General features: G+C 68.1%; 42 protein-coding genes and 1 pseudogene (2 of these 43 only partly in view). 12 read left to right on the forward strand and 31 right to left on the reverse strand.

The window, feature by feature from the left end:
* Positions 1-2,800 carry the 5' portion of a hypothetical protein gene (locus KK141_RS10115; protein WP_214570520.1) on the reverse strand. Its footprint begins 785 nt before the window's first position, so only the first 2,800 of its 3,585 coding nucleotides appear in the window; it begins with the start codon at positions 2,798-2,800; the stop codon falls past the left edge of the window.
* Positions 2,797-8,421 carry a DUF11 domain-containing protein gene (locus KK141_RS10120; RefSeq protein ID WP_214570519.1) on the reverse strand — a complete coding sequence of 1,875 codons (5,625 nt, stop codon included), beginning with the start codon at positions 8,419-8,421 and terminating at the stop codon, positions 2,797-2,799. The genes KK141_RS10115 and KK141_RS10120 overlap by 4 nt, the downstream gene beginning before the upstream one ends.
* Positions 8,422-8,718: 297 nt before the next feature.
* Between KK141_RS10120 and KK141_RS10125 the strand changes: the two genes are divergently transcribed.
* A complete protein-coding gene (locus KK141_RS10125; RefSeq protein WP_214570518.1) occupies positions 8,719-9,069 on the forward strand; it encodes a hypothetical protein in 351 nt (116 codons plus the stop codon).
* Positions 9,070-9,107: 38 nt separating this feature from the next.
* On the opposite strand, the gene KK141_RS10130 is transcribed toward KK141_RS10125, so the two are convergent.
* Positions 9,108-9,884: a response regulator gene (locus tag KK141_RS10130; protein WP_214570517.1), complete on the reverse strand. Its 777-nt coding sequence runs from the start codon at positions 9,882-9,884 to the stop codon at positions 9,108-9,110.
* Positions 9,885-10,085: 201 nt separating this feature from the next.
* Between KK141_RS10130 and KK141_RS10135 the strand changes: the two genes are divergently transcribed.
* Positions 10,086-11,006: a LysR family transcriptional regulator gene (locus tag KK141_RS10135; protein ID WP_214570516.1), complete on the forward strand. Its 921-nt coding sequence runs from the start codon at positions 10,086-10,088 to the stop codon at positions 11,004-11,006.
* A 179-nt stretch (positions 11,007-11,185) separates the two neighbouring features.
* Here the strand turns inward: KK141_RS10135 and KK141_RS10140 are convergent, their stop codons facing one another.
* Both KK141_RS10140 and KK141_RS10145 read right to left on the reverse strand, forming a co-directional pair.
* Positions 11,186-14,689 carry a two-component regulator propeller domain-containing protein gene (locus KK141_RS10140; protein WP_214570515.1) on the reverse strand — a complete coding sequence of 1,168 codons (3,504 nt, stop codon included), beginning with the start codon at positions 14,687-14,689 and terminating at the stop codon, positions 11,186-11,188.
* Positions 14,690-14,837: 148 nt separating this feature from the next.
* Positions 14,838-17,798, reverse strand: a complete 2,961-nt coding sequence (locus tag KK141_RS10145) for a TonB-dependent receptor plug domain-containing protein (RefSeq protein ID WP_250901691.1) — start codon at positions 17,796-17,798, stop codon at positions 14,838-14,840.
* A 678-nt stretch (positions 17,799-18,476) separates the two neighbouring features.
* On the opposite strand from KK141_RS10145, the gene KK141_RS10150 reads away from it, so the two are divergent.
* Positions 18,477-19,118: a TMEM175 family protein gene (locus KK141_RS10150; protein ID WP_214570513.1), complete on the forward strand. Its 642-nt coding sequence runs from the start codon at positions 18,477-18,479 to the stop codon at positions 19,116-19,118.
* A gap of 92 nt (positions 19,119-19,210) precedes the next feature.
* Here KK141_RS10150 and KK141_RS10155 read toward each other — a convergent pair whose 3' ends face one another.
* The 19 genes and pseudogenes from KK141_RS10155 to KK141_RS10245 all read right to left on the reverse strand — a co-directional run bounded on the left by KK141_RS10155 (position 19,211) and on the right by KK141_RS10245 (position 38,574).
* Positions 19,211-20,581: an FAD-containing oxidoreductase gene (locus KK141_RS10155; RefSeq protein WP_214570512.1), complete on the reverse strand. Its 1,371-nt coding sequence runs from the start codon at positions 20,579-20,581 to the stop codon at positions 19,211-19,213.
* A 73-nt stretch (positions 20,582-20,654) separates the two neighbouring features.
* Complete coding sequence (locus tag KK141_RS10160) at positions 20,655-21,578, reverse strand: bestrophin family ion channel (RefSeq protein WP_214570511.1); 924 nt, start codon at positions 21,576-21,578, stop codon at positions 20,655-20,657.
* Positions 21,575-22,387, reverse strand: a complete 813-nt coding sequence (fdhD, locus tag KK141_RS10165; protein ID WP_214570510.1) for a formate dehydrogenase accessory sulfurtransferase FdhD — start codon at positions 22,385-22,387, stop codon at positions 21,575-21,577. The genes KK141_RS10160 and fdhD overlap by 4 nt, the downstream gene beginning before the upstream one ends.
* A 5-nt stretch (positions 22,388-22,392) precedes the next feature.
* Positions 22,393-24,711 (reverse strand): FdhF/YdeP family oxidoreductase, encoded by a 2,319-nt coding sequence (locus KK141_RS10170; RefSeq protein WP_214570509.1) that lies wholly within the window; start codon positions 24,709-24,711, stop codon positions 22,393-22,395.
* A 78-nt stretch (positions 24,712-24,789) separates the two neighbouring features.
* Complete coding sequence (locus KK141_RS10175; RefSeq protein ID WP_214570675.1) at positions 24,790-25,785, reverse strand: ABC transporter ATP-binding protein; 996 nt, start codon at positions 25,783-25,785, stop codon at positions 24,790-24,792.
* Entirely contained in the window at positions 25,785-26,567 is a 783-nt protein-coding gene (locus tag KK141_RS10180; RefSeq protein WP_214570508.1) for an ABC transporter permease subunit, read from the reverse strand. The genes KK141_RS10175 and KK141_RS10180 overlap by 1 nt, the downstream gene beginning before the upstream one ends.
* Positions 26,564-27,478 carry an extracellular solute-binding protein gene (locus KK141_RS10185; RefSeq protein WP_214570507.1) on the reverse strand — a complete coding sequence of 305 codons (915 nt, stop codon included), beginning with the start codon at positions 27,476-27,478 and terminating at the stop codon, positions 26,564-26,566. Before KK141_RS10185 ends, KK141_RS10180 begins: the two co-directional genes overlap by 4 nt.
* A complete protein-coding gene (locus KK141_RS10190) occupies positions 27,475-27,825 on the reverse strand; it encodes a hypothetical protein (RefSeq protein WP_214570506.1) in 351 nt (116 codons plus the stop codon). The genes KK141_RS10185 and KK141_RS10190 overlap by 4 nt, the downstream gene beginning before the upstream one ends.
* On the reverse strand, positions 27,822-28,394 hold the full coding sequence (locus KK141_RS10195; protein ID WP_214570505.1) for a molybdenum cofactor guanylyltransferase: 573 nt from the start codon (positions 28,392-28,394) through the stop codon (positions 27,822-27,824). The genes KK141_RS10190 and KK141_RS10195 overlap by 4 nt, the downstream gene beginning before the upstream one ends.
* Positions 28,378-28,881, reverse strand: coding sequence for a molybdenum cofactor biosynthesis protein MoaE (locus KK141_RS10200; RefSeq protein ID WP_214570504.1), 504 nt, complete (start codon positions 28,879-28,881; stop codon positions 28,378-28,380). The genes KK141_RS10195 and KK141_RS10200 overlap by 17 nt, the downstream gene beginning before the upstream one ends.
* A 14-nt stretch (positions 28,882-28,895) precedes the next feature.
* Positions 28,896-29,156 carry a MoaD/ThiS family protein gene (locus tag KK141_RS10205; protein WP_214570503.1) on the reverse strand — a complete coding sequence of 87 codons (261 nt, stop codon included), beginning with the start codon at positions 29,154-29,156 and terminating at the stop codon, positions 28,896-28,898.
* Positions 29,153-30,400, reverse strand: a complete 1,248-nt coding sequence (glp, locus tag KK141_RS10210; RefSeq protein WP_250901675.1) for a gephyrin-like molybdotransferase Glp — start codon at positions 30,398-30,400, stop codon at positions 29,153-29,155. Before glp ends, KK141_RS10205 begins: the two co-directional genes overlap by 4 nt.
* Complete coding sequence (gene moaCB / locus KK141_RS10215) at positions 30,397-31,398, reverse strand: bifunctional molybdenum cofactor biosynthesis protein MoaC/MoaB (protein ID WP_250901676.1); 1,002 nt, start codon at positions 31,396-31,398, stop codon at positions 30,397-30,399. The genes glp and moaCB overlap by 4 nt, the downstream gene beginning before the upstream one ends.
* A 3-nt stretch (positions 31,399-31,401) precedes the next feature.
* Positions 31,402-32,385 carry a GTP 3',8-cyclase MoaA gene (gene moaA, locus KK141_RS10220; protein WP_214570502.1) on the reverse strand — a complete coding sequence of 328 codons (984 nt, stop codon included), beginning with the start codon at positions 32,383-32,385 and terminating at the stop codon, positions 31,402-31,404.
* 302 nt (positions 32,386-32,687) lie between these two features.
* The gene (locus tag KK141_RS10225; RefSeq protein WP_214570500.1) at positions 32,688-34,013 is read right to left on the reverse strand and encodes a cytochrome c; all 1,326 of its coding nucleotides are present in this window, start codon (positions 34,011-34,013) and stop codon (positions 32,688-32,690) included.
* A complete protein-coding gene (locus tag KK141_RS10230; RefSeq protein ID WP_214570499.1) occupies positions 34,010-36,277 on the reverse strand; it encodes a xanthine dehydrogenase family protein molybdopterin-binding subunit in 2,268 nt (755 codons plus the stop codon). Before KK141_RS10230 ends, KK141_RS10225 begins: the two co-directional genes overlap by 4 nt.
* A gap of 107 nt (positions 36,278-36,384) precedes the next feature.
* A pseudogene (locus tag KK141_RS10235) lies at positions 36,385-36,828 on the reverse strand ((2Fe-2S)-binding protein); the annotation flags it as partial.
* Positions 36,829-36,880: 52 nt separating this feature from the next.
* Complete coding sequence (locus tag KK141_RS10240; protein WP_214570497.1) at positions 36,881-37,480, reverse strand: nucleotidyltransferase family protein; 600 nt, start codon at positions 37,478-37,480, stop codon at positions 36,881-36,883.
* Positions 37,477-38,574 carry an XdhC/CoxI family protein gene (locus KK141_RS10245; protein ID WP_214570496.1) on the reverse strand — a complete coding sequence of 366 codons (1,098 nt, stop codon included), beginning with the start codon at positions 38,572-38,574 and terminating at the stop codon, positions 37,477-37,479. Before KK141_RS10245 ends, KK141_RS10240 begins: the two co-directional genes overlap by 4 nt.
* A gap of 185 nt (positions 38,575-38,759) precedes the next feature.
* Between KK141_RS10245 and KK141_RS10250 the strand changes: the two genes are divergently transcribed.
* The 7 genes from KK141_RS10250 (at position 38,760) to KK141_RS10280 (ending at position 49,190) form a co-directional block, all read left to right on the forward strand.
* Positions 38,760-39,488 (forward strand): aldolase/citrate lyase family protein, encoded by a 729-nt coding sequence (locus KK141_RS10250; RefSeq protein WP_214570495.1) that lies wholly within the window; start codon positions 38,760-38,762, stop codon positions 39,486-39,488.
* A gap of 80 nt (positions 39,489-39,568) precedes the next feature.
* Positions 39,569-41,626 (forward strand): TonB-dependent siderophore receptor, encoded by a 2,058-nt coding sequence (locus tag KK141_RS10255; RefSeq protein ID WP_250901694.1) that lies wholly within the window; start codon positions 39,569-39,571, stop codon positions 41,624-41,626.
* A gap of 384 nt (positions 41,627-42,010) precedes the next feature.
* The gene (locus KK141_RS10260; protein ID WP_214570494.1) at positions 42,011-43,231 is read left to right on the forward strand and encodes a siderophore biosynthesis protein PvsA; all 1,221 of its coding nucleotides are present in this window, start codon (positions 42,011-42,013) and stop codon (positions 43,229-43,231) included.
* Positions 43,228-45,018, forward strand: coding sequence for an IucA/IucC family siderophore biosynthesis protein (locus tag KK141_RS10265; RefSeq protein ID WP_214570493.1), 1,791 nt, complete (start codon positions 43,228-43,230; stop codon positions 45,016-45,018). Before KK141_RS10260 ends, KK141_RS10265 begins: the two co-directional genes overlap by 4 nt.
* Complete coding sequence (locus KK141_RS10270) at positions 45,018-46,184, forward strand: MFS transporter (RefSeq protein ID WP_214570492.1); 1,167 nt, start codon at positions 45,018-45,020, stop codon at positions 46,182-46,184. Before KK141_RS10265 ends, KK141_RS10270 begins: the two co-directional genes overlap by 1 nt.
* Positions 46,162-47,916 (forward strand): IucA/IucC family protein, encoded by a 1,755-nt coding sequence (locus tag KK141_RS10275; protein ID WP_214570491.1) that lies wholly within the window; start codon positions 46,162-46,164, stop codon positions 47,914-47,916. Before KK141_RS10270 ends, KK141_RS10275 begins: the two co-directional genes overlap by 23 nt.
* 26 nt (positions 47,917-47,942) lie before the next feature.
* Positions 47,943-49,190 (forward strand): type III PLP-dependent enzyme, encoded by a 1,248-nt coding sequence (locus tag KK141_RS10280; protein WP_214570490.1) that lies wholly within the window; start codon positions 47,943-47,945, stop codon positions 49,188-49,190.
* A gap of 96 nt (positions 49,191-49,286) precedes the next feature.
* Here the strand turns inward: KK141_RS10280 and KK141_RS10285 are convergent, their stop codons facing one another.
* The 5 genes from KK141_RS10285 to KK141_RS10305 form a co-directional block, all read right to left on the reverse strand.
* A complete protein-coding gene (locus KK141_RS10285; RefSeq protein WP_214570489.1) occupies positions 49,287-50,990 on the reverse strand; it encodes a hypothetical protein in 1,704 nt (567 codons plus the stop codon).
* 43 nt (positions 50,991-51,033) lie between these two features.
* Positions 51,034-52,506: an FAD-dependent monooxygenase gene (locus tag KK141_RS10290; protein ID WP_214570488.1), complete on the reverse strand. Its 1,473-nt coding sequence runs from the start codon at positions 52,504-52,506 to the stop codon at positions 51,034-51,036.
* A gap of 129 nt (positions 52,507-52,635) precedes the next feature.
* The gene (locus KK141_RS10295) at positions 52,636-53,745 is read right to left on the reverse strand and encodes a serine hydrolase domain-containing protein (protein ID WP_214570487.1); all 1,110 of its coding nucleotides are present in this window, start codon (positions 53,743-53,745) and stop codon (positions 52,636-52,638) included.
* A gap of 100 nt (positions 53,746-53,845) precedes the next feature.
* Entirely contained in the window at positions 53,846-55,096 is a 1,251-nt protein-coding gene (locus KK141_RS10300; protein ID WP_250901695.1) for an alginate export family protein, read from the reverse strand.
* Positions 55,096-55,239 carry a nuclear transport factor 2 family protein gene (locus KK141_RS10305; RefSeq protein ID WP_214570485.1) on the reverse strand — a complete coding sequence of 48 codons (144 nt, stop codon included), beginning with the start codon at positions 55,237-55,239 and terminating at the stop codon, positions 55,096-55,098. The genes KK141_RS10300 and KK141_RS10305 overlap by 1 nt, the downstream gene beginning before the upstream one ends.
* Positions 55,240-55,497: 258 nt before the next feature.
* Between KK141_RS10305 and ribA the strand changes: the two genes are divergently transcribed.
* On the forward strand, positions 55,498-56,154 hold the full coding sequence (gene ribA, locus KK141_RS10310; RefSeq protein ID WP_214570484.1) for a GTP cyclohydrolase II: 657 nt from the start codon (positions 55,498-55,500) through the stop codon (positions 56,152-56,154).
* Positions 56,151-56,486: a putative quinol monooxygenase gene (locus tag KK141_RS10315; protein WP_214570483.1), complete on the forward strand. Its 336-nt coding sequence runs from the start codon at positions 56,151-56,153 to the stop codon at positions 56,484-56,486. The genes ribA and KK141_RS10315 overlap by 4 nt, the downstream gene beginning before the upstream one ends.
* A 9-nt stretch (positions 56,487-56,495) precedes the next feature.
* On the opposite strand, the gene KK141_RS10320 is transcribed toward KK141_RS10315, so the two are convergent.
* On the reverse strand, positions 56,496-57,176 hold the full coding sequence (locus KK141_RS10320) for an HlyD family secretion protein (RefSeq protein ID WP_214570482.1): 681 nt from the start codon (positions 57,174-57,176) through the stop codon (positions 56,496-56,498).
* A 426-nt stretch (positions 57,177-57,602) separates the two neighbouring features.
* Positions 57,603-57,671 carry the end of a hypothetical protein gene (locus tag KK141_RS10325; protein WP_214570481.1) on the reverse strand. It continues 531 nt past the right edge of the window, so 69 of the gene's 600 nt are visible here — the last part of the coding sequence; its start codon lies beyond the right edge, outside the window — the gene reads right to left on this strand; it ends in the stop codon at positions 57,603-57,605.

Here is a 57,671-nt window from a genome sequence, read left to right on the forward strand (position 1 = left end):
AGCCCAGGCTCGGATAGAAATCCATGCCGAAGGTGTGGCCGATGCCGGTATCGGGGCCGGACTTCAACCACTGGCTCTCGTTGTAGAGGTTGGTCTTGTCCGTCACGCGCCAGCGCTGGCCCATGGTCAGGCCGTCCGGTGCCTGCGAGAGCAGGCTGGAATCGTTGTACAGCGCGGTGCTGTCCACCGAGTAGGTGTACGCGCCATACAGCGAGTGGTCCGGGTTGAGGCGATACTCGCCATTCACCTGGGCCGCATTGCCACGCGAACCGCGCGTGACCTCCGCCCCCGCATTGGACAGATCGCCGAACTGGTACTTCGCGCCCACGGTCACCGCATCGTTGGTCGGATACGCGCCGTTGTCGTTGTTCAACGTCACCTGGCCCGTGGCGTACACATCGAGCGAGCTGCCGATGCGCTGCGTATAACCCAGGGCCGCCAAGGTGCCGGTACCGCTGCGCAACTGGTAGGTCTCGGTGACGCGGCGAATCTCCGCAATCAGGTCCGACTTCTCGGCCAGCTGCCAATCCAGCTGCACCTGCCCCTGCTCCAGCGCATCGTTGCCGCGCTTGGCGTAGCTGTAGCGGCCGGACAGGCGCAGGCCATCCTGGATCTGCCCGGCGAACTCCGCGCCGTACTCCTTGACGGCCAGGCCCTGGTCGGCGCGCGCCACCGAATAGCCGGCGTCGACGTCGCGCCACCACGCACCCACCGTCCACTCGCGTGCGCTCCAGCCCAGCTCGCGCAGATCCGCGTGCGCATCCACCGCGGTGGCATTGCCGCCGCGGCTGCCCGATGTCACGGGATTGGTGCGGATAAAGCTCAGGCCGCCGTTGTCCGAGTAGTAGATCGGCGCCACCGCGGCATCGCTGTGCGAGCGCTCCACCTTCAGATAGGTACCGCGCCCCGCCTGCAAGGTGACGTCCGCCCCTTTAAGCGAGTAGTCGTCGCTGGAACGGCCCTCGTCGACATAGGTGCCGCCCACCGCCACGTGCTCGCCGAACCAGTGCTTGGCGCGGATGCCCGCGGTGACGTCGTTGCTGTCGAAGCCGCTGGGCACGTACTCGTAATCGGCCAGCAGGTGATTCTCGTAGCCGCCCTGCGGACGATCGCGGAACAAGGTGCTGACATTGGCCTGGGCGATCTGCGCCAGCGGCCGGGTCAGCAGCAGGCGGCCCTGCATCTCGTTGATGTCGTAGTCGACGCCGCGCACCAGGGTGACCCGCGACACCACGCTGCCGGTGGCCGGATCGCGCACTTCCAGCACGATCTGGTCCGAACCCGGCAGGATGTCGGTGTTGCGCAGGTAGTACAGGCTGCCGCCGGTGCCGAGGAACTCGGTATGGCCCAGCACCGTCTGCGCCTGCGAAGCGAACGCCTTCAGCAGCGTGTTCGGATCGCCCAGCGGCGTGGCCTCGCGGCTGCGCCAGTCGATCGCCGCACCGTAGAGGCTGCGCACGTACTGTGCGTACTGCGTGCCGGTGAAGCCGGTCTGGTAGTTGCCCCACAGCGCCTGGCTCTTGTCCCAGTCCAGGCGCAGGTACAGCTTGCCCTGGGTGTCGATGTCGCGGTACGTGGTCGAGTCGTCGCCGTACACCGGGTAGTACATGTTCGGATCGAGGCGGCGGAACACGTCCTTCGGGTCGGCCTTGAAGAAGCCGTTGAACAGGCTGCCCGTGTTGCGTTCCGTGGTGTCGGCCTGGGCGGTGAACAGATAGCGCCCTTCCAGCTTGCCCTTCATATAGAAGGCCAGGCGCCCCTCGTCGAGGAAACCGTCGCGGTAGCGCGGGTCCACCGTCACCGCCGAGGCGCCGGTGCCGCTGACCGAACTCTTCGATGCGGTGAGATCGGCGATGGCGACCGCGAACAGATAGTTGTCGCGCACGTTCACCGCCAGCGGATAGTGGCTGGCCGATCCGCCCGTGCCGCGCAAGGCGACGTCGAGCGTATGCGCACCCGTCGGCAACAGATACTCGGCGACGAACTTGCGCTGCTGATCCACCGGCACGCTCTGCCCGGCGATGGTCACGGCGTCCTGCTCGGGCACGTTCTGCCCATAGACCCGCACGCGCGAACCGCGGATGGTGATGTTCTGCCGCCGCAGCGCATTGCCGCCGAAGGTGCTGTCGAGCAGCTCGCGATCCTCCAGCTGGCTCGCGCTCATCGAGCGCAACTCGCCGGTGGCGCCCTGCCGGCGCTGTTCCAGCGAGCGCTGCCGGTCTTCCGGCCGCACCAGCTGCAAGCTGCGCGGATAGGTTTCATCCACGCTGCCATCCTCGCCCCAGGCGCGCAGCACGTAGCTGAGCTGCTGGCCCGCCTGCAGCGAAATCCCTGCCGGCAGCTTGCCGTCCCAGTTCGCCTGCACGACCGCGCCGGGGGCGACGTCCACCGTCGCCAGCGGTGCGGTCAGGTTGGTGTCGTCGCTCCGGTAGATGCTGATCTGCATCTTGCGGATGAACGCGTCGTAGTTGCTGTACACCTGGAAGCGCACGGGCTCGGTGACCTGGCCGTGCTCGAACGCGGCCACCGCGCTGCCCTGCACATTGAGCAGGGGCGAGGTCAGCGCCGGGTCTTCGGTGGCCCAGATCAGCCCGCCGTTGGGCAGATCCAGGCTGTAGCGGCCGCGTGCCGCCGGTGCGCTTTGCGCGGTGGTGGTGGCAACGGCAGCGGCGTTGGCCGACTGCGCCTGGGCGGGCATCCAAGCGCCCGCGATGAGCACGCCGAGAATGGCGGCGTCCAGCGTCCTGATATGCATGGTCCGGTTGGCCTTGGTCGGAGAGTGAGAGCGGCGGGCGTTCATGGCTGCCCTCCCGTCTGCTGGTCGCCACGCGTGGCGGCGTGCTCCGGTGGTCCACCCGGCTGGTCGTTCTGCGGCGCCGGCAAGGTCTGCACCGGCAGCTTCACGCCGAAGTCGAAGCGCGCCGGGATGCCCTGGGTGATGCGCTTCACCTGCGGGTTCGGCGTGGTGAAGTCGCTGTCCGGCGGCAGCGTGGCCGCATCGACCTTCATGATGAAGTTGCGGCCGCGCGCCATGTTCGGCACGTCGATGCCTTCCAGGTGGAAGCGGCCGTAGGCGTCGGTCTCGATCAGGTTGCCTTCCACCGTGCCGATGCGCACGCCGGGAATGCCGCGTTCGTCGACGCCGCGGTTGACGATCACATAGTCCACGCGCAGGTTGCCGTCCGCTTCGGTGCTGACACGGCGTTCCACCGTCAACTTCTCGGCGGAGTGGCCGGAGGCCGCATCGCCGCTCAGCGCCGTATCGCTCTGGCCGCCGCTGCGCAGGCGCACCGTGGTGCCTTCCGCGCTGGTCAGCTGGAAGTCGCCGGTGAACTGCGCACTGCGCAGGCGCTGCGAAATCACGATGCGGCGCAGGTCTTCCGGCTGAGCGACCGTATCGCGGCCACGCAGCGAACCCAGGGCGATGCCGTGCAGCAGCGGTGCACTGGCATCCGCTTCCGGCTGCGGGCCCTGCCCGCGATCCACCGTGGTGGAACCGGCGATATACGCGCCCGGGGCGAAGCCGCCCTGCACGCGCAGGCCATCGGCGGTGGCGCTGGCCTGCCAGCCGTCGCCGTTGCGGTCGTCGAACACCGTGCCGAAAGCGCGGCTGTCTTCGAACAGCGGATCGGCGTCGCGCTGCACCTTGGCCTGCGCCACATTGCTGGTGAGCACGCCGTTGAGCAGCATCTGCGCGGTGTTGACGTACTCGCCGCGGGCCGACGCACCGGGGCCGACGCGCATCAGGTACACCACGGTGATGCTCTTGCCGGCGCCGACGTCGATGCCTTCGACACGGATCGGGCTGCTGCCGGCCAGGCGCCCGCCGGAGTTGCCGACATTGAGCGAATCGGCCACCAGGGTGAAGCCCACCGGCGGGGTATCCGCCAGCACTGCCTGGTGCACGTCGGCCTTGCCGGTGTTCTGGATGGTCAGCGTGTAGCGCACCACGTCGCCCACCTTCACCGTCTGCGGCGTGGCCTGCTTGCTTACGTGCAGCAGCGCGTCGTCGCTCACCGCCAGGGTGATCGAGGCCGTGCTGCAGTTGGTACGCAGCAGCGTGTCGCAGATGCGGTAGTTCAGCGTGTAGGTGCCGCGCGCGGTACCGGCCGGCACGATCACGCTGCCGTCCGGGCCGATCGAAGCGCCCTTCAGGCCGCCGTTGTCCACCAGGGTGGTGATCACGCGGCCGGGATCGCCGATGACCGCACCGCCCTGGGTGTCGTTGCCCAGCACCTTGCCGGGCGTGCCGCCGGTGGCGCCGTTGACGGGCGTGGTGCGGTAGTCGTCGTTCACCGCCTGCAGCGGCAGCGAGACCACCGCCACCGTGGCCACGGCGCTCTTGCAGTTGCTCGGGTTGAGCTTCTCGCAGATCTGGTACGTGATGCTGTACGTGCCTGCCGGCGTGCCCGGTGCGACCGAGACCTGGCCGGTGGCGGGATCCAGCTGCACGTTCGGGTTGCTGGCCGGCATCGTCACCGTGAGGTTGACGTTGGCCGGCGTGGCCTTGGCGCCATCGAGCGTGTCGTTGTCCAGCACATTGCCCGCGTTCGGCTTGCCCGCGCCGCCGTCGATGCCCGTATAGCTGTCGTCGGTGGCCACGATCTTGCCGGCGGCGACCGTGACGCTGGCCGTGGCGGAACTGCAGTTGGTCGGATTGAGCTTTTCGCAGATCTGGTAGGTGATGGTGTACGTGCCGGCCGGCGTGCCCGGGGCGACCGAGACATTGCCCGTGGTCGGATCCAATTTGACGTTGGGATTGCTCGGCGGCGTGGTGACCGACACCGTTACCGTCGACGGCGTGACCTTCGTGCCGTTGAGCGTGTCGTTGTCCAGCACGTTGCCGACCGACGGGTTGCCGTTGCCGCCATCGATGCCGGTGTAGTTGTCGCCCGTGGCGACGATCTTGCCGGCGATCACGGTGACGTTCGCCGTCGCGGTGGCGCAGTTGGCCGGGTTGAGCTTCTCGCAGATCTGGTAGCCGATGCTGTACGTGCCGGCCGGCGTGCCCGGCGCGACGGAGACCTGGCCGGTGGCCGGGTCCAGCTTGACGTTCGGGTTGCTGGCCGGCGCCGTCACCGTCAGGTTGACGGTGGTCGGGGTGGCCTTCACGCCGTCGAGCGTGTCGTTGTCCAGCACGTTGCCGGCGTTCGGCTGGCCGACGCCGCCATCGATACCCGTGTAGGCGTCATTGCTGGCGACGATCTTGCCGGCGGCGACGATCACGCTGATCGTGGCGTTGGCGCAGCTCGCGGGGTTGATCTTGTCGCAGATCTGGTAGCCGATGGTGTACGTGCCGGCCGGCGTGCCCGGCGCGACAGAGACATTGCCGGTGGCCGGATCCAGCTTCACGTTCGGGTTGCTGGCCGGCGTGGTCACCGTCACGTTGACGGTGGACGGCGTGGCCTTGGCGCCGTTGAGCGTGTCGTTGTCCAGCGCATTGCCCACCGACGGGTTGCCCGCGCCGGAAACGCCTGAGTAATTGTCGCTGCCCGCGGTGATCGGGCCGGCCACCACCGTGGCGGTGGCGGTTGCGGTAGCGCAGTTGCTCGGGTTGAGCTTTTCGCAGATCTGGTAGCCGATGGTGTAGGTGCCGGCGGGCGTGCCCGGCGCGACAGAAACCTCGCCCGTTGCCGGATCGAGCTTCACGTTGGGATTGCTGGCCGGCGAAGTGACGCTCAGCGTGACTGTCGAAACTGCCGCGGCACTGCCGTTGAGCGTGTCGTTGCCCAGCACGTTGCCGACGTTCGCATTGCCGAGGCTGCTGTTGATGCCGGTATAGCTGTCGTTGTTCGCGGCGATCTTGCCGGCGGCGACGGTGACGCTGACCGTGGTGCTGGCGCAGTTGCTCGGATTGAGCTTTTCGCAGATCTGATAGCCGATGGTGTAGGTGCCAGCCGGCGTGCCCGGCGCGACCGACACTTCGCCCGTCGCCGGGTCGAGCTTCACATTCGGGTTGCTGGCCGGCGTGGTCACCGTCAGGTTGACGGTGGACGGCGTGGTCTTCGCGCCGTTGAGCGTGTCGTTGTCCAACACGTTGCCGGCATTGGCCTGGCCTACGCCGCCGTCGATGCCGGTGTAGGTATCGGGCGTGGCGGCGATCGCGGCCGCACCTACCGTCACGTCGGCTTCGGCGGTGGAGCAATTGGCCGGATGCACGGCGTCGCAGAGGGTGTACGGAATCTTGTAGGTGCCGGCCGGTGTGCCGGGCTTCACGGTGATGGTGCCGTCGCCGTTAAGGGTGAAGCCGCCAGTGGCCGGCGGATTGCTGACGCTGCCCCAGATCAGCGCGACCTGGCCCTTGCTCGTGCCGATCGCCGGACCGGTGACAGTGCCGAACTGGTCGTTGCCGACCACGTTGCCGGTGCTGCCGCCATTGGCGCCGTTGGGCACGTTGTAGCTGTCGTTCTTGGCGGTGATCTGCACGTCGCCGATCGGCGTGTCGGTGGTGCCGGTCGAGGTGACCGGCGAACCGCCGCCCGGCGGCGTGCCGGTGATGGTGGCGACGTTATGCAGCGCCACGCCGGCATCCACGTCGGCCTGAGTCACGGTGTACACGAAGCTGCCGCAGTTGGCGGTCTTGCCCGGATCGATCGAGGTCGGCGAACACGCCAGCGCGGTGCCGCCGGCCATCGGGTCGGACACGGTCAGGCCATTGAGCGTGAGATTGCCGCTGTTGGTGGCGGTGATGGCGTAGCTGATGGTTTCGCCGACGTCCGCCTTGCTGTTGCCGTTGCTGTCGTTGAGCGTGGCGGTCTTGGTCACCTGCAGCGCGGGCGTGCCCTGCACCGTGGTGGTGGCCGTCGAGGTGTTGTCGCCCGTGTTGGCGGTGGGTTCGCCGACGGTGGTGTCGGTGCCCGCCAGCTTCACGTTGGCGGTGTTGCTGAGCGTGCCGACCAGGCTGACCGGCGCGGTGGCGTTGATGGTCACCACCACGCTGCTGTTGGCGGGCAGGCTCTGGATCGCGCCGGTGATGGTGTAGCCGGCCGCGTCGCTGCCGGTGACATTCACGCCGAGCGCGCCGCACACCGCGCCGCTGGTGGCGCTGCCGCAGCTGACGCCGCCGGCGGTGACGCCGGTGACGCCCACCGGCATGGTGTCGGTGAAGATGGCGCCGGTGGCGGTGTGCGTGCCGTTGTTGCCGATCGTGAGCGTATAGCTCAGCGGCTGGCCGGCCTGCACGGTGGCGGGCGCGGTCTTCACCAGCTTGAGGTCCGCGATGCGCGGGATATTGGTGAGCGTGCAATCCACGCGGTCGCCCAGCTGTTGCAGGTCGACCTTGGGCGGGTTGGCAGGATCGAACGTACCGGTGGGCAAGACGGTGGCCGAACCCGGATTGCCATTGGTGCAGACGATGCTGCGGTCGTACTGGTCCAGGGTGGACTTGCTGCCCGGCGCCATCTCCTCCTTCAGCGTCAGCACATTGCCCGGCATGGTCGCCTGGCCGCTGATGTAGGCGTAGTTGCCTACGGCCGCGCCGGTGGTGGAGGTGTTGATGATCTCCTGGCCCTTCACGTTGATCACGCGATAGGTGAACTGGTCGCTGCCGTCCAGGCGGCCGCTGGGCAGCGCCTTGCGCAAGCGCACGCCGCCCCAGCGCACGCCGAAGGCGAAGCCCTGCAGGCTGCTGCTGTTGGTATGCACCTGGCCCATCACGGTGAAGGGCGAGCCGGTGCGCGTGGTCGAGAACACCACCGCGTTGGCGGTGCCGCTTTTGCCGACCATGCGGATGCAGTCGATCATGCCGGCGCAGGCCGAGGCCGGCGTGTTCGGCACGCCCGCACTGCCCGGCGCGCCATAGGTGAGGTTGTTGGCCGCCGATGCGCCCAGCCACTCCACCAGGTTGAACGTGCTGCCGCCGGACACCACGCCGAAGTCGAGATACTCGTTGCTGTTGGTGCTTTCGCCATCGGCGACCACCATCTCGAACGCGTTGGTGCTTTCCACCCCGCTGGGGCCGAACAGATGGATGTCGCGCAAGGCCACCGTGGTGTCGTTGGCGACCGTGCCGCTGTTGGTGTACAGCGCAGCGGTGTTCGGCTTGTAGATCGTGTAGTAGCCGGTGCTGCCGCTGAACTGCGAGCCGGTCCAGCTCGGCGCCTGCACGCCCTTCAGGCCCGTGCTCGAACCTACGTTGCTGACGTCGACCGTAAAGGTCATGGTCGAGCCGTCGGGCAGATTGAACGTCAGCGGCGTCGAGCCATTGGCATTCAAGGTGACGCCGTCGAGCTGCAGCCAGCAGATCTCGTCGACGTGCGCGCCCTTGGAATTGGGGTCGGCCATGCGGCATTCGTTTGCCTGTGCCACCTTCGGCATGGCCATGCCCAGCAGCAGCAACGCCAGCAAGGCGAAGAGCTTCTGGTACAGCGTCGCCCTCGCGCGTTTCCCTGTCCCGCGATAACTACCCGGCAAAGCGGACATATCCGTTCACTCTCATGCTCGTGGCGTCCCGCGTGGCGGAACGGCCTGGTCGGAAAGTGGCGCAGCCGTACCCGCTCCTCCGGTGCGCGGAGAAGTGCATGCAGACGGCAAAAAGCCCCTGGCCGCCGCTGCTGAAAAGCAGGACGGTTGCGCCCTTGTGGCGGCTAGAGATGGGGTGAGGAGGTGTCGGCGGCAGTCCCTGCAGCTGCCATCACGACCTCAGCGCGAAAGCCTTGCTGACGACACCGGTTACCCCCTTTGGCGGCGGCTCCGCGAAGCTACGCGGAGGCCAGGCCAATGTCGGCATTTCCCATCAATGCCGAATCGGTGTCGTCAGCGGCGCGGATCGTAAGCGTGCCGCGGGAAGGCGCGGAAGATGGCGCTGTGGGAACTTGCGTATTGCGCAGCGGGACGCACTGCCGCCGCGCCAAAACTTTGGCACGCCGGGGTTGGCATCGGAATGAAGGGGAAAAGGGCTTTTTCCGCGGGAAAGACGAGGTCGCTGCGGTGAGCGGCGACTTTGCCGAAGCGGCTGCGCCGGGTGGGCGTGGCATGCGGCAAAGCTTGCGGACGGCGCAGGAAAGCGGCGTGCGTCGTACTGAACCGCATTTGTGCAGCCGCTTCAATCGCGTGGTGAGCAAACTGTGAACCAGCTCGCGCAGATGCTTGCGCGAAGCTGGCGCGCGTTATTCGCTGGTCGCCAGCTCGTCGCTGTGCGAGGCCTTGCGGAACTGGGCAGGCGTCACGCCCATGCGTTCGCGAAACGCCGTGATGAAGTTGCAGGAGCTGCGAAAGCCCACGCTTTCGGCGATGTCCTGCAGGCCGAGCGAGGTTTCGGTCAGCAGCTCGCGGCCTTTGCGCAGGCGCTCCTCGCGGATCCAGGCGAACACCGTGGTGCCCATGTGCTGGCGGAAGATCGCCGACAGGCGCTTGTCGTGCGTGCCCACCTTGCGCGCGATCTCTTCCAGCGGCGGCAAGGCCGCCAGCTGTTCGCTGATCAGCCGCACCGCCGCGCGCAGGGTGATCTCGTCGTGCGACAGGAAGCTCTCGGCATCCGCCGGCGCCGCAGCATGCGCGCGCGGCCCCAGCCGCAGGTGGATGCGCACGCGGGCCAGCACCTCGTCGGGATGGCTGGGCTTGAGCACGTAGTCGACGCCGCCGTGAGTCAGGCCTTCGAGGCGTTCTTCCAGCGCACCGGCGGAACTCAGGAAGATCACCGGCACGTGCTGCGTGCGCGGGGCCTCTTTCAGCAGGCGGCAGGTGGCGAAGCCGTCGAGCACCGGCATGCGCACGTCGAGCAGGATCAGGTCCGGCTGCAGCGCCATGGCGCGCTGGAAGCCCTGGCGCCCGTCGGTGGCCAGCGTCACGCGATAGCCCTCGCCCCGCAGCAGCTGCTGCAGGTGGCGGAGTTCTTCCGGCGAATCGTCGATCACCAGGATGTGCGGTGACGCCTGCGCTGGCATGTATCCCCCTGTCGGCGGCCGAGGCCGCTGCCAACCGCCCGTGGCCATCCGGCCGCACGAGCCGGGCGAGTATATAGCGGCTTTCGTTTCATCGTCCCCCCGGGCAAAACGGCGGTCCGCCCAGGCAAAGTCCGGCCGGTTGGCGCGGACCTAAGCTCCCGTCCGTCGCCGCTCCGGCGCTGGCCCGGCCGTATCCGCACCATGCTCCTGACCGACAACCTCAACGACCTCTATCTGCTGACCTGCGTGATCGAGGCCGGCGGTTTCGCCGCAGCGGCCCGGCAGACGGGCATGACGCGCTCACTGCTCAGCCGCCGCATCGTCGGGCTGGAACAGCGGCTCGGCGCGCAGCTGCTGTTGCGCAACGCGCGCCACTTCGCGGTGACGCCGCTGGGCAACGAGGTGTACCGCCATGCCCTGCTGATGTGCGAGTCGGCGGAAGCGGCCATCCATGCGGTGCAGGACGCGGCGGGCAATCCCGGCGGCCGCGTGCGCATCGACGTGCCGGACCTGGCCGGCGACCTGCTGTCGCAGGCGCTGGTGGCGGTGTCCGCGCAACACGAGCGCCTGCATCTCTCGCTGAGCATGAACGGCGGCGTCGAGGCCTTGCTGGCGCAGCGCGTGGACCTGGCCCTGCATATGGACGACAAGATGCCGGACCGCGGCGACATCGTGGCGCACAAGCTCTGCCACGTGCGCATGGTGACCGTGGGCAGCCCGCGCCTGTTCCGCCGCCTGGGTTCGCCGACGCATCCGGACCAGCTGGAAGACCGGCATTGCCTGGGTTATCCAAGCGCCGGCGGTTCGCGCCAATGGGCTTTGCGCGGCGCGCGCGTGCGCAAGCCGGCGGGGCCGCTGAGCACGGGGCATCTGTCCACGCTGCTGGTGGCGGCGCGCGAAGGGGCCGGCGTGGCGCAGCTGCCGCTCTATGCCTGCGCGGATGACTTGAAGGCGAGCCGGCTGCAGCGGGTGTTCGAGGAGTTCGAGCCGGAGCCGACGCCGGTGCATCTGCTGAGCCTGTCGGGGATGGCGCTGACGGCGGCGACGCGCGGGGTGGTGCAGAGCCTGCGCAAGCAGTTGGCGTTGGCGCGGTTGCCGGGTGTGACCACCGGCGAGCACTAGCTTTTGCTCCCTCTCCCCTCCGGGGAGAGGGTTGGGGTGAGGGGCCGGGCGGAGTCGTGAGTGGAAGGCCAAGAAAGCCTAAGAGCTTTTCTTCGCTTCGTAGAAGCGCTGCCGCGAGCACCCGCCCCTCATCTGCCTGCCGGCATCTTCTCCCCGGCGGGGAGAAGAGTTTCAATCTGTCAGGTTTCGCTGTTTACGCCCGACAGCAGGCGATCGACATGCTCCAGCAACAGCTTCCCACTCGCCGGCTTGAGCAACGCATCGTCGAACGCCACGCCATCCTCCATACGCCGCGGCGGCAATGACGAATAGAGCAGCACCGGCAGCGCCGCATATGCGCTTCGCAGTGCGCGCAACAACGCCCACCCATCCATCCCCGGCATGAACTGATCGGTCACCACCAGATCGATGGCCTGCTTCCGCAAGGCCGACAGCGCTTCTTCGCCCGACCCGGCCGGCACGCTCTCGAAGCCGAACCCGTCCAGCAGATCGCACAGCATGTCGCGGCTCTGCGGATGATCGTCCACCACCAGGATGCGCCGCCCCGCGCCGTCGATATCGCCGCCGCCCTCGGCCGACAGCTCCTGATCCAGCTCCGCCTCGTCGGCCAGCGCCACGTCCAGCACGAAGCCGAAGCGGCTGCCGCCGCCGGGCGCGGCGTCGATGTTCAGGCGGCTGCCCATGCGCCCCAGGATCTGCGTGACGATCGCCAGCCCCAGGCCGTAACCGTCGTAATGCGCGGCATTGCCGCCGCGGGCGAACGGCTGCGCCAGGCGCTCGCGTTCGGAAGGCTCGATGCCGATGCCGCTGTCTTCCACCGCCACCTGCAATTGCACCCTGCCCGGCACGGTGGGCGCGGCGGTGACGGTGAGCTGGATATAGCCGTCGTCGGTGAACTTGGCGGCATTGCCGATCAGGTTGGCCAGCACCTGGCGCAGGCGGCGGAAATCCAGCCGGACCAGGGCGGGCAGATCGTCCGCGTAGCGGGTGACGAAGCGGTTGCCGCGCCGCTCCGCCGGCAGCGCCGCCTGCTCGGCTACGCTTTGCAGGAAGGCGTGCAGATAGCCGGGCGCCTCCACCAGTTCCAGGTCGGTGAGCTCGTCGCGCGAGAACTCCAGCAACTCGTCGATCAGGTCCAGCTGCTGCCGCGCGCTGCCTTCGATCAGCGCCGGATAGTCGCGCCGCCGGCTGCCCTGCCGCCATTGCCGCACGCTTTCGATGATGCCCGCCAGCGGCGAACGCAGATCGTGGCTGATGCGCGCCAGCAGCATGCCGCGTGCGCGCATGGCGTTCTGCAGCTGTTCGGTGCGCACCGCCACCGCCTGCTCCAGCCGCTGCGCATGCTTGACCAGCACGCGCACGCGCCAGCGCCAGGCCAGCACGATCGCGGCCAGCAGCAGCAAGGCCGCGGCGGCGAAGGCCGGCGTGCTGCGCCACCACGGCGGATTCAAGGTAAAGCCCAGGCTGATCGGCGCAGACAAGCGCCGCTGGTTTTCGTCGACCGCCTGCAGTTCGAAACGATAGGTACCAGGTGGCAACGCGGCGTAGCGCACCTCGCGCGTCGACGCCTCCACCCAGTCGTTGTCGATATCGGACAGGCGGTAGCGGAACCGCACCGGGCTGCCCGAGCTGTTGCCCAGCACCGCGAAGCGCAACACCAGGGCGCCGCCGACGCCGAAGTCGGCTTCCGCCTGCTTACCCGCCAGCTCGTGCCCGTTGTAGAACGCCGAGACCAGCCAGGGATGCAGCTCGCGCGGCGCCAGCAGCTCTTCCGGCTTCAGCAGATGGGACAGTCCGATCGGCGTGCCGATCCAGACCGAGCCGTCCTCGTCGGCGTGGAAGGCGCCATGGTTGGTTTCGTCCCACAGCAGGCCGTCGCGCGAGGTCAGGCGCGTCCAGCGCTGCGCGTTCAGCACATCCACGCCGTTGTTGCCGCCCACCCACAGGCGGCCGCGGCGATCGGCGCGCAGGAAGTACACGCGCGAATCGGCCAGCAGCGGATCGTCCACCGGCGTGAGCGTCACGCTGTCGGCGTCGCCCGCCGGGCCGCCGAGCAGGCCGGGCTGCAAGGAGCTGAGCCAGAGCTGGCCATCCGGTGTGACGGCCACGTTCTCGTAGCCGCCCAGCGCCTCTTCCGGCGCCACCCTGACGTGCGTCCAGCGGCCGTCGGCAAAACGGAACAGGCCGGCGCGGCAGGCTGCCCACAGGCGTCCCGCGCGATCTTCCGCGAGATCCGAGCACATCGAAGTGGGAATGAGATCCGGCGCCGCGCGCTCCATCCGGCCGGTCGCGCCATCGATCGCATAAAGGCCGCCGAGCGTATAGGCCCAGAAGCGCCCGTGGCTGTCCTGGAACGCGCCGCGCACCAGGAACGGCAAGGTGGCGACCACCGTGGTCTTGCGGCTGTCCGGTTCGTAGCGCAGCACGCGGCCGTCGAACAGGAAGTACCACACCGAGCCGTCCGCGGCCGACAGCACCGTGCGCGTCTGGTGCGGCGGCGCCACCGCGAGCGGCCAGGGTTCGGCATGGTCCTGCCCCGCGCCGATCACGCTGCCGCCCCAGTCGTCGGCCACCCACACCGCACCGGACGGCGCGCGGTTGATCGACCAGATCAGCGAGCCGCTCAGCCCTTGCGCGGACGTCCAGTTCTCCACCGCGTCGCGGCCGCTCCAGTGCAGCAGGCCGCGGCCGTAGGTGCCGATCCACAAGGTGCCGTCCTGGTCGACGATCAGCGCCGACACGCCCACCTTGGGCAGGCCGTCGTCGGTGCCGAACAATTCCCAGCGGTGGCCGTCCCAGCGCGCCAGGCCGGTCGAGCTGCGCGTCAGCACGCGGCCTTCGTGGTCCTGCGCGATATCGATGCTCGATGCCGCCACGTCCGCGCTGTTGCCCGGCATGTCGCGTGCGACGAACTGGTCGCTGCCGGGTGCGAGCATCCGCACCGTGTGGATGCCGCGCACCCACAGGCTGCCGTCGCGAGCGGCGAGGAAACCCAGCCATTTGTCGGCCGGCACGCCGGCATCGGCGCCGTAGCGGCGCAGTTGCCCATTGCGCAGGCTGCACAGCTCGTCGCCGCAACCGAACCAGGTGCTGCCGTTGGCGTGGAAGACCGCGCTGACCTTGTCGAGTCCGGCAAAAGCCTGCCGCTGCGCGTCGCTGAAAGGCGCCGTCACTTTCCAGCGGCTGGCGCCATCGGGACTGAGCAGCAGCAGGCGGTTGGCGCTGACCAGCCACATGCCGCCGGCATCGTCGGCCGCCAAGGTCTGCCCGCGATCGGCCAGCAGCGGCTTGCCGCCGGGGCGCACCCAGCCGAAGCGGCCGTTCTCGCGCAGCTGCAGACCCGCGCGCGAACCGACCCACAGGCGTCCGCGCACGTCCTCGTCGAAGCTGATCACCTCGGAAACCTGGAAGCCCTGCTCCGCGCCGACCTGGCTGAAGGCCATGCCGTCGAAGCGGTACAGGCCCTTCTCCGTGCCCACCCACACGAAGCCTTCGCGGTCCTGGTAGATGCGCACCACCGAGAGGCTGGTCAGGCCGCTGCCCTGGTCGTACAGGGTGAGCGGCAGCTGCGCTGCCTGCGCCGCCAGTTGCCATGCCAGCAGGCAGGCGGCGAACACGAGCAGGCAGGCGCGCCGGACGGCGCGTCGATGCGGGATCAGCGACTCGCCCCTGGTAAGAGTCACGGATAAAGCCTTTGGCGGGTGATGCGGTGAACTAGGCAACGCCGAAAGCCTGGCGCTGCCCGAATGGCCGCGGAGTATAGGGGCAAGGCCGCCGGGGAGACACGGCCAGGCGGCATGGTGTCCTCCGGTGCGACGCTGCGTCCTGTCCTCAGTAGTCGTAGCTCACGCTCACACGCACATAGCGTGGATCTTCCCGATACAAGGCCGTGCCGAACAGCGGATTGGGCGAATACGGCGCCTGCTCGGAGTTGGGCTGCAGGAAGGTCGGCCGCTGCTCGTTGAAGACATTGAACACGTTGGCATTGAAGGCCAGCCGCTTGGCCGCGAACAGCGGGCGATACGTCACGCCCAGATCCAGCTGATGCAACCACGGCAGGCGGCCATGGCTCCCGGGCGGCGACGGCTGGCCATCGCAATAGTGGTAGGCATTGCCGTAGCCCACGGGATCGGTGTGATCCGGCCCGTAATAGCCCAGGCAGATGCGCGGATTGCCCGACTGCACGCTGAGGTTAGCGGACAGCTGCCACTCCTGCGTCAGCTGGTAATAGCCGTAGAGCTTCAGCACGTGGGTGTGGTCGTTGTTCTGCGGCCCGTTGGTGTGCTCCATGATGGCGTAGTTGTCCCAGTCCTCGCTGGCCGAGGCGCCGCCTTGCAGCAGGTCCGAGCGCACCTGGCCCTCGGTATTGCCGTAGCTGCGCGAGAACACGTAGTCGAGCTTGCCGTACCAGGTGCCGTCGAACGGGTGCTCCAGGAAGGTTTCCAGGCTGTAGTAGCGGCGCTTCAGGCGATCGAAGCCCAGCTCCGCATTGCTCATGGGCACGCCGACCAGCTGCCCGCCGGTGGTGACCAGGTTGAAGGTGTTGGCGCGGCCGGGATTGATCAGATAGCAGCTGTTGCTGGAGGCGATGTCGTAGCCCAGCGCCTGCGCCTTGTCCAACACCCGGTTGACGTCGCAGAAGTCGTCGATGGCATTGCGCAGGATGCGCTGGGTCAGCTTGGCGCCGTAGACCCAGGTGGAACCGGCGGCCTTGGTAAAGCCGAGAATGAATTCGTCCTGGTTCTCCGCCTTGATGCTCTGCGCGGTCACCGTGCGCGGGTCGGGCGGAATGCCGAAGGAATTGTTCGCCGACACCGGATTGGACATCACCGTCAACCCGGTGGGCGTGCCATCGGCGGCGATGCCGCCATAGGTGTAGTACTGCTGCGTGCTGACATAGCCGGCCGCCGCGCCGGTGGCCGGATTGAGCGGCATGCTGAGGTAATAGCGGCCGACGTTGCCGTAGACCTTGAAGCTGGAATCGCCATTGACGTCCCAGCTGAAGCCCAGCCGCGGCGCCCACTGCGGCTTGGTCTGGGTGATGAAGGCCGCGCCGCTGGGGTTGTAGTCGGTGAACTGGTCGTTGCGCAGGCCCAGCGACAGCAGCCAGCGGTCGCTGACCTGCCACTTGTCCTCCACGTATTGCGCGCGCTGCATGGAACGCACGCTCACCGCATTGTTGGCGACGTTCTTCTGCACGTAGTAGCCGCCCTGCCCGTTCGGGAAACCCGCCGGCGCCGGCACGCCCAGGCCCGAGACCAGCGGCAGGTTCGGCGTATTGGTATGGCCGTATTGCCAGGTGTAGCCGGGGCCGGCATTGCGGTTGCCCTGGTTCAGCGCTTCCGAGCGCTGGTTGTCGATGCCGATGCTGAGCATGTGGTCGCCCAGGTGATAGCTGAGGTCCAGGCGCGTATTGGTGGTCTTGTTGCCGCGCGCCGGATCGTAGAGCGTGGAGACCGTCTGGTTGTTGCCGCGCGGCGTGCCGCCGTTCAAGGCCGGATTCTGGTTGGTGATGCCGCTGACGTAGGTGAGGTCGCCGTCGTAGCTGCCCGGCACGTCGTAGTCGCGCGTCTTCATCTCGCCGTACATCGCGCTCAGCGTGAGGTTGTCGGTGAGATAGCCGGTGTATTTGGCGACGTAGAGGTCGCCGCCGACCTTGGTGTTGTCGTCGGCGTTGATCAGCGCCCCTTGGCGGCGCGCGGTGTAGTCGTAGTCGTAGACCGCGCCGCTGCCCTTGCGCTTGTCCGAGGCGCCGGTCAACTCGAGGATATGGTTGTCGCTGATGTTCCAGTCCAGCTTGCCGTACCAGCGCGGGCTGTCGTAGCGGTAGGTCTGGTAGGGCTTGCTGTTGTCCACCGCATTGACGTTGGCGCCCTGCTGCCGCTCGAACTCGCCGGCAAGAAAGAAGAACAGCTTGTCCTTGACCAGCGGACCGCCGGCGTAGGCGCTGACCGTGGTGGTCCACAGCTTGTTGCCGCTCTTGGGGTCGTACAGCCGCCCCGCCACCGGCGAGGCCGGCATGCCGTTGGCATAGTAGAGATCGGTGTAGTCGCTGCGCGCGTACGAGGGTTCCCACAACACCTGGGCGCCGAAGTGCCAGGCATTGCTGCCGCGCTTGCCCACCTGGTTGATCACGCCGCCGTCGGAGCGCCCGTACTGCGCGCTGTAGCCGCCGGTGTAGACCTCCTGCTGATCGATCGCGCCGTACGGCAGCGTGATGCCGCCATGCCCGTTGAGCGGGTCGGTGGTGTTGAATCCATTGATGTAATACGCGTTCTCGGTAGCCGCCGAACCGCCGAAGCTCACCAGCGGCTTGCCGGTAGCGGTGGTGAAGTTGGCGCTGTTGCGGTTGACGCCCGGAGCGAGCAGCGCGGCAGCCTCGGCCGAGCGCGCCAGCGGCAGCCTGGCCAGCTGTTCGGCGGTGATCACGGTGCGCGAATCGACGCTGGTGACGTCGATGGCCGGCAGCGCATTGCCCACCACGGTGACGGCGCCGAGATTGGTGGCCTGCTTGCCCGCGCCAACGGCGGCCATGAAGGACACATCGGTACCCGCGCCCACCTGCAGCGCCACCTGGTTGCGCGAGTCCACGGTCTGTCCGTTGCGCCGCAGCGACACCGTATAGGTGCCCAGCGGCAGCTGCGCGGCGACGTAGCGGCCGCGCGCATCGACGCCCACCTCGCGCCGGAAGCCATTGGCGTTCTCGATCAGCACCGTCTCGCCGCCGCTGGCGGCGACCTGGCCGAAGATCGTTCCGGTGGTCGACTGGGCCCGCGCCCCGCCGGAAGCCATCGCGGCGATGGCCAGTGCAAGAGCCAGGGCATGCCTGGAGCGGACGCATCTGGAAAGAGCAGTCGTGGACGGCAGGCGCTGTGTCGCTTCGATCATCGTCATCCCCATCGCTGGCTTGAGCCCATGGACGAGATGAACGTGCCGCACGGCGACACGAAGGCAAGCGAGTGCGCGTAGGAAGCGATGCGCCTGTAGCCCAAGACCGGCCCGGCAATCCCTTACATGGATCGATCTAAATCCCGCCCCCTATAAAACCCGAAGGAGCGGCTCCGTTCGGGTTCGCGGCAAACTTGCATCGCTGTCACTCGATTGTCAACCGTTTCCTGTGCAAGCGATCGGATGTTTAGACGTCCGAATGATAGTGAAGGGTTGCATGCACTTTTTCTTCACGGCGATGCATGTGCACCAACGCCAAACACCACACTCTCGCGCAACCCGCCCCCTCTCCCCTCCGGGGAGAGGGTTGGGGTGAGGGGCCGGTCGGAGCGTTGAGCGGAGGGTCGAAAAAAAACCTAAGAGCTTTTTCTTCACGCTGTAGAAGCGCTCCCGCTAGAGCCACCCCTCATCCGGCTGCCGCCACCTTCCCCCCGGAGGGGCGAAGGATTCACCCTCGCAACACCTTACGATCCCCCCACCCACTAGTGCATCATTACCGCCTCAACCCGGGGGAAGGTCAACGTGGAATCCAATCATCAGCTGCCCGTGCGGGAGCATCACGTGCACCAGCGTCATTTCGACCGCCTGGTGATGCTGTCCGATGGCGTCTTCGCGATCGCGCTCACCTTGTCGGCGGTGGAACTGAAGCCGGAAGAAGCCGCCGGCGCCCACAGCCTGATCGCACAGTGGGCTACCCCGCTGCTGATCTACTTCCTCAGCTTCTTCATCGTCGGCGGCGTCTGGATCCAGCACCGCCGCGTGCTCACCCACCTGCGCCACGTCGATACGCCGATGACCCTGCTCACCCTCGCGGTACTGAGCATGGTGTCGCTGATGCCGGTGGTGATCCGCGTGCTGCTGACTGCCGCCAACGGCGAATCCAGCGAAGGCATGCTGATCTATGCACTGTCCCTGATGGTCAATTACCTGTTCCTGGCCGCGTCCTGGGGCTATGCCTCGTTTATCGGCAAGCTGGCGCCGGACGTGCCCGCGCCGCGCGCCTGGAGCTGGCTGTTGCGCGACCTGTTCGTGGCGGTGCTGTTCGGCGCGGTGGCGCTGTTCAGCGCGCACATGAAGCTGGCGGCGCTGCTGCTGTGCGTGGCCGGCGTCGGCATGCGCTTCGTGTCCCGCAAGCTGGCGCGCCGCGCCGAAGCGGTAGCGTAACGCCCGGCGTAGGTTGGGGTGAAAACCCCAACCATGCGGCAGGCTCCATCGATGCGATGTTGGGGTTCGCCTACGGCTCACCCCAACCTACGCTACTTCAGGCTCTGCAGCGTGGTCGGCAGCAGCTCGGCCACGGTCGGATGGATATGCACCGCCTCCGACACCGTCGTATACGGCGCCCTGGCGTACATCGTATCCAGCAGGCAATGGATGGCCTCGTCGCCGTTGATGCCGAAGATCGCCGCGCCCAGCAGCTGCTTGCTGGCGCCGTCGACCACCACCTTCATGAAACCCGTGGTCTCGCCGCGCTCGACCGCACGCCCCACCCGCGCCATCGGCCGCGAGCCGACCTGCACTTCGCGGCCCGACTTGCGCGCCTCCTGCTCGCTCATGCCGATCCGCGCCAGCGGCGGATCGGTGAACAGGCTATAGGCCTGGATGCGGTCGGAAATGCGCCGCCGGCCCTGCCCCAGTACGGCATCGGCGACGATCTCGTAGTCGTTGTACGAGGTATGGGTGAACGCGCCGTGGCCATTGCAGTCGCCCATCGCCCAGATATGCGGCACGCTGCTGCGGCCGTGGTCGTCGACTTTGATATTGCCGCGCTCGTCCATGGCGACGCCGGCCCGCTCCAGGCCCAGGTCGTCCGTATTCGGCCGGCGGCCGACCGCCAGCAGCAGATGTGTGCCCACCGCCTGTTCGCATAGCTGGTTGCCGCGCGCCTTGATGCGTATGGCGCCGGCCTTGCCCTCCAGCGCGATGCATTCGGCGCCCAGGTGCACGGTGATGCCCTCGCCGCGCAGCATCGCCAGCACCGCATCGGCCACGTCGGCGTCCTCGCGCGGCAGGAAGCGTTCCGAGCGCTCGACGATGGTCACCTTCGAACCGAAACGCCGGAACATCTGCCCGAACTCCAGGCCGATATAGCTGCCGCCGACGATCATCAGATGTTCCGGCAATTCGTGCAGTTCCATCATGCCGGTGTTGGTGAGGAAGGGAACGTCGTGGATGCCCGGGAAGTCCGGCACGCTGGCGCGGCCGCCGACATTGACGAAGAACGACTCCGCCTCGATCAACTCGTCGCCCACGCGCAGGCTGTGCGGCGATTCGAAACGTGCATGCCCGCGCAGCAAGCTGACCTGGGGCATGCCGCTCAACCATTGCTCCACACCGTTGCGCGACTTGCCCGAAATACCCTGGGTGCGTTCCCACACGCGCTGCATGTCGACCTGCGCGGCCGCCTCGGCGCGCACGCCATACTCATGCGCCCGTGCTGCCATATGCGCCACGTAAGCGCTCGCCACCATCGCCTTGGTGGGAATGCAGCCCGTGTTGACGCAGGTGCCGCCCACCAGCTTGCGCTCGATCACCGCCACCCGCTTGCCCGCCCTGCCCAGTTGCTCGGCCAGCGGTGGGCCGGCCTGGCCGGCACCGATCACCACGGCATCGAAGCGCTGATTCATGACAGGTTCCTCGCGGACAAAGCGGCAAGCGGATCATCGCCGGCCGGCATTCAAGGAGCGGTGTACGCGCCTGCTAGGTGAGCACGTAGTCTTCCGGCTGCAGCGGCGGCGGCAGCTCGGTTTCGCCCAGCAGGCTGCGCAGGTTGATCTCCACCGTGCGGCTCAGCGCATCCAGCGGCAGGTCGTTCGGCAGCAGGTCGAACGGGTCCTCGATCTGCTCGCCGATGGCATCCAGGCCGAAGAAGGTATACGCCAGTACGCCCACCGCCACCGGCGTGAGCCAGCCGAAGGGATGGATCAGGCAGAACGGCAGCATGAAGCAATACACGTGCACCGTGCGGTGCAACAGCAGGATGTAGGCAAACGGAATCGGCGTGCCCTTGATCCGTTCGCAACCGCCGAGCACGTGCGACAGCGTGTTGAGTTCCTTGTCCATCGACGCGAGCAGCATGCCGTCGACGCCCGCTGCGCGCGCTTCTTTGGCATAGGCCTCGCCAAGCATGCCGAGAATCGCATTGGGCCGGTTGGGCGCGGCGATGGCGACGGCGCAGATATCGGCCGGAAGCCAGCGGCGCAGGTCCACCTCCGGATCGGTGCCGCGCAGGTGATGGCGCAATGCATGCGTGTAGCCGATCAGCGCATGCACCAGCTGCTGGCGCGTCTGCAGCGGCGCATCCGCCAGGAAGGACAGCGTCTGCCGCGTCAGATTGCGCGTCGCGATCACCAGCTCGCCCCACAGCGAGCGGCCTTCCCACCAACGCTGGTAGGCCACCGTGTTGCGAAAGCCCAGGAAGATCGCCAGCGTCAGCCCCAGCAAGGTAAGCGGCGCCGCGTCCAGCCGGAAATGCAGTGCCACGCCTTTCCAGTCGGCCAGCACCACCACCAGCGACAGCAGCACGGTATAGAGCACGCGCGGCCAGATGATGGGGATGATCGAACCCTTCAGCGCAAACAGCAGGGTGCGCACGGAGTGGCTGTGGGTGGGGCGGATGATCACGGCGCTTGCGCCATGTCGCTCAGGCGTTGCGGATGGCTGTAGACCACGTGGCGCCCGGGCCGTACGAAGCCGGTGAGCGTGAGATGGCAGGACTGCGCCAGCGTCACCGCCAGCGCCGTCGGCGCGGAAATCGCGGCGAGCACGCCGACGCCGAGACTGGCCGCCTTGGTCACCATCTCGTAGCTGGCGCGGCTGGTGACCAGGACGAAGCCGCCGCGCAGATCGATGCCGGCGCGCGTCAAGGCGCCGAGCAGCTTGTCCAGCGCGTTGTGGCGGCCGACGTCCTCGCGCACCAGCAGGATGTCGCCGGCCGGCGATGCCCATGCCGCCGCGTGCACCGCGCCGGTCTGGCTGTTGAGCTGCTGATGCGGCGCCAGTGCTTCCAGCGCGCGCTCCAGCGCATGAGGTTCCAGCAGCGGGCCGTCCGGCACGCGCGCCAGCGGACGCAGCACGTCTTCCAGATGGCGGCTGCCGCACAGGCCGCAACCGCTGCGCCCCGGCAGCAGGCGCGCGGAGTCTTCATCCACGCCTTCCACTTCGCCCGCATCGACGTCCACCACATAGCCTTCGAGCTGCTCGTGGATGGCGACGCCGCGGATATCGCCTGCACGCGCCACGCGCCCTTCGGTCAGCGAGAAGCCATAGGCGAAGTCTTCCAGATCCGCCGGCGTGGCCATCATCACCGCGAAGGATTCGCCGTTGTAGCGCAGCTCCACCGGCGCTTCCTCGGCCAGCCAGTCCTCGCCCTGGCGCAGGTCGTTGCCCTGGCGGACGGTGACGCTGCGGCGCGCGAGTCCGGAGCGCGGCATGGCGGTCAGGCCGCCGCCGGTTCGCGCGATGCGGACAACCGCACCGGGATCGACTTGTAGCCCGGCGTGCCGGAACGCGCGTCGTGTTCGTCCAGCGCGAGCAGGCCGTTGCCTTCGGGGAAGTACATCGCCACCGAGCCGCGCGCGATGCCGAACGGCACCGCCACGAAACCGCGCACCGCGCGCCCGTTCGGCGTGCCGTCCGCGGCGCTGGCTTCCACGTCGATGCGGTCGCCTTCGCGCAGGCCGCGCTCGGCCAGGTCGTCCGGATTGACGAAGACCACGTCGCGCCGGCCGGTGATGCCGCGGTAGCGGTCGTTGTAGCCGTAGATGGTGGTGTTGTACTGGTCGTGCGAGCGGATGGTGGCCAGCCGCAGCAGGTCGGCGGGCGCCGGCGCGTCCTCGTCCAGCCCCTTGGCCAGCAGGAAGCGCGCCTTGCCGGAGGGCGTGTTCCAGCGCCGCAGCGCGGCGGCGTTCTCCAGGTGGAAGCCGCCGGGTTGGCGCACGCGCTCGTTGTAGTTGGCGAAGATCGGGAACACCGCCTCGATGTTGTCGCGGATGCGGTCGTAGTCGGCCACCATGCCTTCCCAGTCCACCCGGGACTGCGGCAGCGTGGCGCGCGCGAGCAGACCGACGATCGCCGGCTCCGAGCGCAGATGTTCCGATGCCGGCCGCAGGCGGCCCTGCGAGGCATGCACCATCGACATCGAGTCCTCCACCGTCACCGACTGCGGGCCGGCGGCCTGCAGGTCGATCTCGGTGCGGCCCAGGCAGGGCAGCAGGAAGGCCTCGCGCGCCGGAATCAGATGCGAGCGATTGAGCTTGGTGGCCACGTGCACCACCACGTCGAGCTTGCGCATCGCCGGGAAGGTCGCCTGCGGGTCCGACATCGCCACCGCCAGGTTGCCACCCAGGCACAGCAGCGCCTTGGAGCGGCCCTCGCCGATCGCCTTCACCGCGGCCACTGCATCGTGGCCATGCGCGGTCGGCGGCTCGAAGCCGTAGACGCGGCGGATGCCGTCGAGCAAGGCGGCGTTGGGTTTCTCGGTGATGCCCACCGTGCGGTCGCCCTGCACATTGGAATGGCCGCGCAGCGGGCAGATGCCGGCGCCGGGCTTGCCTAGATTGCCGCGCAGCAGCAGCACGTTGAGCAACTGCTGCACGTTCTGCACGCCGTGGCGATGCTGGGTGATGCCCATGCCGTAGCAGAAGATCACCTTCTCGGCGGCGGCGTAGATGCCGGCCGCCACTTCGATCTCGGCGTGGGTCAGGCCCGAGGCGCGCTCGATGCTTTCCCACGAGGTGGCGAGCACGTCGTCGCGCAGGGCTTCGAAGCCGGTGGTGTGTTCGGCGATGAAGTCGCGGTCCAGCACGCCCTTGCCGCCGCCGGCGAGATCCGCCGCATCGGCTTCGAACAGCCACTTCATCATGCCCTTCATGGTGGCGATGTCGCCGCCGATCTTCGGCTTGAAATATGTGGTGGCGATCGGCACCGAGCGGCCGGTCAGCATCTCGGCCGGATCCTGCGGCGAGGTGAAGCGTTCCAGGCCGCGCTCGGGCATCGGGTTCAGCACCACGATCGGCACGCCGCGCAGCGATACCTCGCGCAAGGTGCCAAGCATGCGCGGATGGTTGGTGCCGGGGTTGTGGCCGATGCAGAACACCGCATCCGCCTGCTCGAAGTCTTCCAGCTGCACCGTGCCCTTGCCCACGCCGATCGCTTCGGGCAGGCCGACGCTGGAGGCCTCGTGGCACATGTTCGAGCAGTCGGGGAAGTTGTTGCAGCCGTATTCGCGCGCGAACAGCTGGTACAGGAAGGCGGCCTCGTTGGAGGCGCGGCCGGAGGCGTAGAACTCCGCCATGGTCGGATCGGGCAGCGCGCGCATGGCGGCGCCGATGCGCGCGGCGGCTTCGTCCCAGGAAACCGGCACGTATTTGTCCTGCGCCGCGTCGTACGCCATCGGGTGGGTCAGGCGGCCCTGGTCTTCCAGCGCGTGGTCGGTCCACTCCCACAATTCGGACAGCGTGTGCTGCGCGAAGAATTCCGGCGTGGTGCGCTTGGAAGTCGCTTCCCAGGTGATCGCCTTGGCGCCGTTCTCGCAGAACTCGAACGAGGAGGTGTGGCGCGGGTCGGGCCAGGCGCAACCCGGGCAATCGAAACCCAGCGGCTTGTTGGCGCGCTGCAGCGCCTCCACCGAGCGTGCCACCGCCATCTGGTCGCGGATCGCCTTGGCCACGGCGCGCAGTGCGCCCCAGCCGCCGGCCGGGCCCTCGTAGGGCTGGATGCTTTTGTCGAGGTCGGTGTCTTTGGGGTGGGCGCTCATGGGGTTACCGCGTCGTGCATGCCGTCGATCGAGGCGATGATAGGCCCGCTGCCGGATACGGGCCAGGGATGGGCATGTCTAGCTGCCGTTTTCCAAGGGCCAGCAACGGATCGCCTGCGGCGGCAAGGACACCGCGCTTGCCGCGGGCAACTCGTAGCCCGCCGGCGGCTCCACCCACAGCCGCGCCTGGCCGCAGCGCATGCCCAGATAGCTGCGGTGCGGCGCGGTCTGGCGCAGTTCGAACGCGGCGGCGATGGCATCCGCCGGCGCGACGGCCTGATCGTGCAGGCGCACCGCGGCGGGCGCGATATGCCAATCGACCAGGGTGCCGTCGGGCAGCGGCGTCTCCAGCGGCAGGCTGGCTTCGGCTTCGGGCCAGGACAGGCGCTGCGCCCCGGGCGAGCCGGCGACGCGGCCGCGCTGCACGTTGCGCAGCCCCAGCAGGCGCGCCACCGCGCCGCTGGCCGGTTGCGCATGCACCTCTTCGGGCGTGCCGATCTGCACGATGCGGCGGCCGTGCATCAGCACCAGGCGGTCGGCCACCGCGGCGAGCGCCGGATCGTGGCTCACCGCCAGGGCGGGAATGCCGGCCTCGTGCACTTCGGCGATCAGTTCGGCCAGCACTTCGTCGCGCGTGACCGGATCCAGCGCCGAGGTGGGTTCGTCCAGCAGCAGCAGGCTCGGCTTGCGCGCGAGTGCGCGCGCCAAGGCCACGCGTTGCTGTTGCCCACCGGACAACGAAGCCGGCCAGCGCTCGGCCAGCTCCGCCATGCCCACGCGCTCCAGCCACTGCAGGGCCTGCGCGCGCCGCTGCGCGCCGCGCAGGCTGAAAGCAACGTTCTCCCACGCGCGCAGATGCGGAAACAGCGCGTGGCCCTGCGGCAGATAACCCACCGCACGCTGCTGCGGCGGCAACCCGTCGAACGGTTCGCCGCGCGCCGCGATCAGGCCGGCGATCGCCGACAGCAGCAAGGTCTTGCCCTCGCCGCTCGCGCCCAGCAGCACGGTGAAGCCGGCTACTTCGAAGCTGGCATGCAGCGCCACCGGCTGCTCGATGCGGTAATCGATGCGCATCACGCCAGGCGCCTGCGCACGGCCATGCCCAGCACCAGCGGCAAGGGCAACGCCGCCAGGAAGAACACCCACAGCAGCGGATACACCGCATCCAGGCCGATGTCCTGCAGGTTCACCCACAGCTTCACCGGGATGCCCTGCGGGTAGTACGCCACGATCAGCACCGCGCCGAACTCACCCAGCGCGCGCACCCACGCCAAGGCCACTGCGGCTGCCAGCCCCAGCCGCGCCAGCGGCAGGCTGACGTGCACGAAGCTGCGCCACGGCGAATAGCCCAGCGTGAGGGCGATCTGTTCCAGCTCGCGCGGCACACCTTCGAAGGCGGTGCGCGCCGCCATCACGTAATACGGCAAGGCCGCGTAGAACTGCGCCAGGATGAAGGCCGGCGCCGAATTGGTCAGCAGCACGCCAGCTCGTTCCAGCAGATGGCCGGCCGGGCCATAAGGCCCATACATCGACGCCAGCAGCAGGCCCATCGCCAGTGGCGGCGTCAGCAGCGAGACCAGCAGCAGCGCATCGACCAGCCATTGCCCGCGTACGCGATGCCGCGCCAGCCACCACGCCAGCGGCGTGCCCAGCGCGACGATGGGCACCAGCGCGATCAGGCTGTAGCCCAGCGACACGCGCACCGCGCCGCCGTCGCCGTGCGCGAAACCGAAATGCCGCCAGTCGGTGGCCAGCAGCAGGCCGACGAACGGCGTGGCCAGCAGCAGCAAGGCCAGCGCCGCCGGCAGCGCGGAAAGCCGCGGACGGTAGCGCGCCATGCCGGGCGCTGAGGTCACAGCGCCTCGCCGTGCGGCGGGTCGTAGCCGCGTTCGTGCAGCATCGCCTGCCCCGCGGCCGACTGCAGCAGCTGCACGAAGTCGGCGGCCAGCTGCGCCTGCTTCGCATTGCTCAGCACCGCGGCGTAGAACACCAGCGGCTGCGCCTTCAGCACCTTGCCGTCGGCCAGGGTGAGATTGGCCTTGCTGTACCAGGCCTCCTGCATGGAAGGCTGCGCGAGGTTGATCTCGTCGGGCAGATCGATGGTCGGCAGATGATGCGAGAACGCCGCGCTGGCGTAGCCCACGGCGGCATCGATCTGGCCGGCCTCCAGGCGCGACATCAGCGAAGGCTCGGCGAAGATCTGCTGCGGGTTCTGCAGCTCGCCGGCGATGTCCCTCAGCAGACCGGGCTGGTGGTAGTAGGTCTCGGCCAGCTGCAAGGTCAGCAAGGCGTTGGCGCCCTGCGGGTCCACGGCCGGATCGGTGCGCCCGATGCGCAGGCCGGATTGCCGCAGCACTTCGTACCAGGTCTTCTTGCCCTTCGCCGCCGCCTCGAAATCCTTGGCGAAACGGCTCTTGGGGCCGTAGATCACCACCATGCGCGTGCTTGCCACCGGCACGGCGCGCTCGGCGAGCCCCGCATCGCGCACCACCTTCATCGGCGGCGGCGTGATGGCGACGAACACATCGGCCTGCATCTGCTTGCCGGCCAGCAGGCGTGCCAACGCGAAAGAACCCTGCCCCACGCCTTCGAAGCGCGCGTCGTGCGCCTTGGCGAAGGCGGGGCCGAGCGACTGGTCCATCACCACGCCCATCGAACCGGCATAGGCCACGCGCAGCACCGGCGCGTCGGCCGCCAGCGCCACCGTACCGGACAGCAACAACAGCGGCGCCAGCCAGCGCGCCAGGAAGCGGTATCCGCCTTTCATGCTCCCTCCTCCTTCTTGCCACGGCGCTGCCGCACGCTGTCCCGTACATCCACGTCGAACAACAATTGCAAAGCTTCGCCGCCGGGTACCGGCAAGGCGATCTCCAGGCCGTCGCGGCTGGGCAGGCGCGCGGCGAAGGCGCGCACGTCGGCGCCGTTCAACGCCACCTGCCAACCGTCGGCATGGCGCTGCCAGCCATGGGCATCGCCCAGGATCAGTTGCTGGCTTTCCAGCCGGCCATCCGGCCAGTGCGTGCGGTTGCCCACCGCGGCGCCGCCCAACAGTTGCGCCAGCTCCGCTTCGTCGATGCGCAGGCGCAATGTCTGGCCCTGCAGTTGCACCTTCATCCGGCCACCTCGTTCCATTGGGTTTGGGTATTGCAGTCGGCCAGCTGCGCGGCTTCGCCGGCATCCAGCGCCAGCTCCACGTGGCCGAGCGCGGACTGCAGGGCGCGCAGCGAGCGCTGGCGCGGGTCGTCGCGCGACATCAGTTCCGACAAAGCCAGGCGGCTGCGCGCATGCAAGCGCAAGCGCAGCGGCAGCACATGGCCGGCGAAAGAGACACTGGATGCCTGCGGCTGCTCGCTCCGCAAGCGCTGCAGCAGGCTGGCTTGCAGCAGCGGCATGTCGACGGGAATCACCAGCAGGTCGGCATCGTCCAGCACCGCCTGCGCAATGCCGGCCAAGCCACCCAGCGGACCTGCCTGCGGCGCGGCATCGGCAACCCCGCGATAGTCCGGACGCATGCCGCTGACGCGCACCTCGTCCACCCCGGCTTCGCGCAACACCTCGAGCTGATGCTCGATCAGCGGCCTGCCGCGCCAGGACAGCAGCGCCTTGTCCCGCCCCATCCGCGAGGACAACCCGCCGGCCAGCACCACGCCGAGACAGCGCGGCGGCTCAGTGGGCGTGCCCATGACCGCCATGCCCGGCCGCATCGTGCGCTTCTTCCGCCGGGGACTCGCACAGCGAGCAGCCTTCGCTCCAGGCGCTGTCGCCGTCGACGTAATGCTCCTGCTTCCAGATCGGCGCCTCATGCTTCACCGCCTCGATCGCCAGGCGGCAGGCGCGGAAGGCTTCGGCGCGATGCGGCGTGCCGGCGGCGACCACCACGGCGAGGTCGCCCAGGCCCAGGTCGCCCTTGGCGTGGGCGATATACAGCTTCAGCGGCGCGCCCACGTCGGCGCGCGCGCGTTCGCCGATGGCCTGGAAGGTGCGCAGGGCCAGCGGCACGAACAGGTCGTAGCTGATGCCGACCACGTGGCGGCCGACATTGAAGTCGCGCACCTTGCCGACGAAGACCGCGATGCCGCCGAAGCGCGGGTCCGACACGAAGTCCAGCGCCGCAGCCACGTCCAGCGCGGCCTCGGCGCGTTCGACCACCGCCACGTGCAGATCGTCCATCACGCTTTCCACGCTCAACCTCCGCTGACCGGCGGCAGCACCGCCAATTCGACACCGTCGGGCACCTCGCGGTGGTTGTGCAGTATCTCTTCCGCGCTGGCGAAGGCCGAGATGCGCACCAAGCCCGCGTTGACCTGCGGCGCGCGCTCGCGCAGATGCGCGGCCAATAACTCGCGCAGATCGGCAATGGTGCTGCCGGACGGCACGTCGAGTTCAAGCCAGCCGCGCGGGTCGGCCTCGCGCAGCGCGCCGTACAGCGCGATCCGGGTCTTCATGCGCGACCCCACGACGGACTTTCCAGATGGCCCAGCCCGTAGACCTCGACCAGGCTGCCCGCCGGCAGCTCGGTGGCGTCGAGCGGGATATGCACCCAGGCATTGGCATCCGCCAGCGGGCGGATGCGGTACGACTCCTGGCCGTGCAGCGCGGTGGCCGACAGCTGTCCGCGCTCGTCCACCGCCAGTTGCGACTTCAGATAGAAATGCAGGCGCGGCTTCTTGACGAAGCTCGCGGCCAACGGCACTTGCCAGGGTTTCTCGCGCGCAAGGCCGAGCATCGCGCGCAGCGCCGGCTCCACGAAAAAGCGCAGGCCCACCGCCACCGCGACCGGATTGCCCGGCAGGCCGAAGAACAGCGTGCCGTCCGGCAGGCGCGCGAACAGCAGCGGCTTGCCGGGGCGGATCGCCACCTTGTGGAACAGCACCTGCGCGCCCAGGCGTTCCAGCGCCACCGGCACGAAGTCGTAGCGCCCCATCGACACGGCGCCGGTGGAAATGATGATGCGCGCGCCGGCCGCGCGAGCACGGTCGACCGCATCGAGAAAGGCGTCGACGTCGTCGCCCACCGTTTCGGCGTGCGCCAGTTCGGCACCGGCCGCGGGTATGCGCGCGGCGAGGAAAGGACCGTTGGAGTTGCGGATCTGCCCCGGCGCCAATGGCACGGCGGGGTCGTCGATCAGTTCGCGCCCGGTGCACAGCGCCGCCACGCGTGGACGCGCGGTGACGCTGAGCTTCGCCACGCCCAGCGAGGCCAGCAGCATCAGATGCTGCGGCCCCAGCAGCGTGCCCGCGGCCAGCACGGTCTCGCCGATGGCGACGTCCGAACCGGCCAGGCGCACGTTCTGCCCCACCGCCACTTCGGCCAGCAGGCGCACGCGATGCGGCGCTTCGAGCCGCTCGGTCTGCTCGACCGGGATCACGCGGTCCAGCCCCTCGGGCATCGCCGCGCCGGTCATGATTTCCCAGGCGCCGCGCGCGCGGCCGCGCATGGCATCGCCGGCCGCCTGCTCGCCTTCCACCAGCCATTCGCTGCCGGCCGGCAAGGCTGCGGCGCCGCCGCCCAGCGCATAGCCGTCCATCGCGGAGTTGTCGAACGGCGGCACCGCGGCGCCACTGACCACCGGCTCGCGCAGCACGCGGCCCAGCGCCAGTTCGCTCCAGCAGTCTTCCGCCGGCGCCTGCGCGCACTGCTCCAGGATGATGCGCACGGCTTCGTTCGGTTCGAGCAGCTCGTGGCTCATGCGTGGCCTCCGCCGGCCGCCATGTCCAGTGCGTGCTTGAGGATGGGCGCGAGAATGTCCATGCCTTCGGCCACCGCCTTGGCGCTGCCGGGCAGCGCGATCACCAGCGTGCCGTCCACCAGCACCGCGTCGGCGCGGCTCAGCCAGGCCATCGGCGTGTGGCGGCCGCTCTCGCTGCGGAACAGTTCGCCGATGCCGGCGACGTGGCGGTCGGCCACGCGCGCCAATGCTTCGGGCGTGCGGTCGCGCGGCGCCAGGCCGGTGCCGCCGGTGCACAGCACCAGGCGCGTGCCATCGGCAGCGAGTTCGCGCAGGCGCGCGGCCAGGCCTTCTTCCTCGTCGGGACGCAGCTCGGCAGCACCGACTTCGGCGCCGAGCGCGCGCAGGCGTTCCACCAGCAAGGGACCGGAGACGTCTTCGTAATCGCCGCGGCTGGCGCGGTCGCTGAGCGTGATCACGGCGGCGGCCACGCCTTCAAGCCCGGCGGATGCACGCGGACGATAGTGTTCGCGCTCGGCATCGCTCATACCGTCCGGATGCAGCCACAGCCCTTTCTTGCCGCCTTCCTTGAACAGCAGGCGCGTGCCACCCATCGACAAGGCCGGCTGCACCGGCTTGGTCAGGTCGTACAAGGTAAGCAGGGCCGCGCTGACGCCGGCCAGCGCTTCCATCTCCACGCCGGTACGGGCGAAGGTGGCCACTTCGCAGTACACGCGGATGGACTGGCGTTCCGGCACGCGCTCGCAGCGCAGGTCGATGTATTCCAGCGGCAACGGATGGCATAGCGGCATCAGTTGCGATGCGTTCTTCGCGCCTTGCAGGCCGGCGATCTCGGCCATGGCGATGGCGTCGCCCTTGGGCAGGCGGCCATGCGCGAGATCTTCATAAGCGCTGCCTGCATACAACTCTCCAACAGCCACGGCGCGCCGCGCAGTGGCACGCTTGCGGCGCACGTCGGCCATGTGGAAATGGTGGACGCGCGTATCGCGTTCGAGCATGAATCAGCCTCCGGTGGATGCCAGATGAGGTGTGATGCCGGTGCGGCCTTCGTGCAGATGGTGCGTCTCTTCCTTGCGCACCAGCTGACCGCCGATCGCGCGCACCAGCGCTTCGAGCTGGTCGTCCTGCTGCAGCAGCGGGCGCAGCGGAATGCCGAATTCGCCGAACAGGCACAGGCGCAGGTCGCCGGTGGCGGTGACGCGCAGCCGGTTGCAACCGGCGCAGAAGTCCTTGGAGTACGGCGCGATGATGCCGATGCGGCCGGCGTAACCGGCGTGGCGGTATTCGCGCGCGGGGCCGGCGTCGGCGGCGCGCGGCAGCAGTTCCCAGCCGGCGTCCTGCAGTTGCGTTTCCAGCGTTTCGGCGCGCACGTGGCGTTCGCGGAAGAAGGCCAGCGTATCGCCGGTCTGCATCAATTCGATAAAGCGCAGGCCCACCGGGCGGTCGCGCAGGTAGTCGAGCCACGCAGGCAGCTCATGGTCGTTGACGTCGCGCAGCAGCACGGCGTTGAGCTTCACCGACGGCAGCCCGGCGGCTACGGCCTGGTCGATGCCGGCGAGGATGTCGTCCAGGCGGTCGTGGCCGGTGATGCGCGCGAAGCTGGCGCGGTCGAGGCTGTCCACGCTCACATTGATGGCGTTGAGCCCCGCATCCATCCATTCGCCCAGCCGGCGCGACAGCAAGGTGCCATTGGTGGTCATCGCCAGCTTGCGCACGCCGGGAATGGCGGCGGCGGTGCGCAGCACCTCGGTCAGGTCGTGCCGCACCGAAGGCTCGCCGCCGGTGATGCGCAGCTTGTGCATGCCGACCGCGGCGAAGCCGCGCAGCAGGCGCGCGATTTCCGGCAAGGTCAGCGGTGCGGTGGCCGCGGGGTCGGCGTGGTAGCCGTTGGGCAGGCAGTAGGTGCAGCGGAAATTGCAGGCGGGGATGATCGACAGGCGCAGATAGGGAAAGTGGCGGCCATAGCGATCGGACAGCACGTTCATGACGCCGCTCCCGCGCTTCGCAAAAGCGCGTGCGTTTTCCCTTGCGGGTGGCGCGTGGAAGGCATCACGTTCAATTAACAATCATCCCGTCTGGACGCGCGAGCCGCAGGCTTCGGCGGTGGCTGATGCACAGGTTGAAGTATGGGCGCTGGAAGGCTGCTACACCAAGCGTTTTGTGTCCCGCACCATGCCGGATGCGCCAGCGTAGGTTGGGGTGAGCCGAGAGGCGAACCCCAACGCAACGCGTGTGGCCATCGTGGCGCTGGGGTTCGTGTTGGGGTTCGCCTTTGGCTCACCCCAACCTACGGCGTGCGACGCTTTGCCACCTCGTCCGCCGTCAGCGTCGCCTGCTTCCCGCCGAAGTGCACCAGCACGAAGTTGCCGAGCGCGGCCACCTCCGCATCGGTATAGGCCTGGCCGAAGGACGGCATCGAAGTCTCCCCATGCACGGTGCGCAAGGTCGAGCCCTGCAGGATCACCTGGGTGAGGTTGTGCGCCTCCGGATCGTTGGCCGCCTGCGTCCCCAGCAGCGCCGCCGCCTCGACCTGCCGCCCCTGCCCGTTCCACGCATGGCAACCGGCGCAGGCGCCCTGGAACAGATGCTGCCCCAGGCCGCCTTGTGCCAGCTCTTCCGCACCCGGGCCATTGGCCGTCGATGCCAGGGCCAGGGCCGGATGCTCGTTCACCTCGGTGCCCGCACCGCCCTGTTGCGGCTTCGCCTCGCGCAGATAGGTGACCAGCGCGGCGATGTCTTCCTGGCTTAGGTACTGCAAGCTGTTCTGCACCACTTCGCCCATCGGGCCGGAAGCGGTGCCGCGGCCGCTGGCATGGCCCTTGGACAGGTATTCGGCCAGCTGCTGCTCGCTCCAGTTGCCGATGCCGTAGGTCTTGTCGGGCGTGATGTTGTAGGCCTTCCAGCCCTGCAGCACTTCGCCGGACAGCGCCCGGCTGCTCTTCAGCGCATACATGGCATTGCGCGGCGTATGGCACTCCTCGCAATGTCCCAGCGCCGTGGCCAGGTAGGCGCCGCGGTTCCATGCTTCGGACTTGCCCTGCGCCGGCTGGAAGCGCTCCTTCTTCAGGAACAGCGCGTTCCACACGCTCAAGCCCCAGCGCTGGTTGAACGGAAACGACAGCTCGTTCGGCTGGGCCGGCGCATGCTTCGGCGGCAGGCTGAACAGATAAGCCTTGATCGCGAGCACGTCGTCGCGGCTGAGCGCCGTATACGAGGTGTACGGGAAGGCCGGATACAGCGGCTGGCCATCCTTGCGCACGCCGGCATGCAGCGCGCGCACGAACTCGTCGTCGCTCCAGTCGCCGATGCCGGTTTCCTTGTCGGCGGTGATATTGGTCGAGTAGATCGTGCCGAACGGCATCTTGAAGGCCAGGCCGCCGGTGAACGGCTGGCCGCCGGGCACGGTGTGGCAGGCCGCGCAATCGGCCGCGCGGGTGAGGTATTCGCCGCGCGCGACCGGGTCGGTGATGCTGGCCGGCGCACCGGCAACCGCCGGTTGCGGTGCGCCGGTTTCCTTGCCGTCGCGCACGGTGAACCAGGCGTAGGCGGTGAAGGCCACCGCGGCAACGATAAAAATGGCGACCAGCGCCAATACAGCGCGCACGAGTTTCATACGCTGCCCTCCTGCGCGTGAGTGCGATCGGACGCTTCAGTGACCACCGCCTTGAGGGCATCGGCGCCCTGCACCAGCGCGGCGCGGTCGATGGGATAGCTGCGCAGCCGCACGCCGGTGGCGGCGAACACCGCATTGAACAGCGCGGGGAAGGCCATTACCGTGCCGGTCTCGCCGATGCCGCCGGGCGTTTCCTTGCTGTCGACCAGATGCACTTCGAGCGCGGGCGTCTCGTTGATGCGCATCATGCGGTAGTCGTTGAAGTTGTGCTGCTGCACGGCGCCGTTCTTCAGCGTGATGCCGTTGTACAGCGCGGCGGTCCAGCCGAAGATCAGGCCGCCCTGGACCTGCGCCACCACCGTATTGGGATTCACCGCGACGCCGCAGTCGACCGCGGCCACCGCACGGCGCAGTTTCACCTCGCCCTGCGGCGACACCTCCGCCTCGACGATCACGCACAGGTAACTGCCGAACGGCGCCGCCACCGCCACGCCGCGCCCGACGCGCGCCGGCAGGCTGCCCTTGCCCCAGCCCGCCTTTTCGGCGGCCAGGTTCAGCACCGCCAGGGCGCGCGGGTTCTTCTGCAGCAGGTCGCGGCGATAGGCCAGCGGGTCTTTGTTCGCGGCATGCGCGAGCTCGTCGATAAAGCTCTCGATCACGAATACGTTGTGCACGGGACCGACGCCGCGCCACCAGCCCAGGTGCAGGCCGTCCGGCGGATCGTGGCGCACCCATTCCACTTTGACGTTGGGGAATTCGTACGGCAGGTCGGCGGCGCATTCGATCGCGTCCGCGTCCATGCCGTTCTTGGCCATCGCCCCCGGCGCGAAAGTGGCGAGCACCGAGCCGCTGGTGATGCGGTGCGTCCACGCCAGCGGCTTACCGTCGTCGCCGAGAGTGGCGGCAATGCGGTCGTAGTAAGCCGGGCGGAAGCGGTCGTGCGCGATGTCCTCCTCGCGCGTCCACACCACTTTCAGCGGATAGCTCACCTGGCGTGCGAAGGCGACGGCCTGCTCGACCGGGTCCTCGAACAGGCGCCGCCCGAAGCCGCCGCCCATGTACTGGTTGTGCACCACGATGGTCTCGGGTTTCAGGCCGGTGAGCTTGGCCGCGACATCGACGCAGCGCGCCGGCACCTGGGTGCCGGTCCAGATATCGCAACCGTCGGGGCGCACGTGCACGATGGCGTTCTGCGGCTCCATGGTGGCGTGCGCGAGCAAGGGCAATTGGTAGGTGGCTTCCAGCGCCTTGCCTTTGACGCCGTCGACGTTGCCGACCGTCTTGCCGGGAATCGGCGTGCCGTTCTTCGACGCCTCGGCCAGGTCCTTGAACAGCTGCTCGGTGGAGTAATGCGCGTTGGGGCCGTGGTCCCAGGTGATGTCCAGCGCTTCCATCGCCTGCTTCGCGGCCCAGAAGTGCTCGCCCACCACGGCCACCGCATCGGCGATCTTCAGCACGGCCACGAAACCGGGTACCTGGCGCGCGCGGCTGTCGTCCACCGCGACCAGCTTGCCGCCGAAGGTGGGACAGGCCTTGACCGTGGCGATCTTCATGTCCGGCACGCGCAGGTCGATGCTGAACTGCAGCGAGCCGTCGACCTTGCCGGCGGTGTCGACGCGGCGCAGCGGCTTGCCGATCAGGGCGAAGGCGGAGGCATCTTTTTCCTGCACCTTTTCCGGCATCGGCAGTTGCGCGGCGGCAGTGGCCACTTCGCCGTAGCCCACGGTGCGTCCGCTCGCCTCGTGGCGGATCACGCCACGCGCCACCGTGCATTGCGCGGGGTCCACTTTCCACTTGGCCGCCGCCGCGTTGACCAGCAGGGTGCGCGCTGCCGCGCCGGCCTGGCGCATCGTGGTCCAGCAGAAGCGGATGGTGGTGGAACCGCCGGTGGCCTGTTCGCCGAGCAAGGGGTTGGCGTAGAGCTTGCGGTTGGCCGGCGCGTGCTCGACCACGATCTGGTCCAGCCCCAGGTCCATCTCTTCGGCCAGCAAGGTGGCCTGGCCGGTGTACGCGCCCTGCCCCATTTCGATGCTGGGCATCACAAGGTGTACCGAGCCATCGGCGCCGACGCGGATGAAAGCGTTCGGCGCGAATGCGGGATCGCCCGCCGCCACCGGCCCCTGCGCCACCGCGCGGCCCAGCACCTTGGCGCCGCCGCCCAGCCACAGGAAGGCGACCACGAGTCCGCCCAGCTTCAGCGCTTCGCGGCGCGAGGGATGATCGGGCTGGCCTTCGCCCAGGGGTTTGCCGAAGCGCGCGTTCATGCCACGTCCTCCACGCGAACGAAGGAAAGCAGCGCGGCGGTCGCCGCAGCGGGGCTGGCGTTTGGCGCTACGTTGGGAATGGTCTGCGGCGCGACCTTCTGGCCGGTCGCCACCTGCTTGATCGCTTCGCGGATGCGCACATAGGTGCCGCAGCGGCAGATATTGCCGGACATGGCCACGTCGATCTCCGCGTCGCTCGGTTCCGGCGTCGCTGCCAGCAGTGCGGTGGCGGACATGATCTGGCCCGACTGGCAGTAGCCGCATTGCACTACTTCGATATCCAGCCAGGCCTGCTGCACCTTCTTGCCGACCGCGCTGGCGCCGACGCCTTCGATGGTGGTGACGGCCTTGCTGCCCACCGCCGATACCGGCAGCACGCAGGAGCGCACCGCCGCGCCATCCAGGTGCACCGTGCAGGCGCCGCACTGGGCGATGCCGCAGCCGAACTTGGTGCCGGTCAGGCCGATCACGTCGCGCAGCACCCATAACAGGGGCATGTCGTCCGGGACGTCGACCGAGCGGGATTCACCGTTGATATTCAGGACGATCATGTTGCCTCCGCGTCTGTGCATGGGCGATGTCGGGGATGCGATTTCGATGGGGCTATCCGCTGCCCGTGCGCCAACGTTCGTAGTCGTCCGGCGTGTCGATGTCGATGCGGGCCTCGGGCATGGGCAGGGCCTGCACCTGGTCCGCATAAGCCATCAGCAGGCTGCGCGCGCCTTCCGGGCCGTGCAGCAGTTCCAGTTCGTGGAAGAAGCGTGCAGGGAACAGGCAGGGCACGCCGAGCACGCCGTCGCCGTAGTCCGCGGCGACAATGCGGTCGGCGCTGGCTGCGTTCGCCAGCGCCTGAAGCTGCATTGCGCCAAGTGCCGGCTGGTCGCACAGGCACACCATCACGGCGGCCAGTTCCGGATGGTGTTCGCGCAGGCGCCTCAGGCCGAAAGCCAGCGAGCCGCCCATGCCGGAGGGCCAGCCGGCGTGGAAGGCCGCATCGAGCAGCAGGCCATCCAGCGCGGCTTCGACGTCGTCTTTATAGGCGCCGATCACCACCGCCACCCGCGGCGATACCTGCAGCGCCGCGCGCGCCATGCGGCGCACCAGCGGTTCGCCGTCGATCGGCAGCAATTGCTTGGCCGAGCCGTAGCGCACCGCGCCGCCGGCGGCGAGCAGGACGATGCCGAGGGCGCGCGTGCCGGTCATGAATGAATCGGCCCGTCGGTGCGGCTGAGCCGCGCGCCGGAACGCGCGCGCATCGCGGCCATGATTTCGGCGGCGACGGAGAGTGCGATTTCCTGCGCGGTTTCCGAACCGATATCGAGGCCCGCCGGGGCATGGATGGCCGTGGCGGAAGCGGATACGGCACGGTGGATGCGGGCAGCGCGTTCGCGCGAGCCGATCACGCCGAGATAGGCCAGCGGCACTTGGGCCAGGGCCTGGACGTAGGCCAGGTCGCGTTCGTAGTGATGCGTCATCACCACCACCGCGGTCTGGCGATCGAACGGCAACCGTTCCGGCAAGGCTTCGGGCGCGGCATGGAGCTGCACGCCGACACCTTCCAGTGGACCGCGCACCGCGGCGACATGCTCGACCAGCGTGGTCTGCCAACCCAGGCCATGCGCAAGGCGTGACAACGCCAGCGCGCATTCGCTGTAGCCGACCACCACCAGCGCGGGCTTGGGCCGCCAGGCTTCCAGCAGCACGTCCATCTGGGCGCCGTCCAGCTCGGCGCGTTCTAGCACCGCGCCGCCGTGGGCCGGCAGGCCATCGGCCAGCGCATGGATGCGCCGGGCCAGCTGCGGCGCGGGGATATCGGTCCAATGCCCGGCGGCATGGCGGATCAGCCGCCACGGGCGCGGCGTCTGCACCGCGCCGTCGCGCGAGAACACGGTGGCGACGCTGGCCGGCGCGCGTTCGTCGTGCAACCGGGCCAGCACGTCGAAGAACTGGAAATCGTCCGGCTGCACCAGCGGTTCGATCAGCACGTCCAGCTCGCCGCCGCAGCCGACTTCCATCAGCACGTCCAGATTGGATTCGCGGTTGTACGGCACCAGCGCGGGCGTGCGCTCGGCCATGGCGCGCTGGGCGCGCAGCACGATGTCGCGCTGGGGGCAGCCGCCGGCGAGCGCGCAGGTCACTTCGCCGTCGGCATGCACCAGCATGCGGGCGCCGGGCCGGCGGAAAGTGGAACCGCTGGTGCGGACAATGGTGGCCAGTGCGGCCGGCTCGGGCGTGCTGCGCGCGCGGAGTTGCTGGACCGCCGCAAAGAGTTGTGGGAACTCCTGCGAAGCATTCATCGGGGGTCGCCTGCCATGTCAGCCTCAGCATGCTAGTCGTCCGGTCTAATGCTTGGCAACCGAGGCGCGGCAAGCCTTCGCCAGGCTGGATCCGGCGGATCGGCAACGCTTTCCGGCTGCCGTTTGTTGATAATCATTCTCATTAAACCTATGCTTGCGCACCTTCCCACCGGACCTGGGTTCGCATGCCGCGCTCGATCGGACTTCTGCAATCCGTACCCAGCCCCTTGCTGTGCGAAATGCTGGGCCATGCCGGCTACGACTTCGTCCTGCTCGACCTGGAACACGTGCTGGTCTCCCCCGACGAGTTGCAGCACGCCATCCGCGCCTGCGAACTGGGCGGTTGCGCACCGTGGGTGCGCGTACCGGAGGTGGACGAGAAGCTGATCGGCCGTGTGCTCGATGCCGGCGCCAAAGGTGTGGTGATTTCGCGTCTTGAGACCGTCGAACAGGCCGAACGCGCCGTCGCCGCCGCGCGCTTCCCGCCGCTGGGCCGGCGCGGCATCACCGGCGGCCGCGTCACCGGTTTCGGCAAGACGCCGCTGCCCGATTACATCGAACAGGCCAACCGCGACATCCTCGTGGTGCCGATGATCGAAACCGACGCCGGCGTGCGCGCGCTGCCGCAGATTCTTGCCGTGCCCGGCATCTCGCTGGTGATGGAAGGCGCGCTGGATCTCGCGCTCGACCTGGGCCTTGGACCGCAGCCGCTGCACGCCGACGTGTGGCAACGCCTGCTGCGCATCGCCGAGTGCTGCGACGAAGCCGGCCTGCCCTTCTGCCCCAACCCGCGCAACGACGAACAGTTGCGCCACTGGGCCGCCCGCGAGGTGCGCTGGATGCTCGCCGGCGAAGACCGCGGCCTGCTGCTCGCCGCCCTGCGCGAGCGCGCCAGCGCCCTGCGCGACCCCTGATCCCTCACTCCCTGCATTGGAATCGCTACGTGACCGGTCTTCCCCGCCTGCATCTCCTCGGCCTCGCCATCGCCTGCGCGCTGCGCGCCGCCACCGCGCATGCCGATGACACCACCGCGCCGAACAAGCCGCGCGACCTCGAAACCGTGCAGGTGCAGGGCAATGTGCTGGGCCAGTCGTCGAAGGAGAACCTGCGCACCTATGCCGGCAGCCGCAAGGTGATCGGCAGCGAGGAACTGGCCACCGGCGCCAACCGCTCGCTGGACGACGCCCTGCAGCAGGTGCCGGGCATCAAGATCTTCGACGAGACCGGCACCGGCGTGCTGCCGCAGATCATGCTGCGCGGCCTGTACGAAAGCCGCAGCGGCCGCGTGCAGGTGCTGGAGGACGGCATGCCGCTGTCGCTGGCGCCGTATGGCCAGACCAGCCTGTCGCTGTTCCCGGTGACCATGAACCAGGTCGACCGCATCGACATCGTGCGCGGCGGCGCGGCGGTGCAGTACGGCCCCAACAATGTGGGCGGCGTGATCAACCTGGTCAGCAAGCCGATCCCCGAGCGCTGGACCACGACGCTGGGCGAGAAGATCACCGCCGGCGGCGCGGGCCGTTACCTGCGCGACACCACGGTGAGCACCGGCGGCTACCTCACGCCCGACTTCGGCCTGCAGCTGGATGCCGACTGGAACAAGGGCCAGTACTGGCGCGAGCACAGCGGCACCGACGTGAAGAACGTGCGCCTGCGCACCGAATGGTGGCTGGCCGACGACAAGCTGCTGAAGGCCGACGTGCAGCGCTACGTGGCGAACATGGATATGGCCGGCGCGCTGTCGGTCGCCGATGACGAGGAGAACCCGCGCCAGGCCACCCGCCCGCTGGACCGCTTCACCGGCCGCACCACGCGCGCGTCGCTGACTTACCAGCAGGGCCTCGGCGCCTGGGGTCCGTTCGACCAGTCGCAGTTCACCTGGAGCAACTTCAGCGCCAACAGCACGCGCAACTTCATCGTGGGCATGCGCCGCCTCGCCAGCGAGACCTGGCGCCCCGACCTGGCGCCGCAGTTGCTGCAGAGCGCGCCGCGCGGCTTCAAGGTCTATGGCACCGAGCCGCGCATTGCCTTGCATGTCGACTCCGGCAATGTCACGCAGCAGTGGACGGCCGGCGTGCGCGCGGTGCACGAGGACATCGACTTCCTCGTCGGCAATACCGGCCTGGATAACGGTGTCTACACCCTGGTGCGCAACTGGCAATTCAAGGACCGCGCCTGGTCCGCCTACGTCAGCGATGCCGTCGGCCTGTTCAACGACCGCCTGACCATCACGCCGGGCCTGCGCTACGAGCATCTCAATTCCACTTACCTCAACCGCGCCAACGGCAGCACCACCGAGAACAACGTGCGCAATGCCCTGCCCGGCCTCACCGTCGGCTACAAGGCCAGCTCGCAGTGGTATGTTTATGCCGATGCACAGCGCTCGCTGCGCGCGCCGCAGGTGACGCAGATCATCTACGGCGACAATCTCGACTCCGAGCTGGCCTGGAACTACGAAGCCGGCGCGCGCTATACGCCGGCCGAAGGCACCAGCATCAACCTCGACGTGTACCGCATCGACTTCGACAAGCAAATCCAGCTCGACAACACCACGCGCACCTACGCCAACCTGGGCAAGACCCGCCACCAGGGCGCGGAACTGGAACTGGAATGGAGCCCGCCCAGCCTGCGCGCGCTCAAGCTCAGCGCCGGCTATGCCTATCTCGACGCCAGCCAGGAATCGGGCCAGTACGCCGGCCGGCGCGTGCCGTATACCTCGCGCAACCAGTTGAACCTGGGCGCCAGCTACGGCGCGGGCGACACCGTCGTCGCGCTCACCAGCTACTACTTCAGCCGCGCCTACAGCGACGCGGCGAACACGGTGCGCGAGAACGCCATCGCCTCCGTCGGCGAACTGCCGTCGTACTGGGTGTGGAACATGCAGCTCACGCAGACGCTGATGCGCGCCGGCAGCAGCACGCTCAAGGGCACGCTGGCGGTGAACAACATGTTCGACCGCCGCTACTGGTACCGCGGCATCGACACCAGCCCCTGGGGCCGCCAGCCGGCGCCGGGACGCACGGTGACGGCAGGCGTGGAACTGAGCTTCTGATGCAGCGTGATGCAGCGCACGCCGTGGCAACGTGTCTTGCATCTGCAACCGCGCGTTGACACCAAACTTACCTGCCGCCATGCAACATTGACCGGCCGTATTGGAGCAGGACCCGGGCAACTTCCTGCGCCGATGCAAGCACGGGGATGCGCCGAACCAGAACACGCCGCGAACGCACCAGCGCATTCGCGGCCCTACCGGTAGCGGACCGCAGCACTACCGAGCCAGCCGGGCGTTCCGCCCGGCCCAGCCATCACAGTCGAAACGAGCGCTTCGGCCGACCGCCGAGGATGCCGTGTGGATGGCTTGCGCGCGTTCTCGCGCCCCGGCCATGACCGGCATCCGCGGAGTCGCCACGCGCAGACCTCTCACACGGATATCTTCATGACCGACAACCTGTCGCCCCTGGTGATCCTGACCCACGTATGCCACGCGGCGGTCACCGATGGTTTCCTTCCCGCCGCGCATCGCCTGGGCCTGCCCGTGGTGGTGCTGACCGATCACCGGCTGGAGCACCTGGAATATTTCGGCCGCGCGCCGGAACACGCGCCGCAGCAGCTGATCGAATGCGACGTGTTCAATCCGCTGAGCGTGATCGACGTGCTGCACGGCGCGGGCATCCGGCCGGCCGCGGTGTTCTCCAACAGCGATCATCTGCAGACCGCCACCGCACTGGTGGCGGAAGCGTTCGGCCTGCCGGGCAAACCGTGGCGCGTGTGCTACGCCGCGAAGAACAAGGCCGCCATGCGCGAGCGCCTGCGTTCGCTCGGCCTGCCCGCACCGTGGTTCGAAAGCCTGATGCCGGGCCAGGCCATCCCCGCGCATGCGCCGTGGCCGCTGATCGCCAAGCCGCGCGAGGGCGTGGCCAGCCTCGACGTGCAGCTGTGCGCCAACCCCGACGAGTTGCAGCACTACCTGCAGGCGTTCTGGCAACGCCACCCGGGGCGTGCGGTGCTGCTGGAGGAATTCCTGCACGGTCCGCTGTTCACGCTGGAGACGCTGAGCGACCGGCGGCGCACGCAGGCCGTGGGCGGCTTCGACGTGAGGCTGTCGGAGCCGCCGCATTTCATCGAACTGGAAGCGCGCTGGAATGGCCCCGCCGGCACGCAGCAGCGGCAGCAGGCGCTGGCCCAGGTGCTGGCCTTCGGCGTGGACTTCGGTGTCTGCCACAGCGAATTCATTCTTACCGAACGCGGCCCGGTGCTGGTCGAAATCAACTACCGCAGCATCGGCGACGGCCGCGAGTTCATGCTCGACCGCATGTATGGCGAGCGCTGGTTCGAGACCATCCTGCGCCTGCACCTGGGCGAACCGCTCGTACCGCTGCAACCGGCCAGCCAGCACGCGCTGGTGCGCTACTACGTGGCCAGCGAGGAAGGCCGGCTGCTGCAGATCAGCGACGACCGGGCGCAGCAGCACGAGCGCGCGCACGTGGCGTACCGGCGGCTGCGGCAACAGGGCGACGAGATCCGCCTGAGCCGTTCCAACAAGGACTACCTGGGCACGCTGAGCATCGTGGCGGAGACCGAGCACGATCTCGGCCAGGCACTGGAAGCGACCGAGCCGAGCTTGCAGTGGCGCATCGCGCAGGGAGCCGACGCATGAACCGCGGCGACAACAGCTATATCGCCTGGCGCATCATCGACTGCTGCCTGCGCGAGGACCTGCGCGGGATCGTGCACCGCGGCAGCGAAGCGGCGCCCGCGCCGGCAGCGCGGCAGGTATGGCCTGAACAGAGCTTCCCCGAACGCTGGTGGCGCATCGCCCACCTGCCCGGCGGCGTACTGTGGCTGCCTGTGCAGGCCAGCGATTACATGCAGAGCCTGCGCGCCCTCGGCGACGGATGGCTGCGCGAGACGCCGCAAGGCCTGGCCTACGAGCATGGCGCGGATGCGTGGCTGGCGCTGCTGGCGGAAGGGCTGGACGAGGAAACCTGTCAGCTGCATCGCGACTACGCCGCTGAAGCCCGCTGCGCCGCCGAACATCGCACGCTGTCGCGCCAGGCCTATCGAACGCGCACCGACGCGCTCGCCGGCACGCTGAATGCTCCCACCTGGGACGAACGCGCCCTGCGCTGCGACCAGGTGGCGAGCTATCGCGACCATCCGTTCTATCCGACCGCGCGCGCCAAGTCCGGCTTCGGCGAAACGGATATGCGCGCCTATGCGCCGGAGTTCGATCCGAGCTTCGCGTTGCGCTGGCTGGCGGTGCCGCGCGATGCGCTGCAGCTCACCACACCACAACCCGCATTCTGGCCCGGCATGCGCGATGTAGGGCTGGATGAAACGCTGGCCGCGACGCATACCCTGCTCCCCGTGCACCCGCTGACCTGGCCGCGCCTGGACGAGGGTGACGCTTTCCCGCTGCCGCCGGATACGCATCGAGCACCGCTCGCCTGGCTGTCGGTACGGCCCACGCTGTCGGTGCGCACCGTGATGCCGGTGAACCATCCCGGCTGCCACATCAAACTTCCCCTGCTGATGCGCACCCTCGGCGCGCTCAACCTGCGCCTGATCAAGCCGTCGACGCTGTACGACGGCCACTGGTTCGCCCAGGCGCTCACCGCCATCGAAGAAAACGACGCAGCGCTGCGCAACCGCTACGTGCACGTGGACGAAGCGCACGGCGGCCACGTCGACGAAGCCAGGCATCTCGCCTACCTGGTGCGCGGCTACCCATCCCTGCCCGACGCCACCCTGGTGCCTGCCGCCGCGCTGAGCAGCACCATGCCCGATGGCCGTCCATTCGCCGCGCATCTCGCCGACCGCTTCCACCAAGGCGACCTGCTCGCCTGGTGGCAGTCGTACGTGTCGCTGCTCAGCGACGTGCACCTGCGCCTGTGGCTCGCCTACGGCGTGGCACTGGAAGCCAACCAGCAGAACACCGTGCTGATCTATGCCCCGGAACAGGCGCCGCGGCTGCTGATGAAGGACAACGACTCCGCCCGCGTCCTGCTGCCGCGCCTGCGCGCGCGCCTGCCGCGGATCGAATCGCTCGGCGCCCTGCGCGATCCGCGCATTCCGGTCGAGGACGATGCCGCCCTGGCGCGGATGTTCTGCACCATCATCCTGCAGCTGGATCTGCTGGCCGTGCTCGAAGGCGTGGCCGAATGGCAAGCGGCGTGGCGCGAACCGATGTACGCGGTGCTGCGCCGCACGCTGCGCGCCACGCTGGTCGAACTGGAACGCCAGGGCATCGACACGCAACCGGCCGAACGGCTGCTGCAATCGCCCTGGCTGCCGGTGAAATACCTGCTCAGCGCGGGCAGCCTGCTCAGCAAGCGCATCACCGGGGCCAGCGACATCAACAAGTTCTACGGCGACAGCGGCCCCAACTTCATGCTGGCCGACGAAACGGCGGCAGGCGCACGCCACGCCGACGGAGCGGCTTGATGCGCACGCTCGCTTCCGTGCTGGCCGCCCACTACCTGGCGGCGTTCACCGCGCTGGGCATGCCGGTGTTCATGCCGCGCGTGCTCGAAGGCCTGGCGCCCGGCGCGCCCGACTGGCTGAGCGGCCTGCTCTACGTGCTGCCCACCGTGTGCACGGCACTGACGGCCACGGCCTGGGGACGGCTGGCCGACCGCTATGGCCGCAAGCTTTCGCTGATGCGCGCGCAGGCCGGCCTGGTGCTGGGCTTCCTGATGGCGGGCTTCGCGCCGAACCTGGCCTGGTTCGTATGCGCCTTGATCGTGCAAGGCACCTGCGGCGGTTCGCTGGCGGCGGCCAACGCCTATCTGGCGACGCAGGCGCAAGGCCAGTCGCTGACGCGCGCGCTGGACTGGACGCAGTTCTCCGCGCGCCTGGCGATGGTCACCGCGCCGGCCTTGCTCGGCCTGGCAACGGGCCTGGGCCTGGCGCAGACGCTGTACCGCTACCTGGCCGTGCTGCCGCTGCTCGCGCTGCTGCTCACCTGGCTGCTGCCGGCCGACCCGGTGGCCAGAAGCTCCGCCGCCAACGCCAAGCCGCAAGCCGCGGACGATCTGTGCGAACTGGCGCCGCTGCTGCTCGTGCAGTTTTTCTTCTACTTCGCCATGGTCGTCACCTTCCCCTATTTCATTTCCTACAGCGAAGCGCTGGGCGTGGGCAGCGACAGCCACGCCGGCCTGTACTACAGCCTGCCGCACCTGGTGTACCTGGTGCTGCTGCCCTGGCTGCGCGCGCGCAGCTCCGCACCGCAACGGCCGCTGCTGATCGGGCTGGGCCTGTTCTCGCTGGCCTGTCTTGGCCATGCGCTGCTGGCCGACCCGGGCCTGCTCGCACCGGCGCGCGTGCTCTACGGCATCGGCATGCTGCTGGCCATCGGCGGACTCAATCGCGCGCTCAGCCAGCACGCCGGGCAAGGCGGCGCGGGACGGCTGTTCGGCCGCTTCGACGCCTGCGGCAAATGGGCCGGCGCGCTGGGCGGCGTGGCCGCCGGCGCACTGGTGCATCGCTGGGGCCTGGTCACGCCGTTTATCGCCGCGGCCTCCGCGGGCGCCATCGCGCTGCTCTGCGCGGCGCGCATCTATCTCTTTCTTCCATCGAGGCAAACCTATGTTTCAGCAAGCGATGCGTGAACAGTGGTATGCGGCCCAGGCCGATGCGCAGGCGATCGCCTGCTGGCTCAACTGCTATCTGCGCGAGTTCGCGCTGCCGCGCGGCCAGGCCGAGCTCGATTACCGCGGACTCGACCGCCCGGCCGGCCTCGCGCTCGGCGAAGGCCCGCTGCTGCGCATCGGCTTCGCGCAGTCCGGCTACGCACTATGCGTGCGGCTCGGCCATGGCAGCCGCCTCGGGCGCTGCACCTATACGTCGGCGCCGTATCTGAAGGCCGCAGGCGAAGGCTGGCGCTGCGCCGATGCGCACGCCACCATCCATTTCCTGCTGGAACGCCTGGCGCCGGAATGCGGCTTCAATGCCGAACTGCTGGCGCAATGCGACAACAGCATCGAGATCACGCGCCATCTGCTGGAGCTCTCCGAAAGCGCGGCGCCCAGCGGCGACGCGCTGATCGACGCCGAGCAAGGCATGCTGTGGGGCCATGCGCTGCATCCCACGCCCAAGAGCCGCGAAGGCGTGCCGCTGGCGCAGGTGCTGGCCTGCTCGCCGGAAGCGCGGGTGCAGGTTCCGCTGTACTGGTTCCGCATCGATCCGGGCCTGCTGCGCACCCTGGGCCGCGATGCGCGCGCCACGCTGGCCAAGGTGGCCGGTGCAGAACACCTCTACCCCTGCCACCCGTGGGAAGCCGAGCGCCTGCTCGCCCATCCGCTGCTGCAGCAGGCGCGCGAACGCGGCCTGATCGAACCGCTGGGTCCGCTGGGCATGCCGCTGCAGCCAACCTCGTCGGTGCGCACCATGTACCACGCGGAGCTCGACTACTTCCTCAAGATGTCGATCCACGTGCGCCTCACCAACTGCGTGCGCAAGAACGCCTGGTACGAACTGGAAAGCGCGGTGGCGATGACCGCGCTGCTGGAACCGGTGTGGCGCGACGTGAGCGAACGCGTGCCGGGCTTCGGCGTGATGCTGGAACCGGCGGCGACCACGCTGGACTTCAGCGCGCTGGGCGGCGACGCCGAAGCGCACCGCGAACTGGCCGAGAGCTTCGGCATCCTCTATCGCGACAACCCCGCCGCGCTGGTGCGCGAGCGCTACCACCCGCAAGTGGCCGGCGCCCTGTTCGCCACCGACCGCCACGGCGCCAGCGTGTGCAAGACGATGCTGCGCCAGTCCGCTTCTTCCGCCGGCTATGCGCGCGCGGCCACCGCTTGGTTCGAAGCCTATGCCGGCCTGCTGCTGGACGGCGTGTGGCTGGCCTTCTTCAAACACGGCATCGTGCTCGAACCGCATCTGCAGAACACCGTGATCGGCTTCGACCGCGGCATGCCCGCGCGCCTCTGGGTGCGCGACCTGGAAGGCACCAAGCTGGTGCGCGAACGCTGGCCGGAAGCCTCGCTGGCCGGCCTATCGGAACGCGCGCGGCAGTCCGTGCATTACGGCCAGGAGCTGGGCTGGAAGCGCGTGGCCTACTGCGCCCTGGTCAACAACCTGGCCGAGGCGATCTTCCATCTGGCCGACGGCGACGGCGCACTCGAAGAGCGGCTGTGGTCGTGCATCGGCGCCATCGCGCAGCACTGGCAGGAGCGCCACGGCGCGCAGCCGCTGCTGCAAGGCCTGCTCGAAGGCGCGGCCCTGCCCAGCAAGAACAACCTGCGCACGCGCTTGTTCAAGCGCGCCGACCGCGACTCCGACTACACCCATCTGCCCAACCCGATCAGCCCGCCGGCCGCCGCGCGCCAGGTGGCTTGAATCCCGCTTCGACCAGGTATCCACGCATGACCCTGCATTGCCCACCCGAACGCATCGAAGCGCAGATCGCCCAATGGCGCGCCGAATCGCCCGAACCGATCTGCGCCTACCTCTACGATCTGCAGGCGCTGCAGCAGCATGTGCGCTGGATGCGCGAAGCGCTGCCCGAAGGCTGCGAGCTGTACTACGCCGCCAAGGCCAACCCCGAGGCGCCGGTGCTGCAGACCGTGGCGCCGTGGGTGGACGGCTTCGAAGCGGCCTCCGGCGGCGAACTGCGCTGGCTGCACGAGCAGCAGGCGGATCATCCCCTGCTGTTCGGCGGCCCCGGCAAGCTGGACAGCGAACTGGCCCTTGCCGCATCGCTGCCTTATTGCACGCTGCACGTGGAAAGCCTGGGCGAACTCGCCCGCCTCGCGTCCATCGCCGAGCGCGGCGGCAGGCCGGTGCCGATCTTCCTGCGCATGAACATCGCCGTGCCCGGCGTCGGCGACACGCGCCTGATGATGGGCGGCAAGCCCACGCCGTTCGGCATGGACGAGCAGGATCTGCCGCAGGCGGTGGCGATCCTGCGCGAGCATCCCGCGCTGCGGCTGGAAGGCTTCCATTTCCATCTGATGTCGCACCAGAAGGACGCGCAGATGCAGCTCGCCCTGGTGCGCGCCTATCTCGATATCGCGCAGCGCTGGAAAGCCGCCTACGGCCTGGATATCGGCACGGTCAACGCTGGCGGCGGCTTCGGCGTCGACTACGCCGAACCGTCGGCCTCCTTCGACTGGCTGGGGTTCTGCACCGGCCTGCGCGAGGTGCTGCGCCAGCATGCGCATGGCCTGAAGCTGCGCTTCGAACCGGGCCGCTACGTCAGCGTCGCCTGCGGCTGGTATGCGATGGAAGTCATCGACATCAAGCGCAGCCACGGCGAGTACTTCGCGGTGGCGCGCGGCGGCACCCATCATTTCCGCACGCCGCCCGCGCAAGGCCACGACCATCCGTTCCGCATCCTGCGCGGCCAGCGCGCCGCGGTTATCGAAAACGAACGCGTCACCCTGGTCGGCCAGCTGTGCACGCCCAAGGACGTACTGGCGCGCGCGCAACCGGTGGAGGCCCTGGCGATCGGCGACTGCCTGCTGTTTCCCCTGGCCGGCGCCTATGCCTGGAATATCTCGCACCAGAACTTCCTGATGCATCCGGCACCGCGCATGGAGTTTCTCGAAAGCCATCCATTGCGGGAACAGAAGCCGTGGACGAACAGGCAAGGCCGCAGCACGGCGTTCTGACGTTGATCAACACGAACGCCGTGCGTCGGGCACCATAACCGGCGATGCCCCACCCTCCATGGGCTTGAGCGGGACATCGCCGGCGCGCCGGCAAGCCTATGGCTTGATGACTGCTATCGAGGTCGGCTGGGAAAGATCGATGTACTCCCCGCGCGAGGAGAGCACGCGCATCAGATCATGATTCTGCACCGTGCCATTGAAGGAGGCACCACGGTTGCGTTCGTCGTAGAGAACCACCTTCGCACCGGAATCGGCCTGTACCAGCACGTCATCCTTTCTGATCCAGTCCGGCAGATACCTCAGCGCCACGTTGCCGGGAGGAAGACAGTACGTCTCGGCCGACATCAGGCTGACGATGCATCCCAGTGGTTTGGCGCTACCGCTGTCCACCCGTATCGACCGTGGCATGGAGAAGTTCAGATACTGGCCGTTGGCGGCCTTTATGTTCTGCAGCAACAGGTTTTCAACCGTTCCATTGAAACTGGCTACGCGGTTGAAGGACAGGTTGTCCATCGGGGAGAGCGTCACGGTCACTCCGCTATCGGCCTGCACGTCGACTTTCTTCCCGTAGATCCAGTCGGGGACCTTCGCCGACACCTCGCCTGGCTTGAGACAGAACGAACGCCTCAACGCTGCGTTCTGCGTATCTGCCAGAACAATGCACCCCTTCGGCCTTTCACGGGAAAGCAGGCGAACCCCGGGAAAAATTCCCTTGATCCAACCAGCGCGGGCAGATGCACGTACAGCCAGAGCGTTGGTGTCCTCCCCCTCGATCACCCATTGGGTGAACCTGACGGCTACTCCCACGATGGTGGGCTTTCCATTCTGGAACTGCCACAAAGCCGAACCGCTGTCGCCACGCTGGGGGCTTGCCCAGTACCGCGATGGCCCGACGGGATCATAGGGAATGAGGATCGCATCAGGGTGGTGCGGAACGTACTCCGGCATGAGTCGGCCAATGTTGCGGCCGTACAGTCTTCTGCCACCGGTCTTTGGCAGGTAGTCGCTACGTACATCGTCGCCCACTCCCCATTGTCCATAGCCGACCAACATGGTCGTCACTCCATCCTCGGTTCTATCCGGCGTGTCCTTGATGATGGGTTGTTCCAGCGGAGCCCCGGCATCGTCCCGCGGCGTCCTCAGGCGCGGCAGCCTTAGAATCGCGATATCCGCATAAGCACCGATATCCTGATTGTTCTCGTTGCCGACGTACTCGGGAGGCACGAAAGCCCTGCCCATCCCTTCAGCAATGACATAGCTTGAGCCGAAGAAGCTCACGTACATCAACTTCGAGGTGCTTTCCATTTTTGGCAGGCAATGCGCCGCCGTGAGGATATAGCTCCAATGGGTTTCCTCACCGATCCATGTGGCGGTGCAATTGTTAATCAGGTTTTCCTTTTTTACTTCAATCTGCCCTACGGCCAGCCATGGCTTTGCATAGCTGAATTGCCGCAAAGTGTCGAAAACGCCTTGCTCCCGGATGCTCTCCGCCACCCGATCGAGGCGGCCGCCGTATTTCTTGAAGGTAGCCTGATCGACCGTTACCGCAGAGACCGGCGCCGCCAGAACAAGACCAAGAATCATCGAGCTGCTGAATAGAACTTTCATGACTACCACCCCGCAAAGTGCAACGTTGATGGGAGTCTCGATTGTGTCCGTCGAGCGCATTCGAAAAACGGCGTAGAAACGGCTTTTCAAGAAAATCAGACTACCCCTAGTCATCGCAACCATTTCTGGCCAAGTGATCCAACCGATTTCTTGCGGAACTGCCTTATCGCCCTTGCCGCTGGCGCCAGCCATTTCAAATCAGGCTTCGTGTGAACCCACGGCGCTCGCGCGAGGTCTACGGCGAGCTAGCTGATGGAGCGCCAAACCAGCTGCATACGGCATGGGCCAACCCATCCGCTGAGCCTTGCCCCACCCACGCCACATAGCCATCGGGACGGATCAGCACCGCGGACGGCGCGTCGACGCAGCCCAGCACGGGGAGTTCCCACGGCCCTTCGCAGCCTGCATCGACGCGGCGCAGGCGATCGGACCACGGCGCGATCGCCGCATCGAGCGCGCCGCGCGCGGCGAAGTTGAGCAGCAGCGGGCGCGCTTCGTGCAGCAGGCTGAAGACGCGCAAGGGGCCGCCGGCGGTGAGCAGGTCCAGGTCGGGCATGCGCCGTCCCAGCAGCGGATGCCCTTCGCCGAAGTCGTAGCGGATGCCCAGCCCGGTCACCTCCGCCGCCATGCGCTTGCGCGGTTCGTCCATGGCAAGGAATTCGGTGAGGTATTCGTCCAGCGCCAGGCTGCGCTCGTCCCTGCGCTGCAGCGCGACGTGGGCCATGGTGTTGCGCAGCACGCGCGCGGCGACCGGGTGGCGTTCGGCCTGATAGGTATCGAGCAGGCGGTCCGGCGCCGTGCCCTTGATCACCTGCGCCAGCTTCCAGCCGAGATTGGCCGCGTCCTGCACGCCCAGGTTGAGTCCCTGCCCGCCCATCGGCGGATGCACGTGGGCGGCGTCGCCGGCCAGCAGCACGCGCCACTCGCGATACGCCGCGGCCTGGCGGCTGAGATCGGTGAAGCGCGACACCCAGCTGGCATCGTGGATGCCGAAGTCGGTGCCGTAGACGGTGGCCAGGGCGGCACTTACTTCCTGCACCGACGGGTCGCCGGCCGAGTTCAGCCGCGCCTCGGTCAGCACGATGCGCGCGCGGCCGTCCTCGGCCTTGCCGATGCCGTGCGTGCCGATCGCATCGTGGCGGAAACCCCAGGCGGGTTCCTCGCGCATCGAGGCTTCGGCGATCAGCCAGCTCTTGGTGGCATCCCAGCCGGCGAATGCGATGCCCGCCGTCTTGCGCACGATGCTGCGGCCGCCATCGCAGCCGACCAGGTACGAAGCGCGCAATGAACCGCCATCGGCCAGCGCTACGCTGACGCCGCTGTCGTCCTGCTCGAAACCCGCCACCTCGCGCTCGCGATAGAACGTCACCGGCAGCGCGGCGATCCAGCTAGCCATGATGCGCTCGATATGCTTCTGCCACAGCCCGAGCACGTAGTTGTGCCGCGTGGGAAAGTCGCTGACGTCCAGCGCGACATGGAAATACGCGTGCGGGTGCGGCTTGCCTTCCGCCACGAACCAGTCGGCGATGCCGCGCTGGTCGAACACTTCCAGCGTGCGCGCATGCAGGCCGCCCGCGCGCGAACCGGGCAGATCCTGGTTGGCGCGCTTCTCGACGATCGCCACATCGATGCCCGCCAGGGCCAGTTCACCGGCCAGCATCAAACCCGTCGGGCCACCGCCGACGATCACCACATCGTGCTCTGCCATCGCATCGCTCCCAAGGCTGTCGATACCGACAAGGCCGGCGATGCTGCGCCTGGCCCCCGGCCTTACGGCAAGCCCGGGGGTGCGCTATACTCTGGAAGCGGCGGGGAACAGCACTATTCCCCGCTTTTTTTATGCCTGCGCTCCGGCCGCGAACACCGCTTCGCCGAACTCGTCGATGGTCTTCTGGCTCAGGTCGGTGTTGTTGAGCAGCACCAGGGTGGCCTGGCCGTCGAGCCGGTGCGCCAGCAGCGAGCGGTAGCCGTCGGTGCGCCCCGTCTCCCATGCAAATGCCCGTGCCGCGCCATCGGCCTGCACGGTCTTGACGCGGCCACCCAGCGCATACGATTCCGTCGGCACCAGGATCGTGCTCAGCGTCTTGCGCGATGCCTCGCTCAGCAGCGAACCGCCGTAAACACCGTCGGCCGCGCGCACGAGATCGGTCGCCGTGCCGCAATAGCCACCCGACGCCACCATGTACACCAGTTGCGGATTCATCTTGCGCACCGGCGGCTCGATCGTGGCGTAGCCGACGGCAACCTGGGCGCGCGCCTCGTCGGTGTAGCGCGGCAGTACGTGCTTGAGTCCCAGCGGCGTGAGTACGAGCGCATCGATAGCCTGCGCGAACTCCTGGCCGGTGACGTGTTCGACGATGCCCTTGACCAGGATCCAGTTGGTCAGGTCGTACGAGAACCGGCTGCCCGGCTCGAACGCCAGGTCGCCCGAACAGAACGCCTCGATCGCCTCGCCCGTGGTGTACGGCTTGGTCCATATCGCCGGATCGGCCTTGACGTGCGGCGAAAAGCCATTGGGAATGCCGCTGCAATTGGACAGCAGGTGCTTGAGCTTCACCTTGGCGCCGTTGTCGGCGCGATAGCCGTCCAGGTAGTCGCCGATCGATCCGTCCAGCGCCAGCTTGCCCCGCTCGACCAGCCGCAAGATGGCCACCGAGACGAACCACTTGCTGATCGATGCCAGGGGATAGAGCGTGTCGACCGTGGCGCGGCGCCCCCCTTCCACATCGGCCATGCCGAAGGCTTCGGACAGCACCACCCGCTGCTTGCGCACCAGATGGATGACGCCGTGAAAGCCGTTCGCCTTGACGAAATCGTCGACGACCGCCTTCACACTCTTGCCTGCGCCCTTGTCCGCCCCGGCTTGCGCCGCCAGCAGCGAAGGCGCCAGCCACGCGCCGGCCAGCGCACCCGCCATGCCTTGTACGAAACGACGCCTGCTCGCCATGCCCCACCTCCGCCCGGAGTGCGCGCCGCGCACTTGCCAGCCCAGACTTATCGACGCAAGGCAGACGAGGCGATAAGTGCCGGAAGTTGGCTCCCGCTGTTTACGGCTGGCGGCCGAAGCGGTACTGCGCGATCAGCCAGAGCTTGCGCTCGTCCACGCCATAGCCGCGTGCGCGGTAGTCGCCGTACTGCATTTCCAGCGTCACGCCGCTGCCCACGTCGAACAGCACGCCGGCATCGAACTCGTTGCCCAGCGCCGGCCCGCCCAGCACCGGGGTGAAGTGGCGATAGACCACCTGCCAGCTTGCCTTGCGCGCGAGCGGCAGGCTGCCGAAGGCGCCGGCGTAGCGGTCGCGCAATCCCGCCACGGGAATGCGGAACGCACCGACCCAGCCGTTGAAGGCTCGCGCCGCACCGTAGGCGACGTTGAGCGGCGTGCGGCCGTTACCGTCCAGACGCTCCTCGCCGGCCTTGAGCGAGAACGGTGCGTAGCCGTAGCTCACTTCGGCCAGGTGATAGCCCAGGCTGAAATGCGCGGGGTTGTTGCCGTAGTCGTGCTGGCGGGCCACGTCGGCGACCCAGCCCAGGCTGGCGCCCTCGGGTCCGAGCTTGCGTGTACCGCTCCAGCGCAGGCCCAGCGTGCGCACCGAATTGGCCGGCCGCGTGCTGTTGCGGATGAAATAGCCGTAGGCGGTGAGCTTGCCCAGCGGCAAGGCCTGATCCAGGTGCAGCAGATGCGCGCTGAGTTTCCAGCGGCGCTGCTGGCGGTCGGGGAAATCCTCGCCCACCGTGCGGTTGACCTGGTCCAGCCAGTGGTAACCGAGTTCCGCACCCTCCCACGCCTTCCAGGCCACGCCCACGCCGTCGAAGGATTGCGAGGTCTGCCGCCAGCCGTTGCTGCTGATGAAGCGGCCGCCGTCCATCACCACGTACTGGCGGCCGACGCGCACGCGCACGTCGTCGTTGCGGTATTCCAGCCAGGCATTGGTCAGGCCGGTCGATTTCGGATCGGCCTCGACGGGGTATGGCAGGCGGCGGCCGGAAGTGTCGTCGTACTGGCGCCCGAACAGCGAACGCACCGCGGTGCCTTCGGCGTAGGCGCTCCAGCCGTTGCCCAGCGCCCAGCGATAGCCGAACTGCAGGCGCACTGTATTGGCATGCCCGCGCAGCGGCGCCGACTGCGAATACAGGTTGCTGTAGCGATAGCGCAGGTCGACGAACGCTCCGCTGGTGGCAGGCGCTTCGCCCGCCGCCGCCGACATCGCCGCCATCGTCCCGGCCAGGCCGATGCAGGAGCGCCGCCACGCCTTGGCGAACCTGCGCCCCAGGCCCGCCGCACCGCCCTCGCGCATCACGAAACGTGTTCCGGCATTGGCGAGGAAGGGTGATTGATGATTTTCCACTGGCCGTCGGTCCTCTTGTAGACATAGGTGTAGCGTGCCAGCGCTTTCCGCGCCTTGCTGTTCTTGCTCAGCCTGAAAGTATAGGTGCCCATGTCCACCGCGGCGGCGCTGGCGCCCAGTCATTTGGGGCCTCGTTGCGGGAGCCGGCGCCCGGGCGAAACGTTAGAATGGCGCGTTGTCTCAAAGCCCTGAGAGATCGAATCACGGCCGCCCAGGCGAACGCTGTGTTCCCGATGCAGGCCTGTTGGTTCCGCCGGGCGCGCCTTATACAACCAATCAGGGTGCGTTGAGCACACACCTGATCATCCCCATCTATAGACGCGGCCTCCCCCAGCCTCGAGATCATCTCCATGTCCTCTTCCTGCGTGCACGCCGTTCCGCTCGACAAGACGCCCAGCGTGCGCACCACCGCGCAGTTGCCGCTCCATCTCGCCGACGGGCGCGAGGCGGCCGGCCTGATGTACAGCTTCCACGGCCTGTCCGACGGCAAGGAGCATTTCGCCCTGCGCCTGGGCGCCGGCACGGCCGACGCGCCGCTGGTACGCCTGCATTCGGAATGCACCACCGGCGACGTGCTCGGCTCGGCGCGCTGCGATTGCGGCCCGCAGCTGCAGGAATCGCTGACGCGCCTGCACGAGGAAGGCGGGTATCTGCTCTATATGCGCCAGGAAGGCCGCGGCATCGGCCTGTACGCCAAGCTCGACGCCTACCGCCTGCAGGAACAGGGCCACGACACCTACGCCGCCAACCGCGCGCTGGGCCATGGCGACGACGAGCGCGACTACACCGCCGCCGCCGAGATGCTGAAGGCGCTGGGCCTCAGCCGCATCACCCTGATCACCAACAACCCCGACAAGCGTGCGCAGCTGGAAGCGCTGGGCATCGAAGTGGCGGCCGTGCGCCCCACCGGCGTGTTTTCCGGCCGGCACAACCTGCGCTATCTCGAAGCCAAGGTCCGTCACACCCGCCACACCCTGCTGCTGCCGGCCGCTGCGGAAGAAGCGTGAGCGCGCACGGCGGCGCGCCGGGGCCATCCATGCAGGGCCCCATCACCGTGCTCGCCTACCCCACCGTCGCGCCGGACTGGCGCGAGCGTTTCCTGCAGGCCTTCGACGTGCTGGCGCGGCATACGCGGGCCGAACCGGGCTGCCTGGCATTCCAGCTGCACGCGCACGCCACCGATGCGGGCAAGTTCGTGGTGCACGAAGTGTTCGCCGACAAGGCCGCGCTCGACGCGCACGTGGCGGCACCGCATACGCGGGACTTCATCGACTTCATCAACATCACCGGCAGCACGCTGTCGTGCCAGCCGTGGTATCCGCTCGAACGGCCGGCCTGACTTAAAGCCTCAGCTCTCGGCCAGCTGCTGGCGCTCCAGCAGGATGTCCGCATCCAGCGTCATGCCCGGGATCAGCGGCTCGGTGCGGCCGTCGATGATCGAACTGTGCTGGTCCAGCCACACCCTTACGCGAAAACGCGGCCCGTCCGTCGGACGCCCCAATAGCCGCGTGGCGCGGTTGGCCGAGATCGCCAGCAGCGAACGCGACAGCACGCGCCCGCTGTAGCGCCCGAAGCGCTGGTGCGGGAAGGCGCGATAGCGGATCACCACCACGGCGCCCTTGCGCATGAAATCCAGCGAGGGTTTGTCCACCCACAGTTCCGCCAGCAAGCGGGAGGCGGAAGCGGCAGGCGCACCGGTAAGTTGCACATCCTGCAGGCACTCGCGCGGCAGCACGCTGGCGACCACGCCGGAGACCGGTGCGCGCACGATGGTGGCGCGCCGCGCCACGCTCTTCGGCGCCGGCCTGGGCGCGCCCTCCCATGCCAGCTGCCATTGCAGGCCGCTGCGCAGGATGTCGATGATCAATTGCGCCAGCCGGGCCAGCAGCTGGGTGCGCTGCTGCTGCAACAGCTGGATGCGGTGCTGGCGCTTCTTGTGCTGCAGGCGCTCGAGCTGGTTGCGGCGCAGTTGCAGCCGCTTGAGCTGATGGCGCTTGGCGGGCGGTCTTCTGGGTTGGAGCTGCTGCAAGTCCGTATCCTCAACCTGCACGTTCCGTGGGATCGTCCATGCGATCAACGCGTCGACGTTGTGCCTACCTGGCATGGGTGGCGTATGGCCGCGCCGCCGGCTGTTCGACTCTCCCCTTGCGCCCTCGCCGCTGCAGTAGCGGCGCGTCATCCGGGCTGGGGACAATTTTTCGCGCGGAGCATACGGGAACGCACGGTCGGAAAGAGGACATTCGCCGGTCAAATAGGGCCAGTCTTATCAAACCGGGATGCAGTGCCTGGGCCATCTGTGATGCGGATTCGTCTGTCACGACGCGCAGCACATGCCAGTTGCCCTGCGGTGGATGTCGATGACATCCGCCGCAAGGCCTTTCCACCACCTCAAGACGGCGGAATCAATTCGACGGGACGGGCCGCGCGGCGATACCGCCCGGACCAGAACGGAACCTCACTCCACCCGGTCCACGTTCCACGGGTTGGCCGGCTGGCTGTCGTTCGCCACCCAGAACCGGCTCGC

It is taken from the genome of Dyella sp. LX-66 (genome assembly GCF_018599165.1).
GTDB classification, from domain to species: Bacteria; Pseudomonadota; Gammaproteobacteria; order Xanthomonadales; family Rhodanobacteraceae; genus Dyella_D; species Dyella_D marensis.

Excerpts from the sequence above, each read along its gene's own strand:
- KK141_RS10120 (WP_214570519.1), bottom strand. The coding sequence starts at position 8,421 with ATGTCCGCTTTGCCGGGTAGTTATCGCGGGACAGGGAAACGCGCGAGG.
- KK141_RS10125 (WP_214570518.1), top strand. The coding sequence starts at position 8,719 with ATGTCGGCATTTCCCATCAATGCCGAATCGGTGTCGTCAGCGGCGCGG.
- KK141_RS10130 (WP_214570517.1), bottom strand. The coding sequence starts at position 9,884 with ATGCCAGCGCAGGCGTCACCGCACATCCTGGTGATCGACGATTCGCCG.
- KK141_RS10135 (WP_214570516.1), top strand. The coding sequence starts at position 10,086 with ATGCTCCTGACCGACAACCTCAACGACCTCTATCTGCTGACCTGCGTG.
- KK141_RS10145 (WP_250901691.1), bottom strand. The coding sequence starts at position 17,798 with ATGGCTTCCGGCGGGGCGCGGGCCCAGTCGACCACCGGAACGATCTTC.
- KK141_RS10155 (WP_214570512.1), bottom strand. The coding sequence starts at position 20,581 with ATGAATCAGCGCTTCGATGCCGTGGTGATCGGTGCCGGCCAGGCCGGC.
- fdhD (WP_214570510.1), bottom strand. The coding sequence starts at position 22,387 with ATGCCGCGCTCCGGACTCGCGCGCCGCAGCGTCACCGTCCGCCAGGGC.
- KK141_RS10170 (WP_214570509.1), bottom strand. The coding sequence starts at position 24,711 with ATGAGCGCCCACCCCAAAGACACCGACCTCGACAAAAGCATCCAGCCC.
- KK141_RS10175 (WP_214570675.1), bottom strand. The coding sequence starts at position 25,785 with ATGCGCATCGATTACCGCATCGAGCAGCCGGTGGCGCTGCATGCCAGC.
- KK141_RS10185 (WP_214570507.1), bottom strand. The coding sequence starts at position 27,478 with ATGAAAGGCGGATACCGCTTCCTGGCGCGCTGGCTGGCGCCGCTGTTG.
- KK141_RS10190 (WP_214570506.1), bottom strand. The coding sequence starts at position 27,825 with ATGAAGGTGCAACTGCAGGGCCAGACATTGCGCCTGCGCATCGACGAA.
- KK141_RS10195 (WP_214570505.1), bottom strand. The coding sequence starts at position 28,394 with ATGGGCACGCCCACTGAGCCGCCGCGCTGTCTCGGCGTGGTGCTGGCC.
- KK141_RS10200 (WP_214570504.1), bottom strand. The coding sequence starts at position 28,881 with ATGGACGATCTGCACGTGGCGGTGGTCGAACGCGCCGAGGCCGCGCTG.
- KK141_RS10205 (WP_214570503.1), bottom strand. The coding sequence starts at position 29,156 with ATGAAGACCCGGATCGCGCTGTACGGCGCGCTGCGCGAGGCCGACCCG.
- glp (WP_250901675.1), bottom strand. The coding sequence starts at position 30,400 with ATGAGCCACGAGCTGCTCGAACCGAACGAAGCCGTGCGCATCATCCTG.
- moaCB (WP_250901676.1), bottom strand. The coding sequence starts at position 31,398 with ATGCTCGAACGCGATACGCGCGTCCACCATTTCCACATGGCCGACGTG.
- moaA (WP_214570502.1), bottom strand. The coding sequence starts at position 32,385 with ATGAACGTGCTGTCCGATCGCTATGGCCGCCACTTTCCCTATCTGCGC.
- KK141_RS10225 (WP_214570500.1), bottom strand. The coding sequence starts at position 34,013 with ATGAAACTCGTGCGCGCTGTATTGGCGCTGGTCGCCATTTTTATCGTT.
- KK141_RS10230 (WP_214570499.1), bottom strand. The coding sequence starts at position 36,277 with ATGAACGCGCGCTTCGGCAAACCCCTGGGCGAAGGCCAGCCCGATCAT.
- KK141_RS10240 (WP_214570497.1), bottom strand. The coding sequence starts at position 37,480 with ATGACCGGCACGCGCGCCCTCGGCATCGTCCTGCTCGCCGCCGGCGGC.
- KK141_RS10245 (WP_214570496.1), bottom strand. The coding sequence starts at position 38,574 with ATGAATGCTTCGCAGGAGTTCCCACAACTCTTTGCGGCGGTCCAGCAA.
- KK141_RS10250 (WP_214570495.1), top strand. The coding sequence starts at position 38,760 with ATGCCGCGCTCGATCGGACTTCTGCAATCCGTACCCAGCCCCTTGCTG.
- KK141_RS10260 (WP_214570494.1), top strand. The coding sequence starts at position 42,011 with ATGACCGACAACCTGTCGCCCCTGGTGATCCTGACCCACGTATGCCAC.
- KK141_RS10265 (WP_214570493.1), top strand. The coding sequence starts at position 43,228 with ATGAACCGCGGCGACAACAGCTATATCGCCTGGCGCATCATCGACTGC.
- KK141_RS10270 (WP_214570492.1), top strand. The coding sequence starts at position 45,018 with ATGCGCACGCTCGCTTCCGTGCTGGCCGCCCACTACCTGGCGGCGTTC.
- KK141_RS10275 (WP_214570491.1), top strand. The coding sequence starts at position 46,162 with ATGTTTCAGCAAGCGATGCGTGAACAGTGGTATGCGGCCCAGGCCGAT.
- KK141_RS10280 (WP_214570490.1), top strand. The coding sequence starts at position 47,943 with ATGACCCTGCATTGCCCACCCGAACGCATCGAAGCGCAGATCGCCCAA.
- KK141_RS10285 (WP_214570489.1), bottom strand. The coding sequence starts at position 50,990 with ATGGCTGGCGCCAGCGGCAAGGGCGATAAGGCAGTTCCGCAAGAAATC.
- KK141_RS10290 (WP_214570488.1), bottom strand. The coding sequence starts at position 52,506 with ATGGCAGAGCACGATGTGGTGATCGTCGGCGGTGGCCCGACGGGTTTG.
- KK141_RS10295 (WP_214570487.1), bottom strand. The coding sequence starts at position 53,745 with ATGGCGAGCAGGCGTCGTTTCGTACAAGGCATGGCGGGTGCGCTGGCC.
- KK141_RS10300 (WP_250901695.1), bottom strand. The coding sequence starts at position 55,096 with ATGCGCGAGGGCGGTGCGGCGGGCCTGGGGCGCAGGTTCGCCAAGGCG.
- KK141_RS10305 (WP_214570485.1), bottom strand. The coding sequence starts at position 55,239 with ATGGGCACCTATACTTTCAGGCTGAGCAAGAACAGCAAGGCGCGGAAA.
- ribA (WP_214570484.1), top strand. The coding sequence starts at position 55,498 with ATGTCCTCTTCCTGCGTGCACGCCGTTCCGCTCGACAAGACGCCCAGC.